At 62.8% G+C, this 43,836-nt stretch carries 48 protein-coding genes; 17 read left to right on the forward strand and 31 right to left on the reverse strand.

Annotated elements, in window-relative coordinates:
• The 3 genes from AAFM29_RS09265 to AAFM29_RS09275 all read right to left on the reverse strand — a co-directional run.
• Window positions 1-1,662: TonB-dependent receptor (locus AAFM29_RS09265; protein WP_341712518.1), on the reverse strand; the 1,662-nt coding region annotated here is incomplete at its 3' end.
• 250 nt (window positions 1,663-1,912) lie between these two features.
• The gene (locus AAFM29_RS09270) at window positions 1,913-2,854 is read right to left on the reverse strand and encodes a 2-oxoglutarate and iron-dependent oxygenase domain-containing protein (protein WP_341712519.1); all 942 of its coding nucleotides are present in this window, start codon (window positions 2,852-2,854) and stop codon (window positions 1,913-1,915) included.
• A gap of 13 nt (window positions 2,855-2,867) precedes the next feature.
• Window positions 2,868-4,187 carry a nucleoside transporter C-terminal domain-containing protein gene (locus AAFM29_RS09275; protein ID WP_341712520.1) on the reverse strand — a complete coding sequence of 440 codons (1,320 nt, stop codon included), beginning with the start codon at window positions 4,185-4,187 and terminating at the stop codon, window positions 2,868-2,870.
• 127 nt (window positions 4,188-4,314) lie between these two features.
• On the opposite strand from AAFM29_RS09275, the gene AAFM29_RS09280 reads away from it, so the two are divergent.
• The gene (locus AAFM29_RS09280) at window positions 4,315-4,992 is read left to right on the forward strand and encodes a queuosine precursor transporter (RefSeq protein WP_341712521.1); all 678 of its coding nucleotides are present in this window, start codon (window positions 4,315-4,317) and stop codon (window positions 4,990-4,992) included.
• Here the strand turns inward: AAFM29_RS09280 and AAFM29_RS09285 are convergent, their stop codons facing one another.
• Complete coding sequence (locus tag AAFM29_RS09285) at window positions 4,993-5,979, reverse strand: radical SAM protein (protein WP_341712522.1); 987 nt, start codon at window positions 5,977-5,979, stop codon at window positions 4,993-4,995.
• The gene (locus AAFM29_RS09290; RefSeq protein WP_341712523.1) at window positions 5,979-7,397 is read right to left on the reverse strand and encodes an FAD-dependent oxidoreductase; all 1,419 of its coding nucleotides are present in this window, start codon (window positions 7,395-7,397) and stop codon (window positions 5,979-5,981) included. The genes AAFM29_RS09285 and AAFM29_RS09290 overlap by 1 nt, the downstream gene beginning before the upstream one ends.
• A gap of 88 nt (window positions 7,398-7,485) precedes the next feature.
• Here AAFM29_RS09290 and AAFM29_RS09295 point away from each other — a divergent pair, with 88 nt between their 5' ends.
• Window positions 7,486-8,538 carry a methyltransferase domain-containing protein gene (locus AAFM29_RS09295; RefSeq protein WP_341712524.1) on the forward strand — a complete coding sequence of 351 codons (1,053 nt, stop codon included), beginning with the start codon at window positions 7,486-7,488 and terminating at the stop codon, window positions 8,536-8,538.
• A complete protein-coding gene (locus AAFM29_RS09300) occupies window positions 8,532-9,551 on the forward strand; it encodes an SDR family oxidoreductase (protein WP_341712525.1) in 1,020 nt (339 codons plus the stop codon). The genes AAFM29_RS09295 and AAFM29_RS09300 overlap by 7 nt, the downstream gene beginning before the upstream one ends.
• 3 nt (window positions 9,552-9,554) lie before the next feature.
• On the opposite strand, the gene AAFM29_RS09305 is transcribed toward AAFM29_RS09300, so the two are convergent.
• From AAFM29_RS09305 to AAFM29_RS09315, 3 genes are read right to left on the reverse strand one after another with little or no spacing between them, the layout of a single operon-like run.
• Window positions 9,555-10,277 (reverse strand): glycosyltransferase, encoded by a 723-nt coding sequence (locus tag AAFM29_RS09305; protein ID WP_341712526.1) that lies wholly within the window; start codon window positions 10,275-10,277, stop codon window positions 9,555-9,557.
• On the reverse strand, window positions 10,274-10,843 hold the full coding sequence (locus tag AAFM29_RS09310; protein WP_341712527.1) for a TIGR04282 family arsenosugar biosynthesis glycosyltransferase: 570 nt from the start codon (window positions 10,841-10,843) through the stop codon (window positions 10,274-10,276). Before AAFM29_RS09310 ends, AAFM29_RS09305 begins: the two co-directional genes overlap by 4 nt.
• Window positions 10,844-10,858: 15 nt before the next feature.
• Window positions 10,859-12,748 carry a M1 family metallopeptidase gene (locus tag AAFM29_RS09315; RefSeq protein ID WP_341712528.1) on the reverse strand — a complete coding sequence of 630 codons (1,890 nt, stop codon included), beginning with the start codon at window positions 12,746-12,748 and terminating at the stop codon, window positions 10,859-10,861.
• Between the two features lie 198 nt (window positions 12,749-12,946).
• On the opposite strand from AAFM29_RS09315, the gene AAFM29_RS09320 reads away from it, so the two are divergent.
• Window positions 12,947-13,810 (forward strand): glycoside hydrolase family 16 protein, encoded by an 864-nt coding sequence (locus AAFM29_RS09320; RefSeq protein ID WP_341712529.1) that lies wholly within the window; start codon window positions 12,947-12,949, stop codon window positions 13,808-13,810.
• On the opposite strand, the gene AAFM29_RS09325 is transcribed toward AAFM29_RS09320, so the two are convergent.
• From AAFM29_RS09325 to hemF, 3 genes are all read right to left on the reverse strand, one after another.
• The gene (locus AAFM29_RS09325) at window positions 13,811-14,983 is read right to left on the reverse strand and encodes a VacJ family lipoprotein (RefSeq protein ID WP_341712530.1); all 1,173 of its coding nucleotides are present in this window, start codon (window positions 14,981-14,983) and stop codon (window positions 13,811-13,813) included.
• Window positions 14,984-15,120: 137 nt separating this feature from the next.
• Window positions 15,121-15,993, reverse strand: a complete 873-nt coding sequence (locus AAFM29_RS09330; RefSeq protein WP_341712531.1) for a Rieske (2Fe-2S) protein — start codon at window positions 15,991-15,993, stop codon at window positions 15,121-15,123.
• Entirely contained in the window at window positions 15,990-16,847 is an 858-nt protein-coding gene (hemF, locus tag AAFM29_RS09335; RefSeq protein ID WP_341712532.1) for an oxygen-dependent coproporphyrinogen oxidase, read from the reverse strand. The genes AAFM29_RS09330 and hemF overlap by 4 nt, the downstream gene beginning before the upstream one ends.
• 44 nt (window positions 16,848-16,891) lie before the next feature.
• Between hemF and pdeM the strand changes: the two genes are divergently transcribed.
• The 3 genes from pdeM (at window position 16,892) to AAFM29_RS09350 (ending at window position 19,806) form a co-directional block, all read left to right on the forward strand.
• Complete coding sequence (gene pdeM, locus AAFM29_RS09340) at window positions 16,892-17,611, forward strand: ligase-associated DNA damage response endonuclease PdeM (protein ID WP_341712533.1); 720 nt, start codon at window positions 16,892-16,894, stop codon at window positions 17,609-17,611.
• A gap of 135 nt (window positions 17,612-17,746) precedes the next feature.
• Window positions 17,747-18,265: a translation initiation factor IF-3 gene (gene infC / locus AAFM29_RS09345; protein ID WP_341712534.1), complete on the forward strand. Its 519-nt coding sequence runs from the start codon at window positions 17,747-17,749 to the stop codon at window positions 18,263-18,265.
• Window positions 18,266-18,396: 131 nt separating this feature from the next.
• On the forward strand, window positions 18,397-19,806 hold the full coding sequence (locus AAFM29_RS09350) for a DASS family sodium-coupled anion symporter (RefSeq protein ID WP_341712535.1): 1,410 nt from the start codon (window positions 18,397-18,399) through the stop codon (window positions 19,804-19,806).
• 11 nt (window positions 19,807-19,817) lie between these two features.
• On the opposite strand, the gene AAFM29_RS09355 is transcribed toward AAFM29_RS09350, so the two are convergent.
• The gene (locus AAFM29_RS09355) at window positions 19,818-20,570 is read right to left on the reverse strand and encodes a DNA/RNA non-specific endonuclease (RefSeq protein ID WP_341712536.1); all 753 of its coding nucleotides are present in this window, start codon (window positions 20,568-20,570) and stop codon (window positions 19,818-19,820) included.
• 400 nt (window positions 20,571-20,970) lie between these two features.
• Between AAFM29_RS09355 and AAFM29_RS09360 the strand changes: the two genes are divergently transcribed.
• Genes AAFM29_RS09360 through AAFM29_RS09370 form a run of 3 tightly spaced genes read left to right on the forward strand, consistent with a single transcriptional unit; the run spans window position 20,971 to window position 23,924 of the window.
• On the forward strand, window positions 20,971-22,236 hold the full coding sequence (locus AAFM29_RS09360) for a cystathionine gamma-synthase family protein (RefSeq protein WP_341712537.1): 1,266 nt from the start codon (window positions 20,971-20,973) through the stop codon (window positions 22,234-22,236).
• 4 nt (window positions 22,237-22,240) lie between these two features.
• A complete protein-coding gene (locus tag AAFM29_RS09365; protein ID WP_341712538.1) occupies window positions 22,241-23,125 on the forward strand; it encodes a hypothetical protein in 885 nt (294 codons plus the stop codon).
• Between the two features lie 13 nt (window positions 23,126-23,138).
• The gene (locus tag AAFM29_RS09370; protein WP_341712539.1) at window positions 23,139-23,924 is read left to right on the forward strand and encodes an SDR family NAD(P)-dependent oxidoreductase; all 786 of its coding nucleotides are present in this window, start codon (window positions 23,139-23,141) and stop codon (window positions 23,922-23,924) included.
• A gap of 6 nt (window positions 23,925-23,930) precedes the next feature.
• On the opposite strand, the gene AAFM29_RS09375 is transcribed toward AAFM29_RS09370, so the two are convergent.
• Together AAFM29_RS09375 and AAFM29_RS09380 are read right to left on the reverse strand one after the other, a co-directional pair.
• Window positions 23,931-25,268, reverse strand: a complete 1,338-nt coding sequence (locus tag AAFM29_RS09375; RefSeq protein WP_341712540.1) for a DUF418 domain-containing protein — start codon at window positions 25,266-25,268, stop codon at window positions 23,931-23,933.
• Between the two features lie 125 nt (window positions 25,269-25,393).
• A complete protein-coding gene (locus tag AAFM29_RS09380; RefSeq protein WP_341712565.1) occupies window positions 25,394-25,927 on the reverse strand; it encodes a J domain-containing protein in 534 nt (177 codons plus the stop codon).
• A gap of 155 nt (window positions 25,928-26,082) precedes the next feature.
• Here AAFM29_RS09380 and AAFM29_RS09385 point away from each other — a divergent pair, with 155 nt between their 5' ends.
• A complete protein-coding gene (locus tag AAFM29_RS09385) occupies window positions 26,083-26,232 on the forward strand; it encodes a hypothetical protein (protein ID WP_341712541.1) in 150 nt (49 codons plus the stop codon).
• A 69-nt stretch (window positions 26,233-26,301) separates the two neighbouring features.
• Here the strand turns inward: AAFM29_RS09385 and pal are convergent, their stop codons facing one another.
• The 13 genes from pal to hisB all read right to left on the reverse strand — a co-directional run bounded on the left by pal (window position 26,302) and on the right by hisB (window position 34,495).
• Complete coding sequence (gene pal, locus AAFM29_RS09390; RefSeq protein WP_341712542.1) at window positions 26,302-26,817, reverse strand: peptidoglycan-associated lipoprotein Pal; 516 nt, start codon at window positions 26,815-26,817, stop codon at window positions 26,302-26,304.
• Window positions 26,818-26,907: 90 nt separating this feature from the next.
• Window positions 26,908-28,302: a Tol-Pal system beta propeller repeat protein TolB gene (gene tolB / locus AAFM29_RS09395; RefSeq protein WP_341712543.1), complete on the reverse strand. Its 1,395-nt coding sequence runs from the start codon at window positions 28,300-28,302 to the stop codon at window positions 26,908-26,910.
• Window positions 28,299-29,108, reverse strand: coding sequence for an energy transducer TonB (locus tag AAFM29_RS09400; RefSeq protein WP_341712544.1), 810 nt, complete (start codon window positions 29,106-29,108; stop codon window positions 28,299-28,301). Before AAFM29_RS09400 ends, tolB begins: the two co-directional genes overlap by 4 nt.
• Before the next feature lie 3 nt (window positions 29,109-29,111).
• Window positions 29,112-29,588, reverse strand: coding sequence for a biopolymer transporter ExbD (locus AAFM29_RS09405; protein ID WP_341712545.1), 477 nt, complete (start codon window positions 29,586-29,588; stop codon window positions 29,112-29,114).
• Window positions 29,589-30,287: a protein TolQ gene (tolQ, locus tag AAFM29_RS09410; protein WP_341712546.1), complete on the reverse strand. Its 699-nt coding sequence runs from the start codon at window positions 30,285-30,287 to the stop codon at window positions 29,589-29,591.
• A complete protein-coding gene (locus AAFM29_RS09415; protein ID WP_341712547.1) occupies window positions 30,287-30,748 on the reverse strand; it encodes a YbgC/FadM family acyl-CoA thioesterase in 462 nt (153 codons plus the stop codon). Before AAFM29_RS09415 ends, tolQ begins: the two co-directional genes overlap by 1 nt.
• 73 nt (window positions 30,749-30,821) lie before the next feature.
• Window positions 30,822-31,202 (reverse strand): histidine triad nucleotide-binding protein, encoded by a 381-nt coding sequence (locus AAFM29_RS09420; protein ID WP_341712548.1) that lies wholly within the window; start codon window positions 31,200-31,202, stop codon window positions 30,822-30,824.
• Window positions 31,202-31,516 carry a phosphoribosyl-ATP diphosphatase gene (locus AAFM29_RS09425; protein WP_341712549.1) on the reverse strand — a complete coding sequence of 105 codons (315 nt, stop codon included), beginning with the start codon at window positions 31,514-31,516 and terminating at the stop codon, window positions 31,202-31,204. Before AAFM29_RS09425 ends, AAFM29_RS09420 begins: the two co-directional genes overlap by 1 nt.
• 37 nt (window positions 31,517-31,553) lie before the next feature.
• Window positions 31,554-31,715 (reverse strand): hypothetical protein, encoded by a 162-nt coding sequence (locus AAFM29_RS09430; RefSeq protein WP_341712550.1) that lies wholly within the window; start codon window positions 31,713-31,715, stop codon window positions 31,554-31,556.
• A 72-nt stretch (window positions 31,716-31,787) separates the two neighbouring features.
• Window positions 31,788-32,558 carry an imidazole glycerol phosphate synthase subunit HisF gene (gene hisF, locus AAFM29_RS09435; RefSeq protein ID WP_341712551.1) on the reverse strand — a complete coding sequence of 257 codons (771 nt, stop codon included), beginning with the start codon at window positions 32,556-32,558 and terminating at the stop codon, window positions 31,788-31,790.
• The gene (hisA, locus tag AAFM29_RS09440; protein ID WP_341712552.1) at window positions 32,555-33,286 is read right to left on the reverse strand and encodes a 1-(5-phosphoribosyl)-5-[(5-phosphoribosylamino)methylideneamino]imidazole-4-carboxamide isomerase; all 732 of its coding nucleotides are present in this window, start codon (window positions 33,284-33,286) and stop codon (window positions 32,555-32,557) included. Before hisA ends, hisF begins: the two co-directional genes overlap by 4 nt.
• Window positions 33,283-33,909 carry an imidazole glycerol phosphate synthase subunit HisH gene (gene hisH, locus AAFM29_RS09445; RefSeq protein WP_341712553.1) on the reverse strand — a complete coding sequence of 209 codons (627 nt, stop codon included), beginning with the start codon at window positions 33,907-33,909 and terminating at the stop codon, window positions 33,283-33,285. Before hisH ends, hisA begins: the two co-directional genes overlap by 4 nt.
• Entirely contained in the window at window positions 33,902-34,495 is a 594-nt protein-coding gene (gene hisB, locus AAFM29_RS09450; protein WP_341712554.1) for an imidazoleglycerol-phosphate dehydratase HisB, read from the reverse strand. The genes hisH and hisB overlap by 8 nt, the downstream gene beginning before the upstream one ends.
• Before the next feature lie 113 nt (window positions 34,496-34,608).
• Here hisB and AAFM29_RS09455 point away from each other — a divergent pair, with 113 nt between their 5' ends.
• Genes AAFM29_RS09455 through gmk form a run of 3 tightly spaced genes read left to right on the forward strand, consistent with a single transcriptional unit; the run spans window position 34,609 to window position 36,264 of the window.
• On the forward strand, window positions 34,609-35,112 hold the full coding sequence (locus AAFM29_RS09455; protein ID WP_341712555.1) for a ClpXP protease specificity-enhancing factor SspB: 504 nt from the start codon (window positions 34,609-34,611) through the stop codon (window positions 35,110-35,112).
• A 38-nt stretch (window positions 35,113-35,150) separates the two neighbouring features.
• Window positions 35,151-35,570 carry a hypothetical protein gene (locus tag AAFM29_RS09460; RefSeq protein WP_341712556.1) on the forward strand — a complete coding sequence of 140 codons (420 nt, stop codon included), beginning with the start codon at window positions 35,151-35,153 and terminating at the stop codon, window positions 35,568-35,570.
• Between the two features lie 31 nt (window positions 35,571-35,601).
• Entirely contained in the window at window positions 35,602-36,264 is a 663-nt protein-coding gene (gene gmk, locus AAFM29_RS09465; protein WP_341712557.1) for a guanylate kinase, read from the forward strand.
• On the opposite strand, the gene AAFM29_RS09470 is transcribed toward gmk, so the two are convergent.
• Genes AAFM29_RS09470 through AAFM29_RS09485 form a run of 4 tightly spaced genes read right to left on the reverse strand, consistent with a single transcriptional unit; the run spans window position 36,261 to window position 40,309 of the window.
• On the reverse strand, window positions 36,261-37,157 hold the full coding sequence (locus tag AAFM29_RS09470; protein ID WP_341712558.1) for an SMP-30/gluconolactonase/LRE family protein: 897 nt from the start codon (window positions 37,155-37,157) through the stop codon (window positions 36,261-36,263). The genes gmk and AAFM29_RS09470 overlap by 4 nt on opposite strands.
• A 12-nt stretch (window positions 37,158-37,169) precedes the next feature.
• Window positions 37,170-37,964 (reverse strand): SDR family oxidoreductase, encoded by a 795-nt coding sequence (locus AAFM29_RS09475; protein ID WP_341712559.1) that lies wholly within the window; start codon window positions 37,962-37,964, stop codon window positions 37,170-37,172.
• A gap of 14 nt (window positions 37,965-37,978) precedes the next feature.
• Window positions 37,979-39,118 carry an acyl-CoA dehydrogenase family protein gene (locus tag AAFM29_RS09480; protein WP_341712560.1) on the reverse strand — a complete coding sequence of 380 codons (1,140 nt, stop codon included), beginning with the start codon at window positions 39,116-39,118 and terminating at the stop codon, window positions 37,979-37,981.
• 3 nt (window positions 39,119-39,121) lie between these two features.
• Complete coding sequence (locus AAFM29_RS09485) at window positions 39,122-40,309, reverse strand: acyl-CoA dehydrogenase family protein (protein WP_341712561.1); 1,188 nt, start codon at window positions 40,307-40,309, stop codon at window positions 39,122-39,124.
• A 180-nt stretch (window positions 40,310-40,489) separates the two neighbouring features.
• On the opposite strand from AAFM29_RS09485, the gene AAFM29_RS09490 reads away from it, so the two are divergent.
• The 3 genes from AAFM29_RS09490 to AAFM29_RS09500 form a co-directional block, all read left to right on the forward strand.
• Window positions 40,490-41,350 (forward strand): SDR family oxidoreductase, encoded by an 861-nt coding sequence (locus AAFM29_RS09490; protein WP_341712562.1) that lies wholly within the window; start codon window positions 40,490-40,492, stop codon window positions 41,348-41,350.
• Window positions 41,350-42,819 carry an MFS transporter gene (locus AAFM29_RS09495; protein WP_341712563.1) on the forward strand — a complete coding sequence of 490 codons (1,470 nt, stop codon included), beginning with the start codon at window positions 41,350-41,352 and terminating at the stop codon, window positions 42,817-42,819. The genes AAFM29_RS09490 and AAFM29_RS09495 overlap by 1 nt, the downstream gene beginning before the upstream one ends.
• An 87-nt stretch (window positions 42,820-42,906) precedes the next feature.
• The coding region (locus AAFM29_RS09500; RefSeq protein WP_341712564.1) for an acyl-CoA dehydrogenase family protein at window positions 42,907-43,836 on the forward strand (930 nt) is incomplete at its 3' end.

Consider the following 43,836-nt stretch of genomic DNA (forward strand, 5'->3'; position numbering starts at 1 on the left):
CTTGTCGTACTTGTAGATGCGCTGCTGCGGAGCGGCCGCGCTGGGGTTGGCCGCGGCGTAGCGGGCGATGTCTGCATCGCCGACGCAATCGACAAAGCCACTCGCCGAAGTGGTGAAGCAGCGTTGATCGAGGTCACGCTTGAAGAACGGTGCGCGCACACCGAGGTCGACGGTCAGGTTGCCGAAGTGGCCGAGGTACTGACCCGAAACCTGGTTGAGGATTGCGTAGGACTGACGGTTGCGCTTCTCAAGCACATTGCCGTTCACATCCAGCACGCCATCGTTGACCGGAAAGACGTCGAACGGCTCAGCCAGCGAATTGATCAGGCCAACCTCACCGGTTTGGCGGTGGTTGGCGTGTTCCCAAGTATAGGCGAGACGAACGCTGTGATCTTCGTTGATCTCGTAAGCGATGTTCGAGATAACGGCGAAGCGATGCGTGCGCGTCTGGCTCGGGGCGATCACGGTGACCTGATCGAGCAGGTCGCCGTCGCCGTTCAGGTCGACGCCGGCATAGGGGCGGCCGCTGAGATAGCCGAAGAAGGGCTGGCCGCCGACGGTACGCGAAGTTTCATAGCCGGTCGTGGTGCCGCCGCCATTGGCCTTCACATACTGATAGCTGGGCTCAACCGTAAGGGTCAGGCCATCGCTCAGCGTGAAGCGCGAGGTACCGCGGATATTGCCGGTGTTCGACGGGTTATAGCGGCGGTCGAATTCGGTGCCGCAGCTGTTGGGCCGGTCGGCGACGCCAGCTTCCGGTGTGTCGACCTGGCACGGGAAGTTAATGTCGTAGAACCGATCTTCCTTGGTGGTCGGGAAGTCGGTCAGGCGGAACGAGCCGAAGAAGTTATTGCGGTTCTGGTTGTAGTGACCGGCCACGGCGATGAAGTCGCCATTGTCGCCAATGTCCTGCCAGATGCGGCCGTTGTACTGCTGCTTCTCGTTGGTCCCGTAATTGTTGAACGGGTTGTTGTAGCGCGTGTAGCTGGCCGAGAAGAAGGCCTTGGTGCCGATGCCGGTGAAGTCACCGGTGTCGACCATGACGAAACCGCGCATGTAGATACGGTCGCGGTCGGTTACGGGGTTACCTTCGGCAAAGACGTCACCCACGGTAATGGTCGAGGTGATGCCGAACTCGTCGCTGGGCTCGCGGGTGCGGATGTTGATCGTGCCGCCCGATGCCGATGCGGTCGGGCTGTCGACGTCGGTCGAGCCGAGGTTCACATTGACCGAGGACAGCGTTTCGGGGTCCTGCTGCTGGTTGGTGTAGAGCGCATAGTTGCCCGAATCGTTCAGCGGCACACCGTCGACAGTCTGCGAAATGCGGTCCGAGCTGAAGCCGCGGATGGTGAAGCTACCGCCGCCCGAACCCCAGGGATCGTTGTTCTGAAAGTTCACGCCAGGAACAAGGTTGACGATATCGTTGACCGTCTGACCGGGGCGCTGCGCACGAATGATCTCTTCGGTCAGGACCTGCTTCGCCTTGGGCGAGTTAGGAATATCGACGCCGCCGACATCGCTGGCGCGCGCGCCGCTGACGATTATGACATTGCCTTCTTCGAAGTCGACCGAACCGGTCGACTGCGCAGCGGCAGGAGCCGCGATGAATGCGCTGGCGGTGATGCTGGCAGCTGACGCGGCCAGGAGATACTTGAACTTCATAGGTTAGAACCCCTCATGTCCTTGCAAAGAGTGAATTGCGGAGAGCGGCGCCCGGTTATGCTCGCTACATTGCGGCCAAGCTGTGATTTTGTGACAGAGTCAAGACAACCGTGTCCCCAGCGCGCCAATCGGGCGCCAGAGATGGATTTACCTGTTTATTTTCAATTCTTTATTGGTGTTGCATATTTGCCGCGGCGGCAAATTTTTGCAAGCATTGCGCTTTTACAACACCAATGCACCCGGACTGGCTTCAGGCGAGATTAATCTCGCGCAGGCGCTGCAGCAGGAAATCATGGCTCGAAATCGGCGCCGGATGGTCCTCGGGACGCGCAGGATCGATGCAACCCGGCAGGGTTTCGATCACATAGTCCGGCCGGAAGTGCAGGAAGAAGGGCATCGAATAGCGCGCACGATAAGCCGCTTCGCCACGCGGATTGACCACACGGTGCGTAGTCGAACGCAGCTTCCCGTTAGTCAGCCTATCGAGCATGTCGCCGACATTGATCACCAGCGCGCCTTCGGGCACCTCGACTGCCTTCCAGTCACCTTGCTTCGTCAGCAGTTCGAGACCGGCCTCTTCGGCACCGAGCAGCAACGTGATCGTGTTGATGTCCCCGTGCGCCGCAGCCCGGATCGCGCCTTCGGCTTCCGCACCTTCGAGCGGCGGGTAGCGCAGCAGGCGCATGACCGAATTGCCATCCTCGACTGTCGACGCGAAGAAACCGCGGTCCAGCCCCAGATGCAGCGCGATCCCTTCGAGAACGCGCCCGCCGGCCGTTTCGAAGGCCGAGTAGAGTTCGGAAAAGGTTTCGCGAAAGCCCGCTACCTCGCTGGGCCAGATATTGGCCGCCATGAATTCGGAGAGCGGATGACCCTCGGGCAGCTCGCGTCCGACATGCCAGAATTCCTTGAGGTCGTGGACCTTGGCATCCTTGGCCTTCTCGACCCCGAACGGTGTATAGCCGCGGGCACCGCCGCCACCGGGAATGTGATAGGCTCGCTTGGTCTCGTCAGGCAGCGCGAAGAATTCCTTGGACAGCGCTTCGGCCCGGTCGATCAGCTCCTGCGGGATGCCGTGGTCGCGGATGACAGCGAAGCCATATTCCTCGAAGCTGCGGCCCAGCTCGTCGGCGATGCTCTCAATTGGCTGTGCCAGCGACACAACCGCGATATCGGTGTTCGAATCGGTCATAATGGGGCGGCCCTTAATACGGTAGGAAGAGTCCCGCCAGCGCCGCGCTCATCAGGTTGGCGAGGCTGCCGGCAGCGAGAGCCCTGATACCGAGCCGGGCGATGACCGGTCTTTGATTTGGCGCAAGGCCGCCGGTGACCGCCATCTGGATGGCGATCGAGCTGAAATTGGCGAAACCGCACAGCGCAAAGGTGACGATCGCACGCGTCCGATTGCTCAACGAACCGGGTTCCATCGCACCAAGGTCGATAAAGGCGACGAATTCGTTGAGCACGATCTTGGTGCCGAACAGTCCGCCCGCGACACCAGCCTCGGCCCAGGGTACGCCCAGCAGGAACATGACTGGAGCAAAGACGAAACCGAGCAGTTTCTGGAACGAGAGATCGGCTATGCCGAACCACCCGCCGATGCCGCCAAGAATGCCGTTGGCCAGGGCAACTAGTGCAACAAAGGCCAGCACCATGGCGCCCACTGCAACCGCCAACTTTACGCCGGTCTGTGCACCTTGCGCTGCGGCTTCGATAATGTTGGCGGGCTTGTGACCTTCTTCGAAGGTTTCGGCGACCTCGACTTCGTGTGGCTTGTCGCCCTCGGTGATCGCCGCCGGGCCTTCGCCGCTGATGCGCGATTGAGGCAGTGCGATATCCCCTTCGGGATCTGCTACCGGCGCATCCTCATCGGGCATGATGATCTTAGCCATCAGGATGCCGCCCGGGGCCGACATGAAGGCGGCGGCGAGCAGAAAGGGCAGGTAGTCCTTGCCCAGCAGACCGGCATAGGCAGCAAGGATGGTGCCCGCGACGCCCGCCATGCCGACGCTCATCAGGGTAAACAGCCGCGATGGCTCGAGCGCCGCGAGATAGGGGCGCACGACCAGCGGGCTCTCCGATTGGCCGACAAAGATATTGGCTGCCGCGCCCAGCGATTCGACCCGGCTGATGCCCGTGACGAAACCGATCGCTCCGCCGACCCAACGGACCACACGCTGCATGATGCCGAGGTGGTAGAGGATGGAGACCAGCGCGGCGAAGAAGATGATCACCGGCAGGGCCCCAAGCGCAAAGGTGTGGGCCAGTGGATTGCTTTCGTCCGGGCCGAACAGGAACTGCGTGCCCTTGCCGGCATAGGACAACAGGGCCGCAACCCCATCAGCCATACCCTGGATCACGGCCCGGCCTCCGCTGGTGCCCAGCACGAGGAAAGCCATGAATGCCTGCAAGGCAAAGGCTGCCCCGACAACACGCAGCTTGATCCGCCGCTTGCCGACCGACAGCACGAAAGCAATAAGCAGGATCGCCAGTATGCCGACGAGGTTGATCAGGATTGGCGGCATGCAGGACCCTTTTGCGAAGCGGCAAGTTGCGGATGAAATCAAACGCTGTCTTGCGCGTGGCGAGGCGTTAGTCAATTTTCACCGCCAAGGGCAGTCCTGCCTTGTAAACAGCTACCGAGGTTAGTTCATGCCCACCGACACGCCGACCGCGATACCTTCGCAGGCTCCCGGCATCCCCCGCGCCATGTTCGTCTACACCTTGCTCTATGGCGGCATGACCGTGCTGGCGGGCGTACTAGCCTATAAGCAGGTGCGGCTGTGGCCGAGCGATCTGGCGGTCGAGGCGGGGATTTTCCCCTATCTGCTGCTGGTGGTGATCTCGAGCACGCTGGCGCAGCTTTACGGGCAGGCCAGGGCAAACCTGCTGGTCATCTGGGGTTTCGTTCCCCTAGCAATTTCGGCAGCGCTTATCCTGCTCGTCCTGGGCCTGCCGGCCTCTCCCGATATGGGCGCAGACCGCCTGGGTGCGTTCGAGACGGTATTGTCTTCCACCCCCCGCATCATGGCCGCCGGGCCCGCCGCCTATGGCGTCTCGCTGCTGCTCAACGTGTGGATCTTTTCCAAGCTGCGCGGCGCCAATGAAAGCGGCAGTACGGCCTCGCTGATGATCCGCGGGGCGATCGCCAGCGCACTCAGCCAGGCGATCGATTCGGTGATCTTCATCACCCTGGCCTTCTATGGCGAGTTCCCGATCGCGAACCTTATGGTCGGCCAGGTCATTGCCAAGGTCGCGCTCAGCCTGCTGCTGGTGCCGTTCCTGATCACCGGCGGAGTTGCCTTCGCCCGCTGGCTCGATGCACGCTGATCAGGCGGAACAGCTCGCCCCGCCGAGCACGCAGAAGCGCGCGCAATGCGGATGGTTGAGCGCAATCGGGCGTGATGCCTCGACCAGCGTCGCGCCCATGTCGAAACCCGGATCATAGGGGATCAGGGTACAGGCGGCGACACGCGGTGCCGGTTCGCCCTTGCGGTGCACCACCATGCGGCTGGTCGCACACATGATGTCGCGCGGATCCTTGCCGAGGATATCCCAGCAGGCGCTGGTGATCTCGGCGACGTCCTTGGCCGCGTCCATTTCCGGAAACAGCAACAGTTTGGCGGGGTCCGCCGCATCGACGGCGATCCCCTCACGCGTGAAGAGTTCGGCGTAGGCCGGGCGTGCATCAATCTCTGTCTCACCCGGTAGCAGGCGCCCCGCCACGGCAATCGAGAAACCATTCGCCGAAAGCCAGCGCAATCCGTCAAGTGCAGGTTCCCAGCTGCGCGGGCCGCGCTCGGCCTCATGGACCGGGCCGCTGTGGTGATCGAGACTGACACGCAGCGTCAGCTTAGCCCCGAACCGTTCGCGCAATGCCAGGAGTGCCGCTTCGTGCCGCCGCATCGGCTTCATCGCATTGGTCAGCACCAGCGCTTCGAAGCCACGCGACAGCGTGTCTTGGAGCATCGGCAACATGTCCGGGTTCATGAAGGGCTCACCGCCGGTAAAGCCGATCTCGCGCGTGCCCATGGCCTGTGCTTCGTCAAGAAAGCGCGCGGCATGGTCGGCGGAAAGGTAGAGCAGTGCATCGTTAGTAGGGCTACTCTCGATGTAGCAAGTCGCACAGGCAAGATTGCACAACGTGCCGGTGTTGAGCCACAGCGTGTCGAGCTTGGTCAGAGCGACGCTGGCCCGTTCCTCCCCCTTCGCCGTCAGCTTGGGATCGGCAAACTTCTCCGCAGGCAGAGGTGCAGCCTCGACGGCAAAGGGCGATGGGCCGGTCGGCGCATTGCGGCTGGCGCTGCGCGTCGCCATCAGGCGAAGGTCCGGCGCAGCTTTGCCACCAGCGCGGCGTATTTTTTGGGCAGGCTGCCGAAGACGGTGGGCTCCCATGCAGAGAAGGCCGCCGCCTTCGATATCTCGCTGCGGGTCGGGTAACTGATGATCGCGCTGCCAAGCGCAAAGGTGTTGCTCTTGCCGGTGATCATCTGCGTGAAGGGCAGCAACAATTCGCCGGCATTCTTGCCGACGACGCTGACGCCGAGCACCTTCTTGCCCTTCAGAACCATCTTCATGTGGCCCTTGGTATAGCCTTCGGCGATCGAGCGCTCGTTTTCCGCGAACTCTTCCTTGACGATGGTGACGCCATCACCGTGCTGCGCGCGCGCCTCTGCCTCGGTCAGGCCGATCTGCGCAACCTCGGGCTCGGTATAAGTGCACCAGGGCAAAGCCCGGAAATCGACCTTGGTCGGCAGGCCGGTGACGATTTCGAGCGCGACGTTCGAGCCTTCATAGCCCGAGACATGAGTCAGGCGAGGTCCGTCGCGGCAATCGCCGATGGCATAAATGCCCTTTACCGACGTGCGGCGTCGCGCATCGGTAGCGAAACCGTTTCTGCCGGTGGCGATCCCGATATCCTCCGCGCCGAAGCCCGATACGCGTGCCTTACGGCCCGCTGCCAGCAGCAGGTGCGTGCCGGCAATCGCTTCGCCGCCGTCGGTGTAGACGGTCACCGCACCGGCACCGCCGGTGATTTTCGCGGCCTTGCCCGTGACGAAGCGTACGCCTTCCTCACGCATCACATCCATCACGACCGCAACCGATTCAGGATCGTCACGTCCCATCGGCTTGTCCGGTTCGATCACGGTTACTTCGCTACCCAGGCGACGAAATGCCTGCGCCATCTCCATGCCGATTACCCCGCCACCGATGATCACGAGGTGGCCCGGTTGCTCGGGCAATTCGAACAGGTTCTCATTGGTCAGATAGGGGACCGTATCGATCCCCTCGATCGGCGGAACCAGCGGTTCGGATCCGGTGGCGATCACGATCCGCGGCGCGGTCAGCCTACGCCCATCGACCTCGACTGTTTGCCTGCCAGTGATCTGGGCACGGCTAGAGAAGACTTCGCAGCCCATCTCCTCGAACGTCTCGACCGAATCGTGATGTTCGATTCCGGCAATGGCATCATGAATATGCTGGCGAACGCCCGACCAGGAGACTTGCGGCGGTTCCAGCGTAACGCCGAAGCGGGTCGCTTCGCGCGCTTCGGCCGCGCGCTTCGCCGCGCCGATCAGCGCCTTCGACGGGACACAGCCGTTATTGAGGCATTCGCCCCCCATCTTGTGCCCTTCGATCAGTGCCACCTTGAGTCCGAAGAGCGCGCAACCACCGGCCGCTGTGAGTCCGGCAGCGCCGCCGCCAATCACAATTACATCATGCGTGAATTTCATCACTTGTCCCGTAACCGATAATGCTGGAGATGCGAAACCCTAGTCGCGACGTGCCCCTCCATTTCGCCAGCAGGGACGGCCAAGTTACATGAACCTCCAGAACTCGCAGGACTATTACGGCAAGGTCCTGGCCTCTTCCGCCGACCTTCGGACCGATGCATGCTGCACCGCCGAAGCGCCGCCACCGGCAATTCTTGCCGCCTTGCGCAACGTTCACGACGAAGTGCGCGCACGTTATTACGGCTGCGGCCTGGTAGCCCCGCAAGCAATCGAGGGTTGCCATATCCTCGACCTCGGTTCGGGCAGCGGCCAGGATGCCTATGTCCTTGCCCAACTGGTCGGCGAGCACGGTTCGGTCACCGGTGTCGACGCCACGCCGGAACAGCTTGCGGTCGCGCGCGAGCACGAGAAATGGCATCGCGATCGCTTCGGCTATGCGCAATCCAACGTCCGTTTCATCGAAGGCGATATCGAGAGACTGCTCGAACTCGACCTGCCCGAAGGCCATTTCGACGTCATCGTTTCCAACTGCGTGATCAATCTGGTTGCTGACAAGCACGCCGTGTTTGCGGCAGCGCACCGCCTGCTCAAGCCGGGCGGCGAACTCTATTTCTCCGATGTCTATTCGGAACGGCGCGTGCCGGAGGCGCTGCGCAGCGATCCGGTATTGCACGGGGAATGCCTGTCCGGCGCGCTCTACTGGGGCGACTTCATCGACCTTGCCAAGCGTGCCGGATTCGCGGACCCGCGGCTCGTCACGAGCCGCCCGTTGGGAATCGAGGATCCGGCGATCGCCGCAAAACTCGATGGTATCGCTTTCCATTCGGCGACCTATCGCCTGTTCAAGCTCGACGGGCTGGAAAGCCAGTGTGAAGACTATGGCCAGGCGGTGCGATACAAGGGCACGGTCGCGGGCGAGGAACGCGTGTTCGAGCTGGACGATCACCACCTGATCGAAGCCGGGCGGATGTTCCTGATCTGCGGCAATAGCTGGAAAATGCTGGCCGAAACCCGCTTTGCCGAACACTTCGAGTTCTTCGGCGATTTCAGCACGCATTACGGGGTGTTCTCCGATTGCGGAGCAGGCGCGCCATTTTCGGCCGCGCAGGACCAGCCGGCAGCGGCGACTTCCTGTTGCTGAGAATTCTCGTCACCGGTGCCGCCGGCCTGGTCGGCGGGGAGGTCTGCGCGCGCCTGGTCGAGCGGGGTCACAAGGTGACCGCGCTGGTCCATCGTAACGCCGAAATCTGCCGCAATGACGGGCGTCAAGTGGCGGTTGCCGCCGCCATAAAGGGCGATGTGTCGCGCGAATGCCTAGGCTGGGACAAGGCAACCTATGCCAGGGTGGCATCGACGCATGACGTGCTGATCCATTGTGCTGCGACAGTTCGCTTCGACCTACCCGAAGAAGACTATCAGGCAGTCAATGTGGGCGGCACGGCCAATGCGCTGGCGCTCGCCCTGGCAGGCGACATGCACTACCTGCAGGTTTCCACAGCCTATGTCTGCGGCACGCGTAATGGGATGATCCGTGAAGACGATCCCCTGCCCGATCTGGGCTTCGCCAATGGCTATGAAGCCAGCAAGGCTGCGGGCGAGCGCCTGGTCCGCACCAGCGGTTTACGCTGGACGATTGCCCGGCCTTCGATCGTCGTAGGTGACAGCACGACCGGCGCTATTCGCCAGTTCGACACGACCTATGCGGCGTTCAAGCTGATTGCCGAAGGGCGGGTCAGACATATGGAGGCGAGAGCCGCTGCCACGCTCGATTTCGTGCCGATCGACCATGTCGCTGGAGGAATTGCCGCGCTTGTCGATGCAAAGGACCAGGCCATCGGCGGCACCTACCACCTCGTGTCTGGTCAACCCTTGCCCGTGTCGCATTTCACTGCAGCGATCGGCTCGTATCCCCAATTTCATGAGCCGAAGCTGGTCGCGCCTGAGAACTTCGATCCAGATGCGCTCCCGGCAATGGAGCGGCGGCTCTATCGGCGGGTCGCGGGACTCTATGCGAGCTATTTCCAGCGCGACCCGCATTTCGATGATTGCGGGTTTCGCGAAGTTACCGGACTGGCCAGCCCGCAAACGGGTGAAAGCTATATCCGGCGCCTGATCGACTACTGCATCCAGGTCGGCTTCCTGCCGCCTGCCTGAGAGCTATCGCACGTCCGGGTAATGCTTGGCCATGCGGCTGCGCAGGCCGAATGCCCACAGCATGCCGACCTTGAAATAGATCCAGTTGGCCTTGAGCGGACCCCATGCGGCGATGCGGCGGTCCGATGTCACGGCCCAGCGCGGGACCATGCGGATCCGGCCCAGCCGTGCGAACTTCACACACAGATCGGCTTCCTCCATCACGGCATCACCCGGCGTGCAGCCGCCCACCGCCATGAAATCGACCTTGCGGAAGAACATCGCATGGTCACCGAACAGCAGCCGCACACCACGCACGAACAGGTGCGGGCGGGTGATCAGCGGCGCGTACCAGGTCTTGATCCAGTTATGCGCGGTCGTGCCCCAGCGGGTCTTGCTGAGACCCTTGATCAAGGGCGTGAAGCTGGCGAGCGCCACCTTCGGGTCAGCCAATGTCTCTTCGATCACGGCAACCATGTCGAGCGGCGGCAGGGTGTCTGCATGGACCACGCAGACCATGTCGCCCCGCGCCTCAGCGACCCCGCGATTGACCTGCAGGGCACGGCCACGCTCGCTGGTGGCGACCCGCCAGCCCGCCGCTTCGGCAATGGCAGTGGTTCGATCGGCGCTTCCCCCATCCACCAGCAACACATCCGCAGGCGCGGGATCGAGTTGCGCGAGGTGCGCAGCGAGGATGGGAAGCGCCGCTTCCTCGTCCAGCGCCGGGATCACGATCGCGACGCTCATTGCAGCTCGGGCCATTGCTCGAGGTCTTCGGGCAGGTCGACATCGGACAGTTCTGGCAGGATCGCCGGGCCGATACCGCGCGCGGCCAGCCTGGCCAGTGTCTCGGCGAAGACCTGCGGGGTGCTCCACTCCATGTCGTCGAAGAGGAACGGCATGGGTTCGGCGAGGCCAATCAGATAATATCCTCCGTCGCTCGCCGGTCCAATCACGACAGATCGCTCGGCAAGCGCGGCGGCGGCGGCCTTCAGGATCGGCGCGGACAGGCCTGGGCAGTCACTGCCAATGATCAGAGCGGGTGCGGGGACACGGGCCATCCGCGCGCCAAGGTCGCCCTCTCCCTGATCGGTGATCGCGAGGTCGTCACCCAGCCAGGCATGAAACGCATCGGATTGACCGCCGGTGGTGCGCAGTTCGAACGGCAGCCCGGAAGCGCGAGCCTGCGCCACGGTGTGCTCGAGCAATTGCGCGTAAACCCGCGCCGCGCCCTCAGCTCCCAGCGCCGGGATAAGCCGGGTCTTGGCCCTTCCCGGCTCTGGGTAGCGAGCGAAGATACTGATGTGCGTCACTTCAACCGATCCGGCCTAGTCATTGGCGAATATCCGGTCGACCGACCCGCGCGTGGCGGCATGATAGCCATCGCGCGTCTTGGCGTAGATCCGCCGCGCAATCGGTCGCCCCCAGTCGCCTTGCGCCCACAGGGCAGCAAAGAGCGGTCGGACGAATTTTGTACGGCCGACATGGCCAAGGAAACGCTCGGCCAACGGCACGGCCGGATCGTAGCGATTGGCCAGTGCCAGTTCGATCCACAGGAACAACTCTTCATTGTTGCCATTCACCGAAAGTCCCAGTGCAGAATCGAGCCTTGCCAGCTGATTAGCACTGCGTTCCTGCGGAAGGTTCTGCAGGAAGCGTTGACGCTCTGCCGACGTCCACACGGCCCATCCGCTCGGCAGGCTATCGTCCTTCTCATAGGCTGCCGAGGCCGCATCGATCTCCACAAAGGCGGTAGGATCGGGCTTAGCCACGTTTCCGGGCAGCCCGGGCGCGTAGATCCACTCACGGAGCTTGATACGCTCGGCCTCCGCATCGCTTCCCACCAGATTGGCCTTGAGGTCTTCATAGACCATCGCCGAGGTGGCGGGTTGGAAGGCGTGCCTGTCGAACCACTGGCGCAGCCAGGCGTCGAAGCGTTCGCGGCCATATTCCTTTTCAAGCGTGCGCAGGAAGGCCGCGCCCTTGTTGTAGATGATCGCCGAGCCCGCGCTTTCGGTCCCGTCGGGCTGGTGCAGCGCGGTTCCCGGCGCATCAGCACCCACCTCATCCAGCGCCTCGATGATGGCGACATAGTCCAACGCCACTTCCTGCCGGGCGCGTTTGGTGCCGTAGATCTCCTCGACGATGCGGTTCTCGAAATAGGAGGTCACACCTTCGTTGAGCCAGCCGTCGCCCCATACCGCATTGGTGACGAGATTGCCCGACCAGCTATGCGCCAGCTCATGCGCCACCAGGCCCGTCAGGCTCCGGTCCCCCGCAATGAAGGTAGGGGTTAGAAAGGTCATCACGGGGTTTTCCATTCCGCCATAGGGGAAAGCAGGCGGCAGTACGATCATGTCGTAGCGGCCCCAGCGATAGGGGCCGTAGAGCCGCTCAGCAGCCTCGACCATCTTCTCGGTATCGCCGGTTTCATATTGCGCCCGCGCCAGCGTGGCGGGCTCTGCCCAAACGCCAGTACGCGGCCCGATCGGAGCAAAGTCGATATCACCGGCGGCAATGGCAATAAGGTAGGGTGCCACGGGCTTGTCCATGGCAAAGCGGAAAGCGCGGCGCCCGTCACCCAAATCTTCGGGCGTCCCCTGCTGGATCCCGCTCATCACCACGTCGAGCGGCTTGGGGGCGGTAATCCGTGCTTCCCAGGTCTGCCGGATGCCCGGGCTGTCCTGTGTCGGAATCCAGGTGCGGTTGAGGATGCTCTGTCCCTGGCTGAACAGGAAGGGATGCTCGCGACCTGCCGTCTGTTCGGCGGCGAGCCATTGGAGCGCATCGGCATCGACAGCGGAATAGGCAATCGTTATCCGGCGCGCGGTTCCGATGGCGATTTCGAGTGGGGCGCCCGTCTCGCCATCGGCGGCGCCCACGGACCAGCGGAGCAGTCGTCCGGCTTCGTCGGTCACCGAGGTAATCGCCAGCCCCTTGTCATCGAGCACGATCGTATCCGCGCCGGGGGCTGCATCAATATCGAGCGTGGCCAACCCGCCGATCCGCCTGGCGGCAAAGTCCAGATCGAGGTCGAGCGCCACATGGGTAACGCGGGCCAGCTGAGGCTGGGCGTAGGTCGAGGCATCAAGCGCATCGCGTGTCGCCAACACGGGAGCGACCATCCTCGCCGGCGCTGCTTCCTGCATCGCCTCTGGCTGGATCGTGGTACAAGCGGTTCCCGCCATCAGGGCAAGGACGGGAAGGATGCGGCGCATGGATTTCTCCTGATCGTTCTACGTGTCGGCCCATCTTGGCACCGTGGCACCGGGCGATTGCAAAGGAGCCTCTTAGCGCCCTTGCCGGCAGGTGCCAGTGGTCCACGCGAAAACGTATCCCGAAGGCTAGCCAAATTGTGAAATCTGCCTACTGATAACGTTCACAAATTTTGAAGAACCAGTGAGAGGAGAGTTTCAATGAGCATTCGGATGCTGGCCGCCGTATCGCTTCTTGCGCTGGGCACGCCCGCTCTGTCGGAGGACCCAACAGGCAAGGCAGGTCGCGAGCTGCTCTTCGCCGACGAGTTCGACGTCGGAGAGCTCGATCGTACCAAATGGAACGTCATTGGGGCGGATTTCTGGGTCAACAACGAGCAGCAGGTCTATCTCGACAATCCCGGCGTGGTGAATTTGGTCGATGGGATCAGCGGGGCGGATGGCGGCGTGTTGATGCTGCGCCCGGTCTACAAACCCGGCATCGACCCGAACAAGCAACGCGATGCAGACTTCCTCTCCGGCAGGATCGACAGCCGCGACAAGTTCGATTTCACCTATGGCCGCGCCGAAGCACGTATCCGCATGCCCGATGCGGAAGGCGTGTGGCCGGCCTTCTGGCTGCTCGGCAATGGCAAATGGCCAGACACGGGAGAGATCGACATCATGGAATATGTTGGCGAGAAGGACTGGATCGGCGTGGCGCTGCACGGCCCCGGCTATTCAGGCGAGACGCCGCTGGTGAACAAGTTCTTCTTCCCCGAAGGCGTCGACGTGACCCAGTGGCACACCTATGCAGTCGAGTGGACGGAAGACGCACTGCTGTTCGAGGTCGACGGCCACCTGACCTATCGCGTGACCCGCCCCATGGTCGAAAACTACGGCAAATGGCGCTTCGACAACCCCAAGCACATCATCCTGAACTTCGCGCTGGGCGGCGCATACCCGTTCAAGACCAACAGGATCGAGAGTCCCTACAACGGGATACCGCAAGCCACCGTCGACCGGATCAAGTCCGGCGAGGTGGCGATGCTGGTCGACTGGGTGCGGGTCTACGCCTCGCGCTGATCAGCCCGCGACTGCCAGGGGTTCGTCCTGCTCCGTGTCGTTCGCAGGCTCGGACGGAACCACTGACGTCTCGACCGGGGCGACCGGTTCGGTTGTTTCGACCGGTGCTTCATCCGGTACGGTCGCTTCAGAGGTTGTGGCCGGGGCGTCAGTCACGATTGCCTCGCCCGTCTCGCCTTCACCAAACGCGTAACGCGCCTGTTCGGTGGCCGCACGGATCACCGAAATGTCGCAGTTCACCTTGAGCCGCTCGACCAGCTCGCCGAGTTCCTCCGATTCACGCCCGCGCAGGCCATCGATCTCCAGCTGGCGCCCGATCAGGTAGATATCGCGCGTCGCTGAATAGGCATCGCCGCACTGGTCACGCACCGACTTGATCTGTTCGTCAATCAGGATTCGCGACTCGAGCGAGTTGAGCGCCCCGGCCGAGATTGCGTAGACCGGCTCGCTAAACGGCTTGCCCGCCACCGCCGGAATGATCGAAAGGTCGACCACCCGCCCGAACAGGTCGCGCACCGTCGTCGAACCGATGAAGGGCAGGTAGAGATAGGGACCCGGGCCCACGCCATAGAAGGCCAGCGTATTCGCGAGCCCGTTGGACTCATGCTTGAGCTTGAACGGCGCCTTGCTCGCCGGATCGAACAGCCCGGCGATACCGATCGTGGTGTTGATCGCGAAACGTCCAAGCGACTTCATCGCCCGCCCCGGCTTCAACTGGAGCATGAAGTTGAGAAAATTGATCGGCTCACCCAGGTTGCGCAGGAAGTTGCGGAGTCCTGATCGAACCGGCTTGGGAACCCCTTCGTCATAGGCCTCGGCCAGCGGAGCGACGACTGCATCGTCGATCTTCTGCACGGTCTCGAAGGTCGAGGCATTGAACCGCTGCGCCGGATCACCCTCGGGCGTTCCCCCGGTTACGACGATCGTTTCGTCGGTAGAACCCTCGACCGGCTGTTCTTCGAGCAAGATCGCCTCGGCCGGCGGCGCGACCTCTTCAACTGGAGCCGGGGAGTCTTGATCGGATTGGGCGACTACAGCTGCATCGACCTGATCAGTCGATGCGTTCTGTTCCACTTCGAGGGTTTCGGACGCCGGAAGGCAGGGGATATCCGCCTCGCATTGTGGTTGCACACTGGCAAGCGCTGCTGCGAGTGCGAGACTGGATACGCCCATTACTACTCATGCTCCTAGTCGGTTCGCCCACCCCACGCCCGGTTCTTTTAACAAACCCTGCCGATAAACCGGTTAATCGCCCCACCGCAAGCGGGCACGACGAACAAGTTGGGAAGTAAGCTGCAAATCCCGACCCTTCAGGCCGAGCCGAGCACAATCAGGCGACCCTCGCGCAGGCAGGTGTTCAACAGTGCAAGTGCGCTGCATCGGCCATGCTGCTCGGCCCCTGTCGCCAGGTCGAAGCGATACCCATGCCATGGGCAGGTGATGCCCCCGTCGACATCGGGTTCCACGTCGTCCAACGGCCCCAGCGCATGCGGACAACGCGCAGGATGCGCGATCCATCTATCACCGTGAAACCGCACCAGCACACGGCGATCGTTCAGGACGGCTTCGTGGACCTGTGCGCGATCCAGTTCAGCCTCCGGCCCAAGGTCGGCCTCAGTCTCGCCATCCCCGCTCCGCAGGGTCCGCCGTTCGTCCAGCGCTTCCTGGCGGCCCGTCATCAGGGCCTGATCCTCGTCATAGAGCGTCGCATACTGCGCCTGGAGATAGGCGAGGATCATCGCTGACTGAGCCGGGCTCTCCGGCGCCTGCGGCGCATAGAAACGGACGTCGACCGTAATCCCGCCGTCGTTGCGTGCCGTAGCCTGAGTATGGATCTGCGTGCCGCGGCCGGGGCCATCGACCACTGTCGTCGCCCAGTAATGCGCGGGCGCATCGACCAGCAATTCGATTAGTTGTTCCCCACCCCCGTTCGGCAGCGCCGTCTTGCAGCGCCAGCCCCAACTGCCGCTATCGACCGAAGCGATGGCAGCGAAGGACGAGGGATGCACGAAGGGCAGGTGCTCCCAGTCATAGGCGTTCTCGATCATCCGCGTGAGATTGACCGAAAGGTCGCGCACGTAATTGCCCAGGTAGTGCAGGCTTGCCAACACCGATCCATCGACTGCGCGCGGTCGCCCTTCGAATGCGGCGATATCTCCGTCGCGAACCTGCAGTGTGGTCAACTCCACACTGCTTCCGGCGGCAGGCTCATCAGGATCGCATCGATATTCCCACCGGTCTTTAGGCCGAACAACGTACCGCGATCGTAGACAAGGTTGAACTCGGCATAGCGTCCGCGCCATTCGAGCTGTGCCTGCTTCTCCTCGCGCGAGAACTCGCTGCCCATCCGGCGTCGCACCAGCCTGGGGAAGACGTCGATGAAGGCATCCCCGACATCGCGGGTGAAGGCAAAATTGCGTTCGAAAGCGGCTTCATCGGAACATTCGAGATGGTCGTAGAAGATGCCGCCAACCCCGCGATGGACGCCGCGGTGCGGGATGAAGAAATAGTCGTCGGCCCACTTCTTGAACCGCTCGTAATAGGTCGGGTTATGGGCGGCACAAGCGGCGCGGAACCGCGCGTGGAACTCCTCGGTGTCCTCGGCATAGGGCAGCGGGGGATTGAGATCCGCCCCGCCGCCGAACCACGCGGCCTGTGTCGTCAGGAAACGGGTGTTCATGTGCACCGCGGGCACATGCGGATTGGCCATATGCGCGACCAGGCTGATGCCGGTCGCCGTGAAGCTGGGTTGATCGGCACTCGCGCCATTGATCTGCCCGGCAAACTCCTCGCTGAAATTGCCCTTCACCGTCGAAACATTGACCCCGACCTTTTCGAACACCTTGCCCTTCATCAGGCCCTGCACACCGCCGCCAGGGTCGGGATTGCCATCCTCTTCCCGCTGCCACGGGGTGTAGGTGAACGCCGCGTCCGAGCCGGCTTCGTGCTCGATCGCCTCGAACTCGGCGCAAATGCGATCGCGCAAGGCTTCGAACCATTCCTTGGCGCGGGCGGTATGGGGGGTCCAGTCGGTCATGGCGCACCCTTGCCAAAGGGCGCCGCGCGCGGCAATAGCAGGCCATGGTTCCCCTTTCGTTCCCGACATCCTTCGAATTCTGCGGCGAGGAATGGCTGCTGACCGAAGGTCGTGCGCTCTATTGGCCGCGCGAACGGACGCTGCTGGTCGCCGACCTGCATCTTGAAAAGGGCAGCTTCTACGCCCGCCACGGTCAACCCATCCCGCCCTATGACAGCCGCGAAACACTCGAACGCGTGGCGCTCGCGATCCGCGAAACTGGTGCAAGGCGCGTCATCACGCTGGGCGACAATTTTCACGACTCGGATGGATCGACCCGGTTGGAGGATCATGCCGCGGGCATGCTCGATGCGCTCACCAGGGCGGTCGACTGGGTGTGGATCACCGGCAATCACGACCCCGAAATGGAAGCGCGGCTTGGCGGCATGCTGGCCGAAGAGCTCGAGATCGGCGGAATGGTCCTGCGGCACCAGGCGCGGCAAGGCGAAACCCGGCCGGAGTTATCCGGTCATTATCACCCGCGCCTGCAGGTCAAGGTCCGCGATCGCATGATCCGCCGCGCCTGCGCGGTGGTCAGTGCGAACGAGGATGTCGGTGGGCGACCGAGCGGGCGGATGATCCTGCCCGCCTTCGGTGCCTATACCGGCGGAATGGACGCAGCCGATCCGGCAATCCTTGCCGCGCTGCAGCCGGCAAATCGTATCGATGCGGTCGTTCCGGCAGCAGGCAAGCTGGCGCGATTCCCGCTGTGGAAGGCTGCATAGGCGCAACGCTGTGGCGCTAATCTGCGCCCTACTTACACAACACGCTTCCGAATCCGCGCAAGAATGCCTACATGCGCGCTTTGATTTACGGCTACCAAAGGAGAATACCCCATAGCCCGTCCACCCCGGCGCAGCATGCAAATGCCCGTGAAAAGCGGCCCGCGCTACGATAACATGATCAATGTGCCGAAGGTCCGCGTGATCGATCACGAAGGCGAAAACCTCGGCGTAATGTACACCCGCGAAGCTGTCGAGCAGGCCAATGAGCTGGGCCTGAACCTCGTCGAAGTGTCCCCCAATGCGGACCCGCCGGTGTGCAAGTTCCTCGATGTCGGCAAGTATCGCTACGAGGCGCAGAAGAAGGCGAACCTCGCGCGCAAGACGCAGAAGACGCAGGAAATCAAAGAGATCAAGATGCGTCCGAACATCGATGATCACGATTACGATGTGAAGATGAAGAACGTCCACAAGTTCATCGAGCATGGCGACAAGGTGAAGCTGACCCTGCGCTTCCGCGGGCGCGAAATGGCGCACCAGCAGCTCGGCATGGACCTGCTCAACCGCGTTCGGGAAGATACCGAGGAAACTGCCAAGGTCGAAAGCTTTCCGCGCCTCGAAGGGCGTCAGATGATCATGGTTCTGGCGCCGAAATAGGCTGTCGGATCACCTGAAGGATTGCAAGGGCGGGCCATCTGGTCCGCCCTTTTCACATCGGCAAGGCCGGCACGCGTTGCCGCGCTGCACACCTCCTGTTAGCACCATCTGCGAGAGGGGATCGCACTGATATGACCGCAAAACGGATAGGTTTCGCCATCGGCGCACTGGCTCTGCTGGCGAGCATATTCCTGCCGGCACCCGAAGGCATGAGCCGCGAGGCTTTCGTCACTGCCGGCCTTGTCGCGCTGATGGCGGCGTGGTGGATGACCGAGGCGCTGCCGCTCACCGCGACGGCGCTGATGCCCTTCCTGGTGCTGCCATTTGCGGGGGTGATGAGCGCCAAGGACACCGCCAGCGCCTATTACTCTGACATCCTCTTCCTGCTGCTCGGCGGCGCCTTCATCGCGCTGGCGATCGAACGCACCGGGCTGCACAAACGGCTGGCGCTGGGCATCCTCAAGGCAACGGGCAGCAAGGTCGGGCCCACCGGTCTGCTGATCGCCTTCATGGCAGCGGCCGCAATACTGTCGATGCTGATTTCCAACACTTCGACCGCGCTGATCATGATGCCGATGGCGCTGGCCGTATTGGCCGGCGGCGGCGCCCAACCGGGCGAGCCGGACGGATTGTCGGGCGCCCTGCCGATGGGCATCGCCTTCGCCGCAAGCATCGGCGGGCTTGGCACCATCGTGGGATCGCCGACCAATGCGATCGCGGTCGGCCTGCTCGACGAATTGATTGGCGTGCGCATCGGCTTTGCCCAGTGGATGGGTTTCGGCCTGCCCGCGGTGATAATCGGGATCCCGCTGGCCGCGGCAATCATCGCCCGTGTCCAGCGCGTCGGCGCACATCCGTTCGACGTCGCCGCAGCACGTGCCGCTATCGATACCCATGCCGCCTGGTCGGAGCCGGAGAAACGGCTCGTACCGCTGGTCGCGATCACCTTCCTCCTGTGGCTTGGCCAGCTGTGGATCGAACCACTGCTGCCCGCCGGATCGCTGACCGACGGCACCATCGCCATCGTTGCCAGCATCGCCCTGTTCCTGCTGCCTGACGGGACCGGCAGGCCCATGCTGGTCTGGGAAGAAGCCGATCGCGCACCCTGGGGCGTGATCATGATGTTCGGCGGCGGCCTGGCGCTGGCGGCGGGCATGGGCAAGAGCGGGCTTGCCGACTGGCTTGGCCAGATGCTGTTGCCGCTGGCCAGCTGGCCGCTGGTGCTGGTGGCCATCGCGGTGGTCGCCATGGTCGTACTGATTACCGAATTCGCCAGCAACGTCGCCACCGCCAGCGCGATTATACCGGTCGTGGCCAGCCTGACCGTGGCGCTGGGGGCCGATCCCCTGCTGCTCGCCATGCCCGCCGCGCTCGCTGCGAGTTGGGGTTTCATGCTGCCTGCAGGGACGGGGCCCAACGCCATTGCCTGGGCGACAGGCAGGATCAGGATCGAACGCATGGTCCGTGCCGGGCTGCTGCTCGACCTGTTCGGGGTCTTCCTGCTCGTGGCTGTCGTGTGGGGGATGAATGCGCTGATCTAGCGCGGCAGCCATCACCACATCGGTTCGATAGGCCCGTCACCACCCTTGGCCTTGTGCATGTCACCGCCCGAGACCCTATCCCAGAACCGTCCGCCGATCAGCTGTTCGGCGTCATAGGTCTTGATCAGATAGTCCTTGAGCGGCTTCTGGATCTTCGCGTTAGGCATCAGGAAGGTCCAGAGCTTGAGCTCGCCGGTGTGAAACTCGGCAAGCACCGATTTGACGAAGCCGTGCGGTACCGGAATGTTGATCCCATAGGCATCCGCCTTGTCGCCGATAATCTCCAGCGGCTTGGTGAAATCGAAAAACGGACAGTTGAGAACATAGACCTCGAGGATTTCGTCGCGGTCGTTGAGCTTGCGCACTTCCTCTTCCAGCTTGCGCCAGCCCTGCCGGTTGAACGCGGGCGTTTGGGGGGACATGTTGGACAGGAGGAAGGACTCGCTGTTCTCGATGCTCCGCAGGATCGAATTGGCACTCGCCACTAGGTGCCCGCGATCATAATTGCTGCCCTTGTAGGCGGCCAGCGACGCGCGAAATCGATGCGGCAATCTGACGTCGGCACGGAAATTGTCGAGCCGCTCGGACTTCTTGAACACATCGGGCATGAATTCCTTGCCGCCCCTGCGGACGATCTCCAGCGTCCACTTGGCCTGGCGGAAGTACCAGGAATAGCCGATGGTAAAATATCGCCCGGCCAGGATCTGGTCGCAGACTGGCGCACCGTAGCGAAGCTCGCGCTGCATCTGGAAGGGGTCGTCCATTCAAGCCTCCTGTCGCTGGTACCGACCCCATACGCCTGCCTGCGGGGCTCGATATTGTAGTGAATCGCCGAAATCGCCCGATGCCGTAGCGTTATCGCCTGTTTCCTACCGCCCCCGCGCTCGATAGATCGGGTGCCATGCAGTCCTGCCCGTCTTCCCTTCAAACCAGCTGAATGCCCTTCTCGCGACCTTTCACCATTTCTTTTCCAGGACCGTGTTCCATGTGTTCCATCCCGACGGAATCGTCGCAGTTGAAACCAACATCGGTCCAACATATGAGGTCGCTCGTTAGCGGCTCCCGGTGGAGAGGCGTTCCTGCGGAGGTTAGGAACGGGCGCCCCGGCAGCTTCACCAGCCCCCGCCTTCCTGGGGGCGACGATACAGGAAGGATGCTCGCCCGATGAGCGACGCCAATTCGATCAATGGCCGCCCCTTGAAACCCAGCACGCTGATGATGGGCCTCGGCTTCGACCCCAAGCTTTCCGAAGGCAGTCTCAAGCCGCCAATCTTCCTCACCAGCACCTTCGCCTTCCCCAGTGCGGCAGACGGCAAGCGACACTTCGAAGGCATCACCGGCAAGCGCCCGGGCGGTGCCGACGGACTGGTCTATTCGCGCTTCAATGCGCCCAACCAGGAAATCCTCGAAGACCGCCTCGCCATCTGGGATGGGGCCGAAGATGCGTTGAGCTTCTCCAGCGGGATGACGGCAATCTGCGTGCTGCTGCTGACCTATGCCGCGCAGGGCGACGTGATCGTGCATTCAGGCCCGCTCTATGCCGCAACCGAAGGCTTTGTCGCCAAGTGGCTGAGCAAGTTCGGGGTGAGCTATGTCGATTTCCCCGCTGGCGCATCGCGTGAAGAGATCGACGCGGTGCTGGCCAAGGCGAAAGCCAAGGCAAGCGAACAGGGCGGCAAGGTCTGCATGATCTATCTCGAAAGTCCTGCCAATCCGACGAATGCACTGGTCGATGTCGAAGCGGTCAAGGCCGCACGCGACGCCGCGCTGGGCGCCGATTGCCCGATTGCGATCGACAACACTTTCCTCGGCCCGCTGTGGCAGCGCCCGCTCGATCAGGGTGCGGACATAGTGGCCTATTCGCTGACCAAATATGTCGGCGGCCATTCGGATCTCGTCGCGGGCAGCATCGCCGGGGCGAAGAAGTGGATGGATCCGGTCCGCATGCTGCGTAACACTATGGGCGGCATCTGCGATCCCAATACCGCGTGGATGCTGTGCCGCAGCCTCGAGACCGTGGAACTGCGGATGCAGCGCGCGGGCGAGAACGCGGCCAAGGTGTGCGACTATCTCAGCAAGCACCCCAAGGTGGCGGGCCTCGGCTATCTCGGCATGATCACAGATGCGCGGCAGCAGGACATCTACGATCGCCACTGCCTGGGCGCGGGATCGACCTTCTCGCTGCTGCTCAAGGGCGGCGAGGCGGAATGCTTCCGCTTTCTCGACAGCCTCAAGATCGCCAAGCTGGCGGTCAGCCTTGGCGGCACCGAAACGCTGGCCAGCCACCCGGCCAGCATGACGCATCTTTCGGTTCCAGACGAACGCAAGGCCGCGCTGGGCATCACCGACAATCTCGTGCGCATCAGCATCGGGATCGAGGACCCGGACGACCTGATCGCAGATTTCGAGCAGGCACTGGAGCACGTCTGAACCCATGACCCGCATCGGCTTCCTGGCCTGCGCTGACACTTTGCCCGGCGCAGGCGAACGGCGCGGCGACGCGTTCGAACACGATATCGAAGTGGCGGCGCTGCGCCCGGCCTTTGCCGAGCTTGGGCTCGATCTGATCGAAATCGACTGGCGTTCGCCGCTGGCCGATTTCGAAGGGATAGCGCTGGTGCTGCTGGGCACCGCCTGGGACTATCAGGATCACCCGGCTGAATTCCTCGCCCGGCTCGACGAGCTCGTGGCACGCGGCATCGCCGTGCATAGCCCGCCCGATGTGGTACGCTGGAATATCGACAAGCGTTATTTGCAAGACCTCGCTTCGCGTGGTGCGGTGACGGTGCCGACCCTGTGGTTCGACGATGTCGATCGTGAGGGCGTGCTTGCGGCAATGGAGCAATTCGGCACCGATCGCGTGGTGGTAAAGCGCCAGGTGGGTGCCGGGGCGCTCGGTCAGTTCAGCTTCAAGCGCGACAGCCTGCCCGATGATGGCTGGAACATGGGAAAGCCGTGCATGGTCCAGCCCTTCCTCGCCAGCGTTCCGGAGGAAGGCGAATACACGTTTGTCTTCATCGACGGCGCGTTCAGCCATGGGGTGCTCAAACGCCCTGCGGCGGGTGAATACAGGATCCAGTCCCTCTATGGGGGGAGTGAGCATGACTTCGCCCCTTCGCCCACGGACCTTGCGACGGCGCAGGCGGTCGTGGCGGCACTGCCCTTTGCAGCGCCGCTTTATTGCCGGATCGACATGGCGCGACTCCCCTCCGGCGAGCTGGCGGTCATGGAAGCAGAGATGATCGAACCCTATCTCTATCCGGAGCAAGGCCCGCATCTGGGCGAAACACTGGCGAAGGCGATCCTCGCGCGACTCTGAAAGGCAGGCGAAAATGGCGGACAAGGTTTTCCTCGTGATCGGCGCAGGCGCGGGCATCGGGGGCCATGCCGCCAAGCGCTTTGCCGCCGGTGGCTACCACGCGGTGCTGGCGCGGCGCTCCGACGAAGAAGGGCTGCAAAGGCTGGTCGATGCCATCACCGATACCGGGGGCGAAGCGAGCGGACGGCTGATCGACGCCTCGCTGCCCGACACGATCGAGGACCTGGTCGAGGACGTCGAACAGGGGATCGGCCCGATCGAGGGGGCGTTGTTCAATCTCGGCGCGCAGATCGGCAATCGCCCGCTGGCCGAAACCACGCCGCGGATGTTCGAGCTTGGCTGGCGGCTCGCGACATTCGCGCCCTATCGCTTGGCCCGCGCACTGCTGCCGCGCATGGCCGAACGCGGGCGTGGGGCTTTCCTCGTGACCTCCGCCACCGCCGCGATGCGGGGCAATGCGGGCCAGGCCAGCCATGCAGCCGCCATGGGCGGGCGACGGATGCTGTGCCAGAGCCTCAATGCGGAGTTCGCGCCGCAAGGCGTGCATGTCGCGCATGTGCTGATCGACGCTGCGGTCGACGCGCCCGATACCCTGGGCAAGATGGTCGGCGATCGCTGGGAAGCCTTCAAGGACCACATGGGCGAAGACGGTCTGGTCGATCCCGCCGCAGTGGCCGAAACCTATTGGCATATCGCCCACCAGCCGCGCAGCGCCTGGACTTTCGAGACCGATCTCCGCCCCTATCGCGATGTGCCGTGGTGGAATGACAATCCCACCACGGCCATCGAGAAGACCTGACTAGCGTCAGGCAGTTGCCAGTTCCGGGGTACGCGGCGGCGTGCCTCCACCGATGCGCATCGGCTGGCGCTGCCAGTAGGTTAGCGAGCGCCACACCCACTCGAGCGGGCCGAAACGGAACGAACGCAACCAGAGGACGGATATCGACATCTCGACCACCGCGATGGTCAGCACCACGAGGTAGAGCTGCGAGCGGCTCAGCTCGCCATAGAGGCCAAAGCCGAAGTCGTAGAACAGCATGGTGCAGATCAGCGTCTGGCCGATGTAGTTGGTCAGCGCCATTTGCCCGGCGGCGGCAAAGCCGCGCTGCAGCCAGCGCAGCCAGCCGAGCTTCACCACCAGCAGGACCAGCCCGATGTGGCCGACTACCATCGCCAGACGGCTGATCTGGTAGGTGCGATTGGCTTCCTCCGCCACCAGGGTCGAATACTGCCCGCCTTGCAGGATACCGAGTTCGTACAGGCCCAGGGCAATGCCGACCGCGTAACCCCCAACCAGCATCATGGCATAGCTTCGTGTTGGCAGGCTGGCGGACAGCACGCCCAGCTTGAGCAGGGCCATCCCAATCAGCATGAACGGCATCATGTCGAAGAACAGCCAATACGGCAGTCCGGTCCACTGGAATTCATAGCTGAAGTCGAACTGCGATCGCACCGCATTGATGTAGCTGCCCGAATGCCAGCCCTCCATCATGGCGGCGGTTTCTTCATTAGGCAGCTGGTGGGTGGCGAGTTCATCCCGATGCGCGATTGCGCCCTGCTGCTCCTCCGTCAGTTCGACCCCGGTCGCCTGAGCCGTCTCTGCCGTTGCCGCGGCGGCATAGGCCTCACGGACGTCTTCGTATTTGTTGTTGTTCATGATGCCCGCAACCAGAAGGGCGGCAATGCCGATCGCCAATTGGTAGCGGGGCACCATGTTGCGGAACGAGAACAAGGCGAAGCCGCACAGCGAATAGGCAAACAGGATCTCGCCGGTCCACAGCAGAAGCGCCCAATGGATAACACCGAACAGCATCAGCCACGACATGCGCCGCAAATGCACGTCCGCCGCACTCAACCCGCCGGCAGACTTTTCCAGCCGCCCGGCCATCAGGACAATTCCGGCACCGAAAAGCATGGAGAAAATGCCCCGCATGGTCCCTTCGAACCCGACGTTCATGATCTCGAATAGCTTGAGGTCGAGCCCGGCAGGACCACCCGCCGCATAGGGATTGCCATAGGCCTGCCATAGCAGGCCGAAGGCGGATATGTTCATCAACAGGATGCCGAAGACGGCAATCCCGCGCAGGATGTCGAGAGAGTCGATACGATCGCCCTTGGCAACGGGCGCGGCAATTTCTGGCATAGGGAGTACCCTCCCCGAGGTTGGCTCAGGCCGCGACCCTCTGCCCGCGGCTTCGCCCCCGGTTCCCCGAAGCCGCCAGCGGAAACTACGTCAAAATTTGAGCCTGGGCAATTCGCTCTTGCGGCTCAGCCCTTCCACTCGCGCCGGTCCTCCGCGGCTTTGAGCACTTCATAGGCGAGTTGCAGCTTCTGGAATTCGGTCGCCGCCTCAGCATCCCCCGGCTTCACATCCGGGTGAACGAGCTTGGCCTTTTCCCGCCAGGCCTTCTTGACCGCGGCGAAATCGGCATCGGCGTCCAGCTCAAGCACATCGAGCGCGCGCATTTCGTCCTGGCTGCGCGAACCGTCACCGCTGCCTGCCCAGCCATAGTGCTGCGCCTCGGCGTAGCCGGCGTTCTCGCTCCGCTCCGTCTTCGCGCGTTCTTCGCGTTCGGCCTTGTCGAGACCCTCGAAATAGTCCCACTTGGAATTGTATTCGGCCGCGTGCTTCTGGCAGAAATACCAGCGGTCGCGGCTGTTGGGCGCCTTGGGCGCAGGGCAATCGCCCTTTTCGTCACACCCATGCCGATCGCAGATACGGACCTGGGTCGCCTCGCGCGACGACCCATAGCCACGCCAGCGGGGAAAGCCCCAGTCCATCGAGCGGCTAGGCTTGGGCATGAATCGCCCATGTCGTTCGTCGGTCACGCATAGCGTTCAATCTAGGGATGCTGGCAATTCGCGCAAGGATCAGGAATAAGTTTCAATATGAAATGTTGCAATGCAACGAACCGTTCATATATAGGCGCTATCAAGCCCCTTTCGAGAGACTGGACATGAGCAAGCAACTGACCCTTTCCGCGACGATCTCGGTGATCGCAGCCGCGCTGTTCGCGCTGTCCGCGACGGTTGGTACCGCGCAGGCGGACGCGTCGCATGCCCTCGCCGGCAACGCACCCCTTGCCGAACTCTCCATCGGCCGCTGATCAAACCCTCCCCCGACAGCGGTCGGATGAAGGGCTCCCACGTGGCGGGAGCCCTTCTTTTTTTCGCGATCAGTTGAGCACGATGGTGGCCGCGCGGCGATTCTGTGCCCAGGCCGCTTCATTCGAACCCAGCGCCACCGGACGTTCCTTGCCGTAGCTTACGGTGCGGATACGGTTGGCCGGAATACCGATCGAAACGAGATAGTTCTTCGCCGCATTGGAACGGCGTTCGCCCAGTGCGAGGTTGTATTCGCGCGTGCCGCGTTCGTCGGCATGGCCTTCGATGGTGAAGTTGAGGTTCGGGTACTGGCTGAAATATTGCGCCTGCACCTGCAGCTTGGCCGAATCCTCGGCATCGATGTTGTAGCGGTCGGTGTCGAAATAGACGACCGTATTGGCAACGCCCACCGCGTTGACGAAATGTTGCTGTGTGCCAACCCCGGGGCCGGACGGCGGCGTCGGAGTGGGGGTCGGGGCCACCGTGTCGACCGGTGGCGGCGGCAGCACTTCCGGTGCCTTCTTCGAACATGCCGCGAGGGCGATGGTGGAAGCGAGTATTAGGCTTGTAGCAATACGGGTATTCATAGCGGCTGTCCCCTTATTCAAACAGCGTTGCGAGTTCGGTTGCCCCCGAATGCGCCCCCAATTGGTTTGTGTACTTCCACTCTAATACAATTACGGCAGGATTGGACCCCATGCCGGATCAGAAGCGTCGACCGGTGTCGGCAGACGCCGTTCATTCTCGCCGGTCAAGTCGACCTGCCACAGCGATGTTTTTCCGCTATTCCGTTCGGAGCGGAAGAACTGGATGATACGGCCATTGGGCGCCCAGGTCGGCGCCTCATCCTGCCAGCCGTTGGTCAGCGCGCGCACACCGCCACCGGATGGACTCATGACCGCAATATTGAAATCGCCGGCGATGCGCGTGAAGGCGATCTGGTCACCGCGCGGACTCCACTCCGGGGTAGCGCAGCGCCCGCCCGAAAAGCTGATGCGCCGCTGGTTCGATCCGTCGGCATTCATCACATAGCATTGCTGGCTGCCCGAGCGATCGCTTTCGAAGACGATGCGGCTGCCATCTGGCGAATAGGATCCGCCAATATCGATGCCCGGCGTGTCGGTGAGCCGGCGCGGTTCGCCTCCAGTCGAAGGAACGCGGTAGATGTCAGTGTTGCCGTTCACCGCCATCGAATAGAGAATCCAACGACCATCGGGGCTCCAGCGTGGGGCGAAGGTCGGATTGGCGCTCTGCGTCACCAGCGTCTGGCTGCCAGTACCGATATCATACACATAAATACGCGGATTGCCGTCAACATAGCTGAGGTAGGACAGCTTCTTGTAATCGGGCGAATAACGCGGGGTCAGCGCGGTCGAACGACCGGTGGTGATGAAGCGGTGGTTGGCTCCGTCACTATCCATGATCGCCAGCCGCTTGGTCCGGTTATCCTTGGGCCCGGTCTCGGCAATGTAGGCGATGCGGCTGTCGAAGAAGGGGCTCTCGCCCGAAAGGCGCGAATAGACGAGGTCGGCACATTTGTGCGCCGCACGGCGCCAGTCGGCGGGCTGGACGATCCAGCCTTCGCGGACCAGCTGGCTCTGCAGCTGCATATCATAGAGGTAGCAGCCGACTGTCAGCCTGCCGTCCGCACGCGCCCGGACATAGCCGTGGACCAGCATCTCGGCCCCGCGGTTCGTCCAGATCGCGTAGTTGGGGGCGGTAATCTCCGCAAAGCGCGGCTGCGGCAGCGCATCGGGGCCTGTCGGCTTGAACAGGCCATTGTTGCGCAGGTCGTTGTGGATCACCCGCGCGAGCTCCCTGCCCAGCGCCGCGGTGCCGTTCGAATTCGCGGGAGTGGCGACATCGGCGTCAGTGGCGAAGCTGGGAATGGCGATGCCCAAATCCTGCCACGCGGTCTCGTCCGTAACGGTGAAAGACAGGCCTTCATCGGCTTGCCCTTCCTCGATCGTCTCGACGTCGCCACCCTCTTCGACCGGCTGGCCGAGATCCTGGTTCTGCGCCGCCAGCGGCATCGCGATGACGAGGGTGAAGGCGAAGGCAAGTTTCTTCATCGTGACAAGTTCCTATCGAAACGGGCGCCCCGGATCGACCTCCAGGCATTGTAATATTCCGGCGGCAGCTTGAACGGCGCAGCCAATTGGACGGCTCGAATTGCGCGTTCTGCATGGAGCGACTGCTGCGGCCGGTTTGAGTCGGTAACCCCGCTCTGCGCACGCACACGCGGCGCCCCACGTAGGCTGCCATCCTCATTGAGATCGAAATCGAGCTCGGTCACCAGCAGCTCCGCATCTACGCCTTGGGGAGCCGACCAGTGCGGTCGGATCTGGCGAATCAACGCCTGGACCACCGATGCCTTGGCACTCGCCCCGATCTGTGAGGCGGGGATACGCGTTTCGCTGGTCGTGGAACTGCTACCCGAACCTTCAAGGAAGTTGTCGCTCAGCCGCGAGCCACCGCTCCTTTGCGAACTGCTCGGCGGTGCTTGGGTGCGCGATGGATCGGGACGGCGGCGCTCGCGGCTATCCGGCTTTGCGGTGGGCGCGGGTGCGGGCGGCCTGACCGCCGGCGTAGGCGGCTGCACTGTCCGCTGCTCCGCCTGCGGAATGGGCGGCGCCGGAACCGGTGCATCGGACAAAGTCGGCGCGGTCGCGGCACGGCTTTCAGGCACCGGATCGGGAGCGGTTGCCTCAAGCCCGACGTCTTCTGCAAGGCTCACCGTCATTCGTTGCGGTTCGGGCATCGCTTCACGTTTAGCTGGCTGCAACAACAGCACCCCCACCAACGCCACATGCAGGACCGCCGCGACGGCAAGGCCGATGCGTTCCTCTTGGCGTAGTGTCTGGGCAGCCATGGCCATCGGCTATTCCTCGCCGGATGAACTGGTGTTGACCGGCATCGGCACGGCCCCGCTGTTCGTCACCAGAGCAATCCGGTTGAGCCCGGCGCGGTTAAGTTCGCCCATGACCGCCATGACCCGGCCATAATCAAGCCCGCGATCGGCCCGCAGCGTGATGTCCGGACCGTCCCCCACGCGCGGCAGTGCGGCCAGCGCATCCGGCAAGCCGCCCACGGGTACCTGCGTATCGTCGATGTAGACAAAGCCTTCCTCGTCGATGCTGATCGTGACCTGCTGCGCATCCTGCGCCAGCGCATTGGCATTGCTGTCAGGCAGATTGATCGGCACGCCCGAAGTCAACAGCGGCGCAGTGACCATGAAGATGATCAGCAAGACCAGCATGACGTCGACCAAGGGGGTGACGTTGATATCCGACATCGGTCGTCGCCCACCGCGACGACCTCGCCGTCGTTTGCCGCCGGAGGCGAGCCCCATTGCCATTCAGCGCGCCTCCAGTTGGCGGCTGAAAGTCGCCGAAAGCTTGTCGGCAAAGCGCGTGAGGCGCGCTTCGTAGCGGTCGACCCGGTGGCTGAAGCGATTGTAGGCAATCACCGCGGGAATGGCCGCGAACAGGCCGATAGCGGTGGCAAACAGCGCCTCCGAAATACCCGGTGCGACCACCGCGAGCGAAGAGCTGCCCTGCGTACCAATCTGGAAGAAGCTGTTCATGATGCCCCACACCGTGCCGAACAGGCCGACAAAGGGCGCAACTGAGCCGACCGTGGCGAGGAAGTTGAGACGCTCGGCGATATCGTCCGCCTCCAGCGCAATCTGGCTGTCCATCGCCGTGGCAAGCCGTTGGCGCAGTGCATCGGGATCGCGCACGGCGGTCTTGGTCGACCGGCGCCATTCCTCGACAGCGGCTTGTGCCACCCGTGCGGCGGGAATGTCCTTCTTGCCGCGCTCGGACATGAAGCGGTCGAAATTCTCGGCTTGCCAGAAATCGGCTTCATACTGGATCGTCAGACTGCGCAGCTTGCCCATGCGCAGGCTGAAGCTGACGATGATCATCCACACCCACAGGCTGGCGAGAAGCAGGCCAGCCATGACCGTCTGCACCACGATATCCGCATCGAGGAACAGGCGGATGGGATCGAGCCTGGTGGGGGCAACGCTGGAGAGAAGGGTAAGTATCGTCATCAGTCCTCATGAATTCCAAAGCGCGCAAAGGCCGCACGCCATTCTTCCGGCTGACGGATCGGCCGGCCTTCGGGGGAAATAAAGCCGACGCGCAGATACGCCTCGGCCAGCAATTCGTCGCCTGCCCCACCGATCCTGAACGCTTTCTGATGCATCCGGCACGAAGCAGTCCGTAATTCAATGCAGCGCGTATCAATCAGCACGTCATCGTCGAGCTTCGCTGGGCGCAGGTATTTGAGCGACAGTTCGGACACCGCATAGGCGCCGCCACCGCTTTCAATCGCAGCTCGCTGGTCGATCCCAAGCCGCCGCAGCAAATCGCTCCGCGCGCGTTCGAACCAGCGCAGGTAATTGGCATGGTAGGTAATGCCCGAAAGATCGGTGTCCTCGTAATAGACGCGGACCGCATAGAGGTGGCGGCTTCCGTCAACGACGCCGTCGGGAGGGTGGGGTAAGGTCATGTGTGGGATCAGACTCTAGCCCAGCGCCGAGTCCCCCGGCAATGGCAAACGACGAAGCGAGCAAATCGGGCGATCAACGCCGCCAGATCATCGGGCCAAGCGGCTGCCCCCCAAAGATATGGACATGGAGGTGCGGCACTTCCTGCCCGCCGTGTGCGCCGATATTGGCCATCATGCGGTACCCGGGCTCAACCAGCCCCTTGTCACGCGCCACTTTGCCCACTGCGCGAACGAACCCGGCGATTTCCTCGGCACTTGCCCGCTCGCTGAAATCATCCCAGCTGACATAACGCGCCTTGGGAACCACCAGCGTATGGACCTGCGCCTGCGGGTTGATGTCCTCGAAGGCGTAGGCCCATTCGTCCTCGTACACCTTGGTCGAGGGAATTTCCCCACGCAGGATCTTCGCGAAGATGTTGTTGTCGTCGTAGGGAAGGGTCGGATCGATGGGCATCAGGCATTCCTCGAATTCTTCTCGTCAATGCCTGAAGTGCCTTCGCGCCGATCGAGTTCGGCCAGAACCTCGGCCAGCGATACATCTTTGGCGCCCAGCAGGACAAGCAGGTGAAACAGGACGTCTGCAGCTTCGCCCACCAGTTCGTCACGACTGCCGGCCAGCGCGGCCGTGACAGTCTCAACAGCCTCCTCGCCCAGCTTGCGCGCCATGACCTGCAGGCCGCGATGGTTGAGCTGGGCGACATAGCTGGACGCGGGGTCTGCACCCTTGCGGGCGGCGATAGTAGCCTCGAGGCGCGCGAGCGTATCCATGGGCGGGGCTATGCACGTGCCCGGTGAGGAAGGTCAATCAGTCGTGATTGCGATTGAGCAGGAAGCGCCCGACAAGAAGCCCGGCCAACGCAATGCCAATGAGGACGAAACCGCTCGGCTCGGTCAGGCGCGCAGCGATACCCGCCGGGCCACCAAGGTCGGCAAACTGCGCGGCGAGCGAAATCACCTGATTCGACATGATTTTCCGCCTGCCACAGATTTTGGCCGACTACAGGCGCGGCGCTAAGCATGTCCCGTGAAGAGACGAAGGCTAGCCCCGCGCAGGGAGGCCCGCTGCCCGCAACGCGGCGTGGGCTTCGGCGATGGTGTGCTGGCCAAAATGGAAGATCGATGCCGCCAGGACCGCACTGGCATTGCCGCGCGTCACACCCTCGACCAGATGCTGGAGCGTACCGACACCGCCGCTAGCCACGACCGGTACCGACACGGCATCGGCAATCGCCCGGGTCAGGTCGACGTCATAGCCGTCCTTGGTCCCGTCGGCGTCCATCGAGGTTACCAATAATTCACCCGCACCCAGTTCGGCCAGGCGGATGGCATGTTCCACCGCATCAATACCGGTCGCCTTGCGGCCGCCGTGCGTGAACACCTCCCAGCCGCGGATATCCCCGCTGATCGCCGCGCGTGCATCGACGCTAGCAACGACACACTGGCTACCAAACTTCTCGGCGATTTCCGAAACCAGCTCGGGTCGCGCCACCGCGGCACTGTTGACCGCGATCTTGTCGGCGCCCGCGAGCAGCAGGGCGCGCGCATCCTCGACGCTGCGCACGCCGCCGCCAACGGTCAGCGGCATGAAGCATACCTCGGCTGTGCGCCGGACGATATCGAGCAGCGTCCCACGCCCTTCGTGGCTGGCCGAGATATCGAGAAAACAGAGCTCGTCCGCACCGGCCGCGTCATAGGCCTGAGCCTGTTCGACCGGATCGCCCGCGTCCTTGAGATCGACGAAGTTCACGCCTTTGACCACGCGCCCCTCGGCAACGTCGAGGCAGGGGATGACGCGAATGCGTACGGTCATTGGGCCCGCCCCGCCATGGCCAGCGCCGCCGCGAGGTCCAGCCGACCGTCATAAAGTGCGCGCCCGGTGATGACGCCTTCGATCCCGTCCTTCGCGTGAAGTGACAGCACATGGATGTCGTCCAGACCCTTGACCCCACCGCTGGCGATCACGGGGATATCGACCTGCCTTGCAAGATCGACGGTCGCCTCGATGTTGACGCCCTTGAGCAGTCCGTCACGCCCAATGTCGGTGAATAGCAGGCTGGCAACGCCCGCATCCTCGAAGCGGCGCGCCATGTCGACCACGCCGATATCGGACACTTCGGCCCAACCCTCGGTCGCGACCATGCCGTCCTTGGCGTCGACCGCGACAACGATGCCACCTTCAAATTCGCGCGCCATGTCCTTGACGAACTCGGGATCCTTGAGCGCAGCGGAGCCGATCACGATGCGCGCCACGCCGAGATCGAACCAGCCTTCTACCGCCGCCCGGTTGCGGATGCCGCCGCCCAGCTGAACGTAGCCCGGGAATGCCTCGACGATCCGTTCGACAACCTCGCGATTGCGGCTTTCACCGGCGAAGGCTCCATCAAGATCGACAACGTGCAGGTGTTCGGCCCCAGCCTCGGCAAAGCTCAGCGCCTGCGCGACGGGATCATCACCGTAAACCGTGGCGCGATCCATATCGCCTTCGGCCAAGCGCACGACCTGGCCGCCTTTTAGGTCGATGGCGGGAAACACGATCATGGGGCCCACTCCAGAAAGCGCGACAGCAGGCCAAGCCCGTAGGCCTGGCTTTTCTCGGGATGGAACTGCACCCCAACGATATTGTCACGCCCAACCGCCGCAACCAGCCCGCCGCCGTGATCGGTCATGGCCAGCACATTGTCGTGGTGCCGCGCCTTGAAATGGAAGGAATGGAGGAAGTAGGCCTCGCCCGCGGCGATCACGTCATGATCACGCGCATGCGGAAGCGCCGCGACATCGTTCCAGCCCATATGCGGCACCTTCACCGAGGTATCGGTCGGCGTCATCAGCCGTACCGTGCCGTCGATCCAGTCGAGTCCGGGCGTTTCCCCATGTTCGAGACCGCGCGTGGCGAGCAATTGCATTCCCACGCAAATGCCGAGAAACGGCGCGCCGCCGACAAAGACCCGTTCATGCATAGCCTCGATCACACCGGTGGTTGCGCGCAACCCTTCCGCGCATGATTTGAAGCTGCCCACACCCGGAAGGACGATCCGGTCCGCCGCACGCACGACATCGGGATCGGCGGTGACCTTCACCTCGGCCCCGACTTTGCGCAGCGCGTTCTCGACCGAATGTAGATTGCCCGCGCCGTAATCGACGAGGGCCACGACCTCAGCCACCCAATTGTCCCTTCGTGCTGGGAATGGCCCCGCCCTTGCGCGGATCCACTTCCACCGCCGCGCGCATGGCGCGAGCAAAGCCCTTGTAGATCGCTTCGCAGATATGGTGGTTATTGGTGCCGTAGAGCAGTTCGACGTGCAGTGTCAGCCCGCAGGTCTGGGCAACCGAATGGAACCAGTGTTCGATCAGCTCGGTATCCCACTCACCGAGCTTTTCCTGACTGAAGCCGGCCTTCCACACCAGGTAGGGTCGCCCCGAAATGTCGAGCGCGACCCGTGCCAGGGTCTCGTCCATGGGGGAATAGGCACTGCCGTAGCGCGCGATTCCACCCTTGTCGCCAAGTGCGGCCGACAGCGCCTGGCCCAGCGCAAGTGCGCTATCCTCGGTAGTGTGATGCTGGTCGACATGCAGGTCGCCGTCGACCTTCATCGTGACGTCGATCAGCGAATGCTTGGCGAATTGTTCAACCATATGATCGAGGAAGCCGATGCCAGTGGCGACGTCATACGCGCCGGTACCGTCGAGGTTGACCTCGACAAGGATCTTCGTTTCCGCGGTATCGCGGTTGATACGGCCTGTTCGCATGTGGGTGCCTATAGGCCAAGCATGCCGGTGCGCAAGAAAATGAACCCCGTCCAAGGGTAAAGCCAGACTTAAAGCGCTTGACCCGCGCGGCGTCGGGTTTCACCTAGGCGCGCATGAGCGAAGATACGCCCGATAGCTTGATCCCCTATGACACAATCGTGCAGGAGGCACTGCGCGCGGTCGTTGGCCGGGTTCTGGGAGAGATCGAGGCTGGCGGGGGCGAGTTGCCCGGCGCGCACCATTTCTACATTACCTTCAAGACGCACGCCCCCGGGGTGACGATCCCCAAGAGTCTGCGCGAGCGGTTCCCGGATGAAATGACCATCGTGCTTCAGAACAAGTTCTGGAACCTGGCGGTGCGCGAGGACGGGTTTTCGGTGGGATTATCGTTCAACCAGGTGCCAGCCGAACTCGACATTCCCTATGCCGCGATCACCCAGTTCGTCGATCCTGCGGTTGATTTCGGGCTGCAGTTCCAGGCGACGGTGGCCGACATGGCACCAGCTTCAACCGAGCATCCCGAGAACGATGGCTCGGAACAGGGCGACGACGATGGCCCCAAGGGAGCGGACGACGGTTCGAATGTCGTAAGCATCGACTTCGGTCGAAAGAAGTAAGTAGCGGCGCACCTTCGCGCCGGGATGGGCAGCGGAACATGACAAAGCGCATCACCCGATCGACAGGCAGGATCATCGGCAGGAAGCGCCGACGCAATCCAGTACCGGTCGAAGAAAAGCGCGATCCCAGCGAAGACTCCGCCACAAGCCTGATCCTGGCCGATGCCACCATCCGAGCCGGGAGCTACATAGTACGCCGCACCGTCGAAAAGGGATTGCTACGTGGGCGTTATGGCAGCGAAGCCGCGCAACAGATGCTCGCCCACAAGACAATCGGCCAGACTGTTCTTTCCTTCACCCTCGCCAAGCTGGCAACACGTTCTCTGCCGGGTGCCCTTATCGTAGGCGGCGGCGCGATGGCGAAGACACTTTACGATCGTCGCAAAGCTAAGCGCACCAAGCAAGCGAAGGCAGTGGAAACACCTCTGCCCCCACAGCTTCCCGACGAGCAGTCTTGATTTGCGCGGGCGCCTTGCCCCAAAGGCGCACATGGCCGAATCCGAACAGACCCAAGACAAGAACCCCCGCCCCAATCTCGCGCGGCGTGGCCTGATGTTCATCCTCTCTTCGCCCAGCGGCGCGGGCAAGACCACGATCAGCCGGATGCTGCTTGAGGCGGACCCGGAGATCAAACTGTCGGTCAGTGTCACCACCCGTCCTCCACGACCGGGGGAAATCGATGGGGTGCACTACTATTTCGTCGACGATGCCGAGTTCGACCGGATGGTCGAAGAGGACGACTTCTATGAATGGGCGACTGTCTTCGGATATCGCTATGGCACGCCAAAAGGACGGATCCGCGCGGCGCTCAAAGAGGGCCAGGACTTCATGTTCGACATCGACTGGCAAGGTACGCAGCAGCTCTACCAGAAGGACCAGCAGGACGTGGTTCGCGTGTTCATCCTGCCGCCGAGCATTGCCGAGCTACGGCGCCGTTTGGAGAGCCGCGCGCAGGACAGCGACGATGTGATCGACGAGCGTATGGAGCGCGCCCGGGGCGAGATCAGCCACTGGGACGCCTATGATTACGTGGTGATCAACGAGGACGTGAACGCCTGCTTTGCCAAGGTCCGCGAAATTCTGGATGCCGAACGGATGAAGCGCCAGCGCCAGACCGGCCTGATCCCCTTCGTCCGCGAATTGATGAGCTAGGGACGACCAGCGCGGGGAACGTCTACCTCGCACGCATAAATCCGCCCCGCCTTCTGCGTGCTGGCGTGTTCACGATGCGAGCTGGGCGCAACCAGCGTGAACAGCGTGCGCCCCTCGGCCCCGCCGAGCATGCAGGCATAGCAGTTCAGCCCTTCGGTCTCGACCACCTCCAGCACTTCCCCACCCTCGGCAAATCTCACGCAGCGTGGAGCCAGCGGATCGGCGATCCAGATCGCGCCTTCCGCGTCGAGGCAAATGCCGTCGGGGATATGCGGCGCAGTTTCCGCCCAGACGCGCCGGTTGGACAATGTGCCATCCAGCGCAACGTCGAAGGCCGTGAGGCGCGCGGCGAGCGTTTCGCCAAGGATGAGTGTCTTCCCGTCCGACGTTATGACCGTGCCGTTCGGGAAGCTGAAACGCTCGGTGCCAGCCGCCGCGCGAACGGTTCCATCGGGTTCGACCAGCGCGATCGGTGTGGTCGGGTGGTCAGCTAGCACGCTCTCAGGGCCTCGTGCGGAAAGTTCCGCATCTAGATCGAAGCCGAAGTTGCCGACATAGGCGCGGCCTTGTGCGTCGACGACCATGTCGTTGCACCAGAAGGTGGCGATGTCCGACAGGTCGGCATGCCGTTCGACCCGCCCATCGGGCCCGCGTCGCCACAGCTCCTGCGCCTGCATCTTGACGAACAGCAGCGTGCCATCGGGCATCCAGCCGAGGCCGGAAGATTGCTCTTCGCCTTCGAGCTGGAGCTCGACCCGCAGACCCCCGCCCGCTTCACTCACCGAATAGATCCGATGAGCGTAGAAGTCGGAAAACCACAACCGCCCATCGTGCCAGCGCGGTCCCTCGGCAAAGTGAATGCCGTCGGCGACCAGGCGCTGGGTACGGGCCATGCGATTACTCCATCAGGGTTGGGCGAAGTGGGTCGGCAGATGCGCGTTGACGATGCCGCCGTCGACCGTAACGGTTTCGCCGATGGTATAGTCACCGGCGCGGCTGGCGAGATAGACCGCCGTACCGCCCATGTCGTACTTGTCGCCGACGCGCTTGTTGGGAATTCCTGCAGCGCTCTCCGCCTCGTGATCGCGCGCAGCACGATTCATGCTGGAGGGGAAAGCCCCCGGCGCCAGGCTGGTGACGTAGACATGGTCCTTGACCAGGCGCGCCGCCATCCGCCGCGTCAGGTGGATCAATGCCGCCTTCGAAGCCTGGTAGCTATAGGTCTCCCACGGATTGATCCGCTGGCCGTCGATCGAGGTGATGTTGATCACCTTGGCGGGCCTTTGCGGGCTCGCGGCGGCGGTCAGCAGGCCATGCAGCTTTTGCGTGAGGAAGAAGGGCGTCTTGACGTTGAGGTCCATCACCTTGTCCCAGCCCGCCTCGTTGAAATCGAGGTAGTCGAGACCCCAGGCCGCCCCGGCGTTATTGACCAGGATATCAAGCTTGCTTTCGCGCTGCGACAGTTCGGCAACCAGCGCTTCGATACCGTCGAGGGTCGAAAGGTCGCCCTGGATACCGATCACCTTGTCGCCCAGCTCGGCACAGGTTTCCTCGATTTCGTGGATCTTGCGTGCGGTGATGTACACGCGCTCGATCCCTGCCGCGAGGAAGCCCTCGACGATCATCTTGCCGATACCGCGGCTGCCGCCGGTGACCAGCGCCACGCGGCCCTTGAGGCTGAACAGGTCTTCTAGGGTCATGGGTTTTCTCCCGCTCAGTAGCCGCTCAGTTCGGCAACGCGATTGGCATGGTAGTACTGGTCGCCAAGGAACTCCTGCAACGCGCGATCGCGTTTCATGTAGAGGCCGATGTCGTATTCGTCGGTCATGCCGATGCCGCCGTGCATCTGGACACCTTCGCGGACCGCGAGACCTGCGACCTTGGCCACCTTGGCCTTGGCGACCGAAGCCATCAGATCGGCCTTCTCGCTGCCGCCATCGAGCAGTTGGGCAGCCTTGATGGTGACCGCACGAGCGATTTCGACCTCGGAATAGAGGTGCGCGGCGCGGTGCTGCAGCGCCTGGAATTCGCCGATCAGCTTACCGAACTGCTTGCGCTGCTTGATGTAATCGACGGTCATATCCATCGCGCCGCGGGCAACGCCCACGCCCTCGGCCGCCGAACCAATCCGGCCCGCCATGAGCATGGCATTGAGCACATCGCGCCCGCCATCGACTTCACCGATCACGGCGTCGCCATCGAGCTCGACGCCGTCGAAGGTGATGTGGCTGGCCATCGAACTATCGACCAGGCGCACACTGTCGTGGCTCATGCCCACCGCGTCCTGCGGCACCGCGAACAGGGTCACGCCATCGGCATCCCCATCGCTGCCCGAAGTACGTGCAGCGACAACGATCATCTCGCTGCTGGCGCCATAGACCACGAAGTCCTTCTTGCCCGTGAGGCGGAAGCCGTTGCCCGATTTCTCGGCCTTGCAGGCGATACGTTCGGGGCGATGCTTGACGCCTTCATCGATAGCGACTGCATAGACCTTTTCGCCCGAAATGAGGTCGGGCAGCCAGCGCCCACGCACATCGTTACTGCCGTGCTTGAGCGCGGTCGCGGCGAGTACGGAAGAGGACAGAAAGGGCGAAGGCGTGAGGTTGCGCCCGATTTCCTCGAGCACGATGTTGGCTTCGACCTGGCCCATGCCAAGCCCGCCGTCTTCTTCGCCCACCAGCATGCCGGTGAAACCCATTTCGGCGAACTGCTTCCACAGGCCGTGGCCGAAGCCATCCTTGCAGTTGCGGTCGCGCCAATGGCGGAGCTGGTTCTTGATCGACCCTTCTTCGCCCATGAACTGGTTGGCGGTTTCGGCCAGCATTACCTGGTCGTCGTCGTAATACAGAGGCATCGATCAGGCTCCCGGAAGGTCGAGGATACGCTTGGAAATGACGTTCAGCATGACTTCGGACGTGCCGCCCTCGATGCTATTCGCCTTGGTACGCAGCCAGTTGCGCGACGGTTTGCCGCCGCCGGTTTCCTCGCTGTCCCATTCGAGCGCGCGAGTGCCGCCGGCCGCCATCATCAGCTCATGGCGACGCTTGTTGAGCTCGGTACCTGCATATTTCATCATGTTCGGCTGCGCGGGGTGCGCCTTGCCGACCTTGATCTCGTCGAGGAACTTCTCGCCCATCGCGGCATAGGCCAGGGCGTCGACGTCGAACTGCGCCAGCTCGGCGCGCAGAACGGGGTCGAGTTCGCCCGAGAGGCGCAGCATCGCCGCACCGATTGCACTGGTGCGGTCGCCGCCATCGGCACCCGAGATCATCTCGCGCTCGTGGCCGAGCAGGTATTTGGCGACATCCCAGCCGCGATTGACCTGGCCGACATAGGCAGGAATGTCCTCGCCGTAGCTCTTGGGCACGCTGACATCGTCGAAGAAGGTCTCGCAGAAGGGCGAGCTGCCGCTGATCAGCAGAATGGGCTTCGTCGACACACCCGCGCTGGCCATGTCGTAGAGCATGAAGGTGATGCCCTGGTACTTGTTTTCCTTGTCGGTGCGGACGAGGCAGAAAATCCAGTCGGCCTTGTCGGCATAGCTGGTCCAGATCTTCTGGCCATTGACCACCCAGTGATCGCCCTTGTCTTCACCATAGGTCTGCAAGGACACCAGGTCCGAGCCCGAACCCGGCTCCGAATAACCCTGGCACCAGCGGATTTCACCGCGGGCGATCTCATTGAGGAAGCGCTGCTTCTGGCCTTCGGTGCCGAAGTGCAGCAGCGCGGGGCCAAGCATCCAGATCCCGAAACTCGACAGTGGCGGACGCGCACCGATGCGGCTCATTTCCTCGCGCAGCACCTTGGCTTCGGCGGGCGAAAGGCCGGCGCCGCCATATTCTTTGGGCCAAGCCGGTACCGTGTAGCCCTTGGCAACACAGGCTTCGAACCAGGCTTTCTGGGCGTCATTCTTGAACTTGGCGTTGCGGCCACCCCAATAGACGTCGTCCTCGTCACGCACGGGTTCGCGCATTTCGGGCGGGCAGTTGGCTTCGAGCCACGCACGCGTTTCCGCGCGGAAGGCGTCCAGGTCACTGTCGGACATGAGCCGAATCCTCTCTCTTTCTAAAACGGCGGTATGTTGACGCTTACGTTAGGGTGATTCGGCAGGGGGGTGCAAGGGTGCTTGCGATCCCTCGCAATGCCGTAGCGTCAGCCAGAATGCGTTGACGAAGCCATGCGCTCCCCTAAGCTGGCGGCAGAGAAATTCGGGGAGAGAGTAGGCATGCGATTCTCTGGGAAGACGGTCGTCATCACCGGGGCCGCGTCGGGTATCGGGGCGGCGGCGACAGCGCTTTTCGCACGCGAAGGTGCGATTGTTTTCGCCAGCGACATCGATGTTGCGGGCGGCGAAAAGCTGGCGACGGACACTGAAGGGGACGTTCGTTTCGTTGAGTGCAATGTCTGCGACACCGCTGCGATCAAGGCGTTGATGGACCGCGCGGCAAGCGAAACCGGCGGCATCGACGTGCTCTTCAACAATGCCGGCGCCGGCGGGGCCCGCGCCGATATCACCGAAATCGAACCCGACGAGTGGGATCGCACCATGGACCTGCTGCTGCGCTCGGTCGCCATGGGCATCCGCTATGCCTTCCCGCACATGAAAGGCCGCAAAGGCGCAAGCATCGTCAATGTGTCGAGCGTGGCCGCTGTAGGCCCCGGCTATTCGCCGACCGCCTATGCCGTGGCGAAAGCGGGCGTCTTGCACCTAACCAAATGCGCAGCGACCGACCTGGCCCAGCACGGTATCCGCGTGAATGCGGTCCAGCCGGGTTTCATCAACACCAACATCTTCACATCGAGCCTGGAAATTACCGGCGAGATGAAAGAGATGGCCAAGGCCGCAATCGCCCAGCTTTCGTCCAACGCCCAGCCGGTGGCTCGCGGCGGGCAACCGATCGATATCGCCAATGCCGTGGCCTTCCTCGCCAGTGAGGCGGCCAGCTTCATGACCGGTACCTCGCTGATCGTGGACGGTGGCCTGACCGTTGGCCCCCGGCACAGCTGGGATCCTGAGGCGCCGCGCATGTTCTCCGCGCTCGAGGCTATGGAAGAACAGATGAAGCAGGCCGCGCAGGCCAACTGATGGCCGACGCGGGAGCCGAAGCGACGATTGCACCGCCCCCGGCGGAGCGCCTTCCCGTGCGGCTGAAGGTCTTCCACGGCTTCGGCTCGATCGCCTACGGCATCAAGGAAAACGGCTTCGCCACATTCCTGCTGCTGTTCTACAATCAGGTAGTGGGTCTCGATGCCGGCCTCGTCGGCACTGCAATCATGTTCGCGCTGATCGCTGATGCTTTCGTCGACCCCGTAATCGGTGAACTGACCGACCGGACGCAAACGCGCTGGGGGCGCCGCTTGCCCTGGCTTTATGGCGCGCCAATCCCGCTGGCTATCGCCTGGATGATGCTGTGGAGCCCGCCCGAGGGCAGCACGGCCTTCACGATCGGCTGGCTGGTCGGCTGGGCAATCATCGTGCGCTCGCTGGTCTCGATGTGCGAGGTACCGTCGGTCGCATTGGTTCCGGAGCTTACAGGCGATTACGACGAGCGCACGATCCTGATGCGCTATCGCTTCCTGTTCGGTTGGACCGGCGGATTGCTCATCCTGATCCTCGCCTATGGCGTATTCTTCAGGGCCGCTGGCGAAACCGACCCTGACGGCTATTTCGCCTATGCCCTGTCTGGCGCAGTGCTGATGGCAGGTGCAGTCCTACTCTCCGCACTCGGGCAGCACAAACGCGTGGCCAAGCCTTCCCCGCCGCAGCCCCGCCATTCGGGCGGGCTTGGTGCAATTGCGCGCGAGATGCGGCAGACGCTGTCCAACCGCGCCTTCCTGTGGCTGGTGTTCGCAGCTCTGTTCGCATTCATGAACCAGGGGATTGCGTTCTCGCTGACCAACTATTTCCTCGGCTTCGTTTGGCACCTCTCGCAGACCGAGAAGGTCGCCTATGGCCTGCTGCTGTTCGTTACGATGATCGCCGCCTTTGTCTCCATTCCCCCGCTCGCGAAACGTCTGGGCAAACGCGAGGCTGCGATCCTTGCCGGGATCGTATCGATCACTTTCAACGGCTCACTCTACCTGAGCTATTACCTCGGCGTGATACCCGGCCTGCCTGACAGCCCATCGGTCGTGGTCATGTTCGGCATGACTTTCCTCGCGAACACCGCCGCCATCACGCTGATGGTCCTGTCGAGCTCGATGATGGCCGATGTCGTCGAAGCGTCACAGGCCGAAACGGGGCGACGTTCGGAAGGCCTGTTCTTCGCGGGCTATTTCTTCATGCAGAAATGCGCGACGGGTGCGGGCATCTTCCTGGCAGGCCAGATCCTCAGCTGGTCGTCTTTCCCGATCGGCGCCATGCCGGGTCAGGTCGATGGACAGGTCATCAGCAACCTTGCCCTGTCCTATGTGCTGGTGCTGACCATAGTCGGCCTCACCGGCCTGTTCGTATTGCGGCGCTTTCCAATCGATCGGGCCAGCCACGAACAGCGACTTGCGGTTCTGAGCGGCGCGGCGCGCATGGACCCCGATGCCGAAGGGATGCACCCTTGACACGGATCAAATGAATCTTGGCTTGGCGCGGCCAGAAGGTCGTGCCAGTTTCACCTAGCAACGGAATCGAGAGAAGAGGACGACATCATGGACTTCGAACCCACCGAACGGCAGGCCTATTGGCGCGACCGCGTAAAGAACTTCATCGACGCACATGTTCGTCCGGCAGTTCCGACCTACAAGGCACAGGATGCCGAAGGTGATCGCTGGAAGGTCATTCCCGTGGTCGAGGAACTCAAGGCCAAGGCCAAGGCCGAAGGCATCTGGAACCTGTTCATGCCGCCGCGCAATGACGGGCACCACCATGTCGACGAAACCTATGAATTCGAGGGCCCGGGGCTGACCAACCTCGAATATGCGCTCTGCGCCGAAGAAATGGGCCGCGTCGGCTTCGCCTCAGAAGTCTTCAACTGTTCCGCCCCCGATACCGGAAACATGGAAGTGTTCCACCGCTACGGTACGCGCGAACAGAAGGACAAGTGGCTGACCCCGATCATGAACGGCGAGATCCGCTCCGCCTTCCTCATGACCGAGCCCTTCACCGCTTCGTCCGATGCCACCAACATCGAGACCCGCATCGATCGCGATGGCGATGAATATGTCATCAACGGCCGCAAGTGGTGGTCGTCGGGCTTGGGCGATCCGCGCTGCAAGGTTGCGATCGTCATGGGCAAGACCGATTTTTCGGCCGGTCGCCACGCCGCACAATCGATGCTGCTGATGCCTCTGGAAAACACCCCGGGCGTCAACGTCATCCGCCACCTGCCGGTGTTCGGTTATGACGATGCTCCCCACGGCCACATGGAAGTGGAAATGAAGGACGTCCGCGTTCCCGTGACCAACATGCTGCTGGGCGAAGGCCGTGGTTTCGAGATCGCCCAGGGCCGCCTCGGCCCAGGCCGCATCCATCACTGCATGCGCACCATCGGCGTGGCCGAGGAAGCACTGGCCAAGATGTGCCGGCGCCTGCAGGAGCGCGAAGCCTTCGGCAAGCCGATCTACAAGCATTCGGTCTGG

Origin of the sequence: Erythrobacter sp. (assembly GCF_038133525.1) — a bacterium.
In the GTDB taxonomy this organism is placed as follows: Bacteria; Pseudomonadota; Alphaproteobacteria; order Sphingomonadales; family Sphingomonadaceae; genus Qipengyuania.

What these genes read in the sequence shown, in the direction of transcription:
- AAFM29_RS09270 (WP_341712519.1), bottom strand. Translation starts at nt 2,854, where the DNA reads ATGACCGATTCGAACACCGATATCGCGGTTGTGTCGCTGGCACAGCCA.
- AAFM29_RS09275 (WP_341712520.1), bottom strand. Translation starts at nt 4,187, where the DNA reads ATGCCGCCAATCCTGATCAACCTCGTCGGCATACTGGCGATCCTGCTT.
- AAFM29_RS09280 (WP_341712521.1), top strand. Translation starts at nt 4,315, where the DNA reads ATGCCCACCGACACGCCGACCGCGATACCTTCGCAGGCTCCCGGCATC.
- AAFM29_RS09285 (WP_341712522.1), bottom strand. Translation starts at nt 5,979, where the DNA reads ATGGCGACGCGCAGCGCCAGCCGCAATGCGCCGACCGGCCCATCGCCC.
- AAFM29_RS09290 (WP_341712523.1), bottom strand. Translation starts at nt 7,397, where the DNA reads ATGAAATTCACGCATGATGTAATTGTGATTGGCGGCGGCGCTGCCGGA.
- AAFM29_RS09295 (WP_341712524.1), top strand. Translation starts at nt 7,486, where the DNA reads ATGAACCTCCAGAACTCGCAGGACTATTACGGCAAGGTCCTGGCCTCT.
- AAFM29_RS09305 (WP_341712526.1), bottom strand. Translation starts at nt 10,277, where the DNA reads ATGAGCGTCGCGATCGTGATCCCGGCGCTGGACGAGGAAGCGGCGCTT.
- AAFM29_RS09315 (WP_341712528.1), bottom strand. Translation starts at nt 12,748, where the DNA reads ATGCGCCGCATCCTTCCCGTCCTTGCCCTGATGGCGGGAACCGCTTGT.
- AAFM29_RS09320 (WP_341712529.1), top strand. Translation starts at nt 12,947, where the DNA reads ATGAGCATTCGGATGCTGGCCGCCGTATCGCTTCTTGCGCTGGGCACG.
- AAFM29_RS09325 (WP_341712530.1), bottom strand. Translation starts at nt 14,983, where the DNA reads ATGGGCGTATCCAGTCTCGCACTCGCAGCAGCGCTTGCCAGTGTGCAA.
- hemF (WP_341712532.1), bottom strand. Translation starts at nt 16,847, where the DNA reads ATGACCGACTGGACCCCCCATACCGCCCGCGCCAAGGAATGGTTCGAA.
- pdeM (WP_341712533.1), top strand. Translation starts at nt 16,892, where the DNA reads ATGGTTCCCCTTTCGTTCCCGACATCCTTCGAATTCTGCGGCGAGGAA.
- infC (WP_341712534.1), top strand. Translation starts at nt 17,747, where the DNA reads ATGCAAATGCCCGTGAAAAGCGGCCCGCGCTACGATAACATGATCAAT.
- AAFM29_RS09350 (WP_341712535.1), top strand. Translation starts at nt 18,397, where the DNA reads ATGACCGCAAAACGGATAGGTTTCGCCATCGGCGCACTGGCTCTGCTG.
- AAFM29_RS09355 (WP_341712536.1), bottom strand. Translation starts at nt 20,570, where the DNA reads ATGGACGACCCCTTCCAGATGCAGCGCGAGCTTCGCTACGGTGCGCCA.
- AAFM29_RS09360 (WP_341712537.1), top strand. Translation starts at nt 20,971, where the DNA reads ATGAGCGACGCCAATTCGATCAATGGCCGCCCCTTGAAACCCAGCACG.
- AAFM29_RS09365 (WP_341712538.1), top strand. Translation starts at nt 22,241, where the DNA reads ATGACCCGCATCGGCTTCCTGGCCTGCGCTGACACTTTGCCCGGCGCA.
- AAFM29_RS09370 (WP_341712539.1), top strand. Translation starts at nt 23,139, where the DNA reads ATGGCGGACAAGGTTTTCCTCGTGATCGGCGCAGGCGCGGGCATCGGG.
- AAFM29_RS09375 (WP_341712540.1), bottom strand. Translation starts at nt 25,268, where the DNA reads ATGCCAGAAATTGCCGCGCCCGTTGCCAAGGGCGATCGTATCGACTCT.
- AAFM29_RS09380 (WP_341712565.1), bottom strand. Translation starts at nt 25,927, where the DNA reads ATGCCCAAGCCTAGCCGCTCGATGGACTGGGGCTTTCCCCGCTGGCGT.
- AAFM29_RS09385 (WP_341712541.1), top strand. Translation starts at nt 26,083, where the DNA reads ATGAGCAAGCAACTGACCCTTTCCGCGACGATCTCGGTGATCGCAGCC.
- pal (WP_341712542.1), bottom strand. Translation starts at nt 26,817, where the DNA reads ATGAATACCCGTATTGCTACAAGCCTAATACTCGCTTCCACCATCGCC.
- tolB (WP_341712543.1), bottom strand. Translation starts at nt 28,302, where the DNA reads ATGAAGAAACTTGCCTTCGCCTTCACCCTCGTCATCGCGATGCCGCTG.
- AAFM29_RS09400 (WP_341712544.1), bottom strand. Translation starts at nt 29,108, where the DNA reads ATGGCCATGGCTGCCCAGACACTACGCCAAGAGGAACGCATCGGCCTT.
- AAFM29_RS09405 (WP_341712545.1), bottom strand. Translation starts at nt 29,588, where the DNA reads ATGGCAATGGGGCTCGCCTCCGGCGGCAAACGACGGCGAGGTCGTCGC.
- tolQ (WP_341712546.1), bottom strand. Translation starts at nt 30,287, where the DNA reads ATGACGATACTTACCCTTCTCTCCAGCGTTGCCCCCACCAGGCTCGAT.
- AAFM29_RS09415 (WP_341712547.1), bottom strand. Translation starts at nt 30,748, where the DNA reads ATGACCTTACCCCACCCTCCCGACGGCGTCGTTGACGGAAGCCGCCAC.
- AAFM29_RS09420 (WP_341712548.1), bottom strand. Translation starts at nt 31,202, where the DNA reads ATGCCCATCGATCCGACCCTTCCCTACGACGACAACAACATCTTCGCG.
- AAFM29_RS09425 (WP_341712549.1), bottom strand. Translation starts at nt 31,516, where the DNA reads ATGGATACGCTCGCGCGCCTCGAGGCTACTATCGCCGCCCGCAAGGGT.
- AAFM29_RS09430 (WP_341712550.1), bottom strand. Translation starts at nt 31,715, where the DNA reads ATGTCGAATCAGGTGATTTCGCTCGCCGCGCAGTTTGCCGACCTTGGT.
- hisF (WP_341712551.1), bottom strand. Translation starts at nt 32,558, where the DNA reads ATGACCGTACGCATTCGCGTCATCCCCTGCCTCGACGTTGCCGAGGGG.
- hisA (WP_341712552.1), bottom strand. Translation starts at nt 33,286, where the DNA reads ATGATCGTGTTTCCCGCCATCGACCTAAAAGGCGGCCAGGTCGTGCGC.
- hisB (WP_341712554.1), bottom strand. Translation starts at nt 34,495, where the DNA reads ATGCGAACAGGCCGTATCAACCGCGATACCGCGGAAACGAAGATCCTT.
- AAFM29_RS09455 (WP_341712555.1), top strand. Translation starts at nt 34,609, where the DNA reads ATGAGCGAAGATACGCCCGATAGCTTGATCCCCTATGACACAATCGTG.
- AAFM29_RS09460 (WP_341712556.1), top strand. Translation starts at nt 35,151, where the DNA reads ATGACAAAGCGCATCACCCGATCGACAGGCAGGATCATCGGCAGGAAG.
- gmk (WP_341712557.1), top strand. Translation starts at nt 35,602, where the DNA reads ATGGCCGAATCCGAACAGACCCAAGACAAGAACCCCCGCCCCAATCTC.
- AAFM29_RS09470 (WP_341712558.1), bottom strand. Translation starts at nt 37,157, where the DNA reads ATGGCCCGTACCCAGCGCCTGGTCGCCGACGGCATTCACTTTGCCGAG.
- AAFM29_RS09475 (WP_341712559.1), bottom strand. Translation starts at nt 37,964, where the DNA reads ATGACCCTAGAAGACCTGTTCAGCCTCAAGGGCCGCGTGGCGCTGGTC.
- AAFM29_RS09480 (WP_341712560.1), bottom strand. Translation starts at nt 39,118, where the DNA reads ATGCCTCTGTATTACGACGACGACCAGGTAATGCTGGCCGAAACCGCC.
- AAFM29_RS09485 (WP_341712561.1), bottom strand. Translation starts at nt 40,309, where the DNA reads ATGTCCGACAGTGACCTGGACGCCTTCCGCGCGGAAACGCGTGCGTGG.
- AAFM29_RS09490 (WP_341712562.1), top strand. Translation starts at nt 40,490, where the DNA reads ATGCGATTCTCTGGGAAGACGGTCGTCATCACCGGGGCCGCGTCGGGT.
- AAFM29_RS09495 (WP_341712563.1), top strand. Translation starts at nt 41,350, where the DNA reads ATGGCCGACGCGGGAGCCGAAGCGACGATTGCACCGCCCCCGGCGGAG.